A 56279-nucleotide genomic window follows, 5' to 3' on the forward strand; every position below is an offset into this window, starting at 1 on the left:
GAGAGCGAGCAGTCGCCCCAGGAGAAGCCGGTCAGGTGCATCCGCACGATCAGCGCGGCCAGCGCGTCGAGCAGCCGGTTCATCGTGTCTGGGCGCAGGACGCGGGAGAACAGGGCCCGGTAGGGCAGGGAGAACTGCAGGTGCCGGGTGACCAGCACGGTCTCCAGCGGCTCGCCCTCCTTGGTCTGCCGGTCGGTGGCGATGGCGATCGCCTGCACGGCCGGGAAGTCGATCCGCTCCAGGGCGCGGAGCAGGTCGTACTCCTTCTCGGCGATGCGCTCGCGAGTCTCCTTCATCGCGTAGACGACATCGTTGAGCTTCACGAACCGGACGACGTGCCGCGAGATGCCCTGCGGGAGCGCGACCAGGTGATCGGCCGGCCACTCCTCCAGCGGCACGTGCCACGGCAGGTCCAGCAGCGCGGGGTCGATGAGAGCGGAGGTGATGCGCACTGCCCAAGTGTGCCCGGTTCCGTTCCGCGTCGCGCTCGTACGTGGCTCGTTACACAGGTGCGAAAACGCCTAACAACGTACCGGGAGTGGCATGCGACGCAAGACAGGAATCGTCGTCGGAGCCTGCGCCGCCCTTGTGCTGGCCGGGGTGGCCGGTGCGGTGACCGCGCGCGGCAGCGATGGTCCGGTCGGGGCCCGGCCGGAGGCGCTCGGGGTGCCGCGTACTCAGGTGGCGGCCGAGGGCCCTCTGTCAGCGTCTTCACCGTCGCGGACCCGTACCACCGAGGCTGCGACCGCTGCGCCGACCGTCGATATTCCGAAAAAGCTCGACAAATCGCCGCTCGCGGAAGTTGCCCCCCGCGAGCGGGTCCTGGAATCGACAACGGCAGGTTCCACCGCCCCCGGCCGCCAGCGCGTCGGCGAACTCCTCAGCGTCAGCTCGATCCTCGGCTACCTCGCCGGACCGCCGTCGAAAACCTTCAGCTACCCCGGCGCCTCGTACGTCAAGCTGCACTTCGCCCGCATGGCGATGCTGCCCGGCGACTACCTGACCGTCTCGAACCCGGACCGGACCGAGTCCTACCGCTACGAACCCGGCACCGACGACAAGTGGGCGATGTCGATCACCGGCGACACCGCCGTGGTCGAGGTACACCGGGCCGTCGACCCGCTCGGCCTGCGCTCGGCGCTGGAGGGGCTCGGCGTCGACGTCGACCATGTGGCGCGGGGTTACAGCCGTACCGAGCAGGCCCGAATTCCCGAACAGGCCTCGGTGCGTCCCGGGCGGACCGGGCGCGAGGAATCGATCTGCGGGCCGGACACCTCCACCGACGCGGTCTGCTACCAGTCGACCGACCCGGTCGCCTACGTCAAGTCGAAGGCGATCGCGCGACTGCTGATCAACGGGACCGAGCTGTGCACCGGGTGGCGGGTCGGCCCGAAGAACCTGATGCTCACCAACAATCACTGCCTGACCACCTCGGAGGAGGCGTACGACACCGAGGTCTGGTTCAACTACCAATGCGCCAAATGCGGTGGGTACGACGTCTTCAAACCGACCAAGGTCTGGGGCAACCAGGTCCTCTCCACCGATCACCTGCTCGACTACACGCTGTTCAGCGTCGACGGCTTCGACTCGATCGAGAAGTTCGGTTACCTGACCCTCGACACCGCGCGGCCGGCCAAGGGCACCGAGCTCTACGTTCCGCAGCACCCGGCCGGTGAGCCGACCCGGATCGCCGGGGCCAAGGGGGAGAAGGCCGGGAACTGCGCGGTCGACAACCCCGACTACACGGGCTACGAGGCGCACTCCGACGTCTCGTACTTCTGCGACACTGCGGGCGGCTCGTCCGGATCGCCGGTGCTGTCCCGCAAGACCAACAAGGTGGTGGCGCTGCACCACTTCGGCGGCTGCCCCAACTCGGGCGTCCGAGGCGACCTGCTGGCGGCCAAGTTGAAGACGTACCTTTAATTTGTACTGATGATCGAACGCCGCGCCCTGTCCTGGTGGCCCGACATCCTGCTGCTCGCGGGATTCGTGGCGCTGACCGTGGCGCTGATCCAGGGCCACCTGCTGACGATCGATCAGCGGGTGGCCGGCTGGGCTTTTGATCACCAACCGCCCGTTCCGTACTGGATCGCCCGGGTTTTTAATTATTTCGGCCAGGGTGGTCAGGTTCTCACCCCGATCGGCCTGATCCTGACCGGCGTGCTGTTCTACCGGACCCGATCGGTGCGCGCGCTCTTCCCGTTCATCGCCGCCTATGTCGTGACCTACCTGACGATCGGCCCGATGAAGCTGTACTTCGACCGGGCCGCACCCAGCTACCAGGGCCCGTTCAAGGTCGAGATGTTCAACCCGGTCGCCAGCGGCATCTACAGCCGGAGCTATCCCTCCGGGCACATGGGCAACTCGCTGGTCTGGTACGCCGTGCTCGGCATCCTGATCGCCGCCCTCCTCGGCCGTGCTCTGACCCGCCGCGAGTTCCTGGCCATCCGCGTCCTGCCGGTCACGATCGTCTTCGCCACCACGGTCTACACGGGCTTCCACTGGCTCACCGACTCCATCGCCGGCCTGCTCCTCGGCCTGCTCCTGGCCCGCCTGGTCGAGCGCATCCCCTGGAACACCATCCCGCTGCCGCAGCGTCCCTGGACCGGTCCGGCTTTCTAGACCCAGATCGGGTACGGCCATAGCCACGGTCCCGTCCCTGGCGGTCAGGTCGGGGTGTCGGCGAGGCGGTTCAGCAGGGCCGGGACAGCAGCGAGCAGGCGCTGCTCCTCCGGGGTGAGCTCGGCGGCGATCGCCGACGCCACCCACTCGCGCCGGGCCGCCCGGTCGGTGTCCAGCGCGTCCGCCCCGGCCGGAGTCAGGGTGATCACGAAGCCGCGGGCATCGGCCGGGTTCGGCGCGCGGCTGACGAACCCGAGCGCGTCCAGCTCGCCGACCGTACGGCTCATGCTCTGGTGTTTGACCCGGCGCAGCGCGGCCAGCTCGGCGATCGTCCTCGACCCCTCGCGGCTCAGGTAGCCCAGCGTCTCCGCGTGCGTGCGGGGCAGCGAGTCGGCCTGGGCGCGGGTGGTCCGCACCAGCCGCCCGATCGCCTGCCGCAGTTGCTCGGCTATATCCGACAGATCCGGTTCGTTGCTCGTGGCCACGACGATAATGTACAACAGTGTTGTACAAATTGCGGTGGGAGGACACGAGATGCAATTGACCAAGTACGGCCACGCCTGCGTGACCCTGGAACAGGACAGCCGCCGCCTGGTCATCGACCCCGGCAGCCTCACCCCGGAAGACGCGTTCGCCGGAGCCGACGCCGTGCTGATCACCCACGAACACTTCGACCACTACAGCCCGGAGAAACTGGCCGCCGCGCTCGCCGCCAACCCGGCCCTGCAGATCTGGACCAACGCATCAGTCGCCGCGGCCTTCGACAGCGACCCGGCCCGCGTCCACGTGATCGGCGACGGCGACACGTTCACCGCCAACGGATTCGAAGTTCGCGCCTACGGCCAGTGGCATGCCGAACTGCACCCGGACATCCCCCGCGTGCCGAACGTCGGCTTCCTCATCGACGGGGCGGTCTTCCACCCGGGCGACGCCCTGACCGTGCCGGACGTGCCGGTGCAGACCCTGCTGCTGCCGGTCCACGGACCCTGGTCCCGGGTCGCCGACCTGATCGACTGGGTGCGCGAGGTCAAACCGGAACAGGCGATCGGTGTTCACGACGGCGCCCTGAACTCGGTCGGTGTCGCGATGCTCGGCAACTTCCTGGGCCCGCAGGGCCCCGCACCGACCGGAGTCCCCTACGTCCACCTGGCCCCGGGCGAATCCCACTGATCATGGTGGGTCTCCCAGGCTCAGCCCCGGCCTCTCCCCAGACCCCACCCCAACCGAGGGGGCAGACCGCCCACCAGCCATTATCCCGGAAATCCGAAGATCAAGTTTGGGGCCTGTGGACAACTTGCTGGTGTGGATAACCGGCCGGCGCGCAGGGCAGGCTTAAGCGCTGGTCAGGCGCAGGGCCGGGCACGCGAGCCGCATCGACGCCGGGCGGCCGACTCCCGGATTGCTCAGCCGAGAGGCCGCAGATCGCCGGTGTTCGGGAGCCGGGAGCCGGGCCGGTTTGCGGCTGGTCGGGAGCCGAGCTGGTTCCGCGGCTGGCCTCAAGCGCAGCGGGCTGCTCAAGCGCAGCGGGCTGTTCAAGCGCAGCGGGCTGCTCGGATGCGGCCGGCTGCTCAGGTGCAGAGGCCGGCCCCACCCACCCCTCAAACGCCGGCCCGCAACACCTGCTTAAGCTCCAGCTCCGGGCTGAGGACCACGACATCGGCCCGGAGCCCAGGCGCCAGAGAACCCCGATCGCCGAGGCCGAGCAGCCGAGCCGGCGTAGTCGACGACATCGCCGCCGCGGCGACCAGCGGCAGGCCCGCGGCCACGGCGTTGCGGAACGCCACGTCCATGGTCAGCGTGCTCCCGGCGATCGACCCGCCCTCGGCCAGCCGCGCCACCCGATCGGCCACCACGACCGCTTGGCCGCCGAGTTCGTAGGATCCGTCCGGCATTCCGGCCGCGTCCATCGCGTCGGTCACCAGGATCGACCGTTCCGGTCCGGCGGTGCCCGCGGCGAAGGCCAGCATCCCCGGGTGTAGGTGGATGTTGTCGGCGATCAGTTCGACGGTCGCGGTGGACGAGAGCAGGCCGATGACCGGCCCGGGTTCGCGGTGGTGCACCGGCCGCATCCCGTTGAACAGGTGGGTTGCCACGGACGCGCCGGCGGTGACTCCGGCGTGGGTCTGCTCGTAGGACGCGTCGGTGTGTCCGACGGCGGCGAGGACTCCGGCGTCGCGCAGGTGGGTGATTGCTTCCAGGGCGCCGTCGAGTTCGGGGGCGACGGTCATCATCCGTACGGCGCCCTCTCCGATCTTGATGATCTCGGTGATCTCCGACATCACGGGGTCGCGCAGGAACAGCGGGTTCTGCGCGCCGCAGCGGACCGCCGACAGGTACGGCCCCTCGAAGTGGATGCCCGCGATCACGCCGGAGTCGACGAGCGGCTTGTAGGCCAGGGTCGCCGAGCGCATCAGTTCGAACGGGGAGCTGACCAGGCTGGCCAGCATGGTGGTGGTGCCGTGGGCGAGGTGGAATTCGGCCGCGCCCCGGGCCGCGGACGGGTCGCCGGTGGTGAACGTGTGCCCGCCGCCGCCGTGGCAGTGCAGGTCGATGAAGCCCGGCACGATCACGTCGTCCCCGGCCGTGTCGTCCGGCTCGATCGAGCCGATCAGCCCGTCGGCCAGGGAGAGGTGACCGCGCACCACGGATGTGGTGGTGACGATTCGGCCGGAGAGGCGGGTCATGCGGGGCTTCCCAGGGAGTCGAGGGCGAGCAGGGCGGCGCCCAGGCAGCCGGCGGTGTCACCCAGCTCGGCCCGGACGATGTCGGGGGTGCGGTGGAAGGTGATGCGCCGAGCGAGCGCGTCCCGGACCGGTACGAGGAGCCGGTCGCCGGCCTCGGCCAGTCCGCCGCCGAGCACGACCACGCCGACGTCGAAGAGGGCCTGCGCGGTGAGCAGCCCGTCGGCCAGGGCTTCGACCGCGTCCTGCCAGACCCGGATGGCCAGTTCGTCGCCGGCGGCGGCGCGGGTGGCCACGTCGTACGCGGTCGCGTCTTCCTGCCCGGAGAGTTCCGCATATCGGCGGCCGACGGCCCGGGCCGAGGCCTCGGTCTCCAGGCAGCCGCGCGAGCCGCAGCCGCACGGGATGCCGCCGGGGCGGACGATGACGTGCCCGATCTCGCCGGCCGCGCCGTGCGCCCCGGAGTATCCGGTGCCGTCGACGACCAGGCCGCCGGCGATGCCGGTGCCGATCGCTACGAAGAGCACGTGGCGGCGGCCGCGTCCGGCGCCCAGGCGGGCCTCGGCCAGGGCCCCGGCGCGGACGTCGTGGCCGAGCGCGGCCGGAAGTCCGAGACGGCGGCCGGCCAGTTCGCGCAGCGGCACGTCGCGGAAGCCGACGTTGGCCGCCCAGACCGCGACGCCGGTGACCTCGTCGACCACGCCGGGCACGGCGATGCCGGCGGCGATCGGGGTGAGCCCGTCGGCGCGGGCCTTGGCGGCCAGCCCTTCGGCGATTTCCAGGATGCTCTCGGTGAGGGCGGCCCCGCCGCGTTCGGCGTGGGTCGGGTGGCGTTCCTGGTGGTGCACGACGCCGTCCGGGCGGACCAGGGCGCATTTCATGCCGGTGCCCCCGACGTCGAGGGCGATGACGACGCTGTCGCTCCGGGCCTGCGTTGTCGTGCCCTCCTGGCCCTCGCCTGGGAGGCCGCTGCCATGTGCGGGTGGCTGCCGCTCGGTGCGGTCGGTCACGACGGGAGCGAGTCGGGCAGCACGATCGAGCGGGTCAGACCGCTCGGGTTGTCCGGGTCCAGGCCCTGGGTGGTGGCCAGGAGCACGGCCACGCGCTGGGCCAGGACCAGGTCGGCCATCGGGTCGAGCGGCGCGCGCCCGCCGACCCAGCGGCCCAGGGACGCGTATCCGCCGTGGTGGCGGCTGTGCACGAACGCGGCCCCGCGCGCCTCGACCTCGTCGGCCAGGCCGGCCGGGACGTCACCGAACGCCCACACCACGCGGCGCGGGCCGGCGATCGAGATCGGGCCGTGCCGGTAGTCCATGGCCGGGTACGACTCGGTCCAGAAACCGGCCGTCTCCCGGCACTTCAGGGCGGCTTCCTCGGCCAGGCCGACGGTCCAGCCCCGGCCCAGGAAGGTGATCTGGTCGGTCAGCGCCGGGTGCACCGGCAGCGGCAGCCGGACGGCGACCTCGGCGTCCATCGCGGCGACGTCGATGTCGTGGCCCAGGTGCGCCCGGAGCAGGGCGAGCACGCTGGTGGCGAAGCGGGTCTGCACGACCGAGCGCTCGTCGGCGAAGTCCAGCACGACGGCGTCACCGGCGATGTCGACGGCCGGCTGGGCCGGGTCGGCGGTGATCACGGTGACCGGGGTGTTCTGCCCGACGGCGCGCATCACGTCGAGGGTCTCGGTGGTGGTGCCGGAACGGGTGATCGCGATGAGGCGGTCGTAGCGGCGCCCGTACGGGAAGTCGGAGGCCTGGAAGGCGTCGGTCTCACCGTGCTCGGCCTGCTCGCGCAGCACCGCGTAGGACTTCGCCATGAACCAGGAGGTGCCGCAGCCGATGACAGCGACCCGCTCGCCCCGGGCCGGCAGCCCCGGCGATGCGGCCAGTTTCGCGGCCTGCCGCCAGCAGTCCGGTTGGCTGGCGATCTCCGCCTTAACGTGCGTCATGGCTCATCCTCACCGGTTGTGCTGCGCATTTACGCTCGGTAGCCGGGTATTTCGCGCGTTATTGTGCTCATGACGCTGGCGCGGGGGCAAGTACCGCGCACGGGCTCTCTTTGCTTCGTGGCCTTTCGCGCACTAATGTGCACACACTTATCATGGAACGTGCATCGGGGAGTCTGGGTGGACCGGTACGCGCGGTGGAATGCCCTGCTGGAGCTGCTCACCGACAGTGGGCGAGTGACCGTCGAGGAGGCCGCGGAGCGCCTCGACGTCTCCCAGGCGACCATCCGGCGTGACTTCGACCAGCTCGCGCAGCAGCAGATGATCACCCGTACGCGCGGGGGCGCGGTCGCCAACGGCGTGTCGTACGACCTTCCGTTGCGCTACAAGAGCGCCAAGCACTCGGCCGAGAAGCAGCGCATCGGCGAGGCCGCGGCCCGCCTGGTCACCCCCGGCACGGTGGTCGGTCTGAACGGTGGCACCACGATCACCGAGGTCGCCCGCGCGCTGGCCGTGCGCCCCGACCTGAACGCGGGCGGCGAGGGCTCCCAGCTGACCGTCGTCACCAACGCGCTGAACATCGCCAACGAGCTGCTCGTCCGCTCCCGGATGAAGATCGTGGTGGCCGGTGGCGTGGTCCGCCCGCAGTCCTTCGAGGTGGTCGGGCCGCTCGGCGGGGCCCTGCTCAAGGAGGTCACGCTCGACATCGCGCTGCTCGGGGTCGACGCGCTCGACGTCGAGCTGGGTGCGGCCTCGCACCACGAGGGTGAGGCGGCCATGAACAGCCTGATGGTCGCCCGGGCCAAGCGCGTCGTGGTCATCGCCGACTCGTCCAAGCTGGGCAGTCACGCGTTCGCCCGGATCTGCCCGATCACCCAGATCGAGACCCTGGTGACCGACTCCGGCGCCTCCTCGTCGACCGTCGCCGCGTTCCGTGAGGCCGGCGTCGAGGTCATCGTCGCCTGAAAGATCAAAACCATTTGCGCGTACGGGGGTGAGTACGCACCGTGGTCGGCCCCCGAGATTGGCGCTGATCACTTAAGGTGCGGCGATGACCGCCGTACTCGAGATATCAGGGCTGCGGAAGACGTATCGCGGCCGAAAGGGTGTCCGGAAGGCGCTGGACGGCTTCGACATGGTGGTGGAAGCCGGCCAGGTGCACGGCTTCCTCGGCCCGAACGGTTCGGGCAAGACGACCACCCTGCGTACGCTGCTCGGCCTGATCAAGCCGAACGAGGGGCGCATGGCCATCCTCGGCCAGCCCGTCCCGCACCACCTGCCGCAGGTCGCCGGGCAGGTCGGGGCCATCGTGGAGAGCCCGCAGTTCTTCGGCAACTTCTCGGCCGAGACGACCCTGTCCCTGCTGGCCGACGCCGGCGGGGTGAACAAGCTCCGGGTGCCGGCGGTGCTCGAACTGGTCGGCCTGCGCGACCGGTCCAAGGATCGGGTGAAGACGTATTCGCTCGGCATGAAGCAGCGGCTGGCGGTCGCGTCCGCGCTGCTCAAGGAGCCGAAGCTGCTCATCCTGGACGAGCCCGCGAACGGCCTGGACCCGGGCGGCATCCGGGAGATGCGCACGCTGATGCGGGACCTGTCCGAGTCGGGCATGACCGTGCTGCTCTCCAGCCACATCCTCGGCGAGATCCAGCTCATCTGTGACTCGGTGACGATCATCTCGGCCGGCCGTCGGGTCGCCGCCGGTTCGGTCTCCGACGTGCTGGCCAGTCACACCTCGTCCTCGGTGCGGGTGCGGCTGGAACCGGGCGTGGACCTGAACGCCGCCGCCGAGCTGCTGCGCGCGGCCGGGGCGGCGATCACCGTGGAGAGGGATCACTTCACCGTGGGGAACGCGAGCAATCCGGCTCAGATCACGAAGTTGCTGGCCGAAAGGCAGATCTACGTCTCCGAGCTGACCCCGGTCTCGGCCGATCTTGAGGACGTGTTCCTCCAGCTCACCGGCACCGCGCCGGTCGACGGGGCGAACCGGCAGGTCGACCAGGTCACGGCGAGCCAGGGTGGGTGGGGTCAGTGAGCCTGTTCCGGGCCGAGACGCGACGCCTCTCGAAGCGGCGTTTCACCAAGTTCTTCGTGCTGATGGCGCTGCTCGTGCTCGGGCTGGTGGCCGGCGGCACGGCGTACACGCACGAGAAGACCACGGCCACGACCCGGGCGGCGGCCGAGGCCGCGGCCGACCGGGAGTACCAGGACCAGCTCCGCTACGCCGACCAGGCGAAACAGGACTGCGCGAAGAACCCGGCCCCGTACGGCGGGAACTGTGACGGCCTCGTCCCGCCGACCCGCGATCAGATCCCGTCCGACCAGTTCCTCACGCCGCAGTTCAACTTCCGTGAGGACTTCTCGGTCATGGTGACCGTCTGGGCGGCGCTACTGGCGCTGGTCGCGTTCGTCATCGGGGCGTCCTTCGTGGGCGCCGAGTGGAACAGCGGCGGCATGATGAACCTGCTGCTCTGGCGGCCGCAACGGCTGCGGGTCCTGTCGACCAAGCTGTCCGCGCTGCTGACCTGGCTGTTCGGGTTGAGCGTGGTCACCGGTGCGGCCTGGACCGGGCTGTTCTGGCTGATCGCGACGCTGCGCGGGACGACCGAGAAGATGACCCCGGGGGCCTGGCAGTCGCTCGGGCTGACCGGTCTGCGCGGCTTGGGCCTGGTGCTGGTGGCCGGCGCGATCGGCTTCGGCGTGGCGTCGATCGGGCGGCACACCGCGGCGGCGCTGGGCGCGGCGATCGGCGTGATCGTGATCTTCCAGTTCGGCCTGGCCATCGTGCTGAGCCTGGCCCGGGTCCGGTTCTACGAGATCTATCTGCTGCCGGCCTGGATCGGGGCCTGGATGGCCAAGTCCTACGAGGTCGTCGACTACAACGCGCCCTGCGATTACTCGGCCGTCAACGGGTGTGAGGCGCCGACCTTCACCGTTACCTGGGAGATGGCCGGAACGTTGTTCGCCGCCGTGTCAATCATCATTGTGGGTGCCGCAATGTGGACGATCCGTAGGCGCGATATCACCTGAGGTAGCGTACGCGGAGATCGCTGGTCGCGATTATGCTGGTGATCTCCGCGTAAATATCTGTAGTGACCGATGTCTTCCGTCAGGGGAGTGCCATGCAGCCCGCCGCCGAACCGACCGGTGACCAGCCGGTCGAGGAGCAGCAGCACATCCCCGCGCCCCGCACCGCGGAGACCGAGGCGCTGCCGCCGGCACCCCCGGTCGAGGCCGCACCGGCCCTGTCCGAGCGCGAGGAGCAGATCCTCGCGTTCGAGGCCAAGTGGTGGAAGCACGCGGGCGCCAAGGAGCAGGCGATCAAGGACTCGTTCGGCCTGTCCTCGACGCGGTACTACCAGCTCCTCAACGCCCTGCTCGACAATCCGGCCGCGCTCGAACACGATCCGGTCCTGATCGGCCGCCTGCGGCGGCTCCGATCGACGAGAGCCCGGACCCGTCGCCGTTAGCCGTGGTCAGGCTTGGCGCTTTTCCGCGTACGTCTCCAACCACGCGACCTGGGCGGCGTCGAGAGACGGGCGGATGCGGTCACGGGCGGCGTTCACGTTGGCGAGGGTGATCGTCGACGCCTCCAGCGAGTCCCGCATCGCGGCCAGCGCGGACTCCCGGATCAGGGCCGCGCAGTCGGCCGCCGAGAACCCGTCGAGGTCCGCACCCAGCGCGTCCAGGTCCACCGACTCGTCCAGCGGCACCGCCCGGGCCGACGCGCGCAAGATCGCCGCCCGGGCCTGTCCGTCCGGCGGCGGCACGTAGATCAGACGCTCCAACCGGCCGGGCCGCAGCAGCGCCGGGTCGATCAGATCGGGCCGGTTGGTCGCCCCGATCACCACCACGTTGCTCAGCTCCTCCACCCCGTCCAGCTCGGTGAGCAGCGCCGCGACGACCCGGTCGGTGACCCCGCCGTCGGTGCCCTGGCCGCGGGCCGGGGCCAGCGCGTCCACCTCGTCCAGGAAGACGAGCGTCGGCGCGGCCTCCCGGGCCCGGCGGAACAACTCCCGCACCGCCCGCTCGCTGTCACCGACCCACTTGCTGAGCAGCTCGGCACCCTTGACCGAGAGCACATTGGCCTTGCCGGTGCCGGCGATCGCCTTCACCAGGTACGTCTTCCCGCAGCCGGGCGGGCCGTAGAGCAGCACCCCGCGCGGCGGCGAGACCCCCAGCCGGGCGAACGTGTCCGGATAGGTCAGCGGCCACAGCACCGACTCGGTCAGCACCTGCTTGACCTCGGCCATGTCGCCGACGTCGTCGAGCGTGACCGCGGCGACCTCCAGCGTGGACTCGGCCATCGAGGTGGGGCGGACCACGTCCAGCGCGGCCTCGAAATCGGCCATCGTCACCGTCGGCGACTCGGACACCTTCTGCCGCAGCGCCGCCCGGACACCGGCCTCCCGGGCCAGCGCCCCCAGGTCGGCCGCGACGAAACCGGGGGTACGGCCGGCCACGTCGTCCAGCCGCACGTCCTCGGCCAGGGGCATCCCGCGGGTCAGCACGCCCAGCTGCTCGCGGCGCATCGCGGCATCCGGCAGCGGCACGGTCAACTGGACGGCCAGCAGGTCGGGCGCGCGCAACGACGGATCGACCGACTCCGGCTTGCTGGTGGTGCAGACCACGGCCGCGCCGGACGCCACCGTCTCGGCCAGGACCTGGTGGAACACGGTGGAGATGGGGCCCGGCTCGTCCCGCGGGGCGAGCGCCTCGACATCCGAGATCAGCAGCACCGCGGGCCCGCCGCTCCGCACCTCGCCGGTCAGGGCGCGCAGCCGGCGGGCGGCCGCGTCGTTGGTGAGCGCGGCCAGCTCGGGGGCCCACACCGGGTGGACGTCGGCGCCGACGGTGGCGGCGACCGCCCGTACCAAAGCGGATTTTCCTGATCCTGAAGGTCCTGAGACCAGAACCCCCAAACTCATCTTGGTGCCGAGCTTGGTCAGCACCTCACGATGGTGGAAGCCCAGATCGAGCAGTTCCTCCAGCTCCTTGGCCTGCGAACGGAGACCGGGCAGGTCGTCGATGCTGGGCGGCGGAACCTCGGGATCGGTCGAGGCGGGCGCCTCCGGACGCATGCTCCGGACCGTGGCCGTGCCCCCCGCCGCGGCCGCCGACGGCCCGTCCTGCCAGGCCACCACCGTGTCCATGGTGACCAGCGCGGCATCCGCGGCGTCGACCTCGACGACGGTCAGCAGCGTGCTGGTCCACGCGTAGCCCACCCGGTTGGCCAGGCTGCGGCGGGCCGCCTCGACCAGCGACCGGTGCCCGGCCTCGGGCAGCACGTCCTGCGGCAGCAGCGACACGTCGTCACCGGTGCTGACCACCTTGCCGAGCAGCGCCAGGCGCAGCATCTCGGGCGAGACCACGGCGACGATCTCGGGAGCGCCGGTGAGCGTCACCCGCCGGGCCCCGGTCACCGGGATCGGAGTGACCGTGACCTGGCCACCGTCGCGCATGCCGAGGTTGCCGAGGGTGAGGTCGTCGGCGTAGAGCAGGGCCCGGCTGGCCCCGGCCTCGGCCCGGGCCGCGATCCCGGCGGTCACCCGGCTCCCGGCCAAGCGGACCGGATCGCCCGGATTCAGGGCCAGGGCGGCCATCACCTCCGGATGCAGGCGGACGATGCCGCGCCGGGCGTCCAGAGCCGCGGGCCGCAGGGTCACGGTCAGCGTGAGATCATCTGCCACCGCGGATGCCTCCGATTGATCGTCTGGGGCTTACCGGGTCAACGCTATCCGCCCGGGGGTCGTTCGAGGCGCCCCGCGGCGACGGGGGAAAGGCTGTATCCATGAAGTGCCGTCTGGCCGTGATGACCGCAGTGCTGCTCGCCGCCGGGTTGGCCGGTTGCAGCGACGACAAAACGCCGGAGGCGCAGACGCCGGCCGCATCATCGCCGTCCCTGTCGTCCCCGTCGCCGGAGACGAGCCCCGAGACTCAGCCGTCTCTGCCGGAGGCGCCGAGCGTCGCCGGCCGCACGGACCTGACCACGGTCGCGGCCAACGGCTTCGGGCCGTTCGAGGTCGGCGCCACCCGTACCCAGCTCGAAGGCGACGGGTTGATCGAATCGGTCAAGGACCTCGGAGGCGGCTGCGCCACCGCGACCGGGGCCACCGTCTTCAACCCGCCGGCGCTGACCTTCGCCCAGGGCAAGCTGACCCAGGTCCGGGTGACCAGCGGCGAGGGCTTCGGGATCGGCCAGAGCCTGGCCGAGGTTCAGGCCGCCTACCCCGGGGGCAGCACGGTCACCGGCCTTGGCGGGGCGACCGGGTACTCCGTACCGTCCGGCGCCTACGCGCTGCTCTTCGAGATCAAGGCCGACAAGGTCAGCGCGATGGCCGCGGGCGACGCCGCCACCGTGTCGAAGCTGTTCACTACCGGTCAGGGGTGCTGAACCGGCCTTCACAGGTCCTGCTCAGGCGGGCCCGGCTAGGTTGGGCGCCATGTCAGCGTTACCCCGGGTGACCCGGCGCCGGGCGGTCACCGCCGCGGTGGCGATCGTCCTGATCGCCGCCGCGACCATCTACGCCGTGCTGCCCGAGAGGGTCGCCTGGACAGCTCAGGACCTGCGGATCACCGTCCGCTCCGGGCCCGCCGACGACCAGCCGGTCGACCTCGACGCGCGTTTCCTGTTGCCGCGGGACCGCTCCGGGAAGGTGCCCGCGGTGCTGCTCGCCCACGGGTTCGGCGGGTCCAAGGACTCGGTCCGGTCGGATGCGGAATCCCTGGCCGCCCGCGGGTTCGCGGTGCTCACCTGGACCGCGCAGGGCTTCGGCCGCAGCACCGGCGAGATCCACCTGGACAGTCCGGACTACGAGGTCAAGGACGCGCAACGGCTGCTCGACTGGCTGGCCGCGCGCCCCGAGGTGCAGACCGACGCGGCCGGTGACCCGCGGGTCGGCGTGGTCGGCGGCTCCTACGGCGGCGCCCTCGCGCTGCTGCTGGCCGGGCAGGACCAGCGGGTCGACGCGATCGTCCCGTCGATCACCTGGAACGACCTGAGTCGCGCGTTCCTCCCGCAGGCGGCCGACACCAGCGCGACCGGCGTGTTCAAGAAGGGCTGGGCCGGCGTCTTCTTCGGCTCCAGCTCGGGCGGGGACAACCCGGCCTGCGGGCGCTTCGCCGCCGACGTGTGCGCGGCCTACCTGTCGATGGCCACCTCCGGCACGCCCGACCAGGCCAGCCTCGACCTGCTGCGCAAGTCCAGCCCGGCCACCGTGCTCGACAAGATCAAGGCACCGACGCTGCTGATCCAGGGCGCGGTGGACACGCTCTTCCCGCTCTCCGAGGCCGACTACAACGCCAAGGGGATCGCCGCCACCGGCACGCCGGTCAAGGTCGCCTGGTTCACCGGCGGCCACGACGGCGGCGCCGGGCCGGGCTCGGATCAGGACCGGGTCAAGTTCCTCACCGCCCAATGGCTCGACCACTACCTCAAGGGCGACGGCGCGACACCCGACGACGACTTCACCTGGTCCCGCGTGGCCGGGTTCAGCGCGATGGATCGTGACCTGGTCACCAACGGGTATTCGACCTCGTCCTACCCGGGGATCACCGGCAGCGGCAACACCCAGGTGGCCGTGACCGGCTCGGCCCAGCCGATCGCCAACCCGCCGAACGGGAACCCGGGGGCCATCTCGTCGCTGCCCGGCCTCGGCAGCCGCCTGTCCTCGCTGCTCAGCGGCAACGTCGCCACCGACCTGCCGGGCCAGCACGCCACGTTCGCGACCGCGCCGCTCGCCGGGGCCATCGACGTCGCCGGCTCGCCGACGGTACGGGTGCGGGCCGCCTCGCCGACCGGGGAGGCGGTGCTCTTCGTCAAGCTCTACGACCTCGATCAGAGCGGCACGCCGACGCTCAGCGCCGGACTGGTCGCCCCGGTCCGGCTCACCGGCCTACCCACCGACATCGGCGCGGCCCAGCCGGTGACCGTCACCCTGCCGGCGATCGTCCGGCGACTTGAGGCCGGCCACACCCTGCAGATCGTCGTCGCCACCTCCGACCAGGCGTTTCTCTCACCGGCGGCGCCGGCCACCTACACCGTGGCGGTCGACGGGCCACTCACCCTGCCGACCCTGGCCGGCACGCCGATCGCCTCGCCGGCGGCAATTTACTGGTACGCCCTGGGCGCGCTGATCGCCGCCGTGCTGCTCGGGCTGGCGGTGCTGCTGCTCGTCCGCCGGGCCCGTCGCCGCCGCCGGGTGACCTCGGTGAACGCCGAACTCGCGGACACGCCGCTGGTGGTCACCGGGCTGCGGAAGGCGTACAAGGACGGGTTCGTCGCGGTCGAGGAGATCAGCTTCACCGTCCAGCGCGGCCAGGTCGTCGGCCTGCTCGGACCCAACGGCGCCGGCAAGACGACCACGCTGCGGGTGCTGATGGGCCTGACCACGCCGACCGCCGGTGAGATCCACGTCTTCGGGCACCGGCTCGTCCCCGGCGCGCAGATCCTGTCCCGGGTCGGCGCGCTCGTCGAAGGCCCCGGCTTCCTGCCACACCTGACCGGGCATCAGAACCTGGAGGCGTACTGGCGGGCCACCGGCCGCCCGTGGGAGGACGCCCGCTTCGACGAAGCCCTGGAAATCGCCGGACTCGGCTCGTCGGTGCACCGGCGGACCAAGAACTACAGCCACGGCATGCGCCAGCGGCTGGCCATCGCCCAGGCCATGCTCGGCCTGCCCGAACTGCTGGTCCTCGACGAACCGACCGACGGGCTCGACCCGCCGCAGATCGCCGAGATGCGCCGGGTGCTGCAGCGGTACGCCACCGACGGGCGGGCCGTGCTCGTCTCCAGCCACCTGCTGGCCGAGGTCGAACAGACCTGCACCCACGCCGTCGTGGTCAACAAGGGGCGGATCGTCGCGTCCGGCCCGGTCGACGACATCGTCGGCGAGTCGCCGTCGGTCACCATCGACGTGACCGACGTACCGGCCGCCACCGAGATCCTCACCGGGCTGGGCGTCCGCTCGGTCACCCCGGACGGCGCGAGCGGCCTGATCGTCGACATGAACGGCACACCGCGCGCCGAAGTGGTCGCATCCCTGGTCCGCGCCGGTGTCGGCGTCGACCGGGTGGTGCCGCGCCGCCGCCTCGAAGACGCGTTCCTGGCCCTGGTGGGCGACAACTCGCGGGGAAGTGGAGACCGATGAGCGGGCTTGTGAGCGAATCCCCGGGCACCGTCGAGCGTGGCCAGGCGTCGAGCGTTTCCGCGGCGGTGGGATACCGCCCGTCCCGGACCCTGCCGATCGTCGCCGAGATCCGACGGCAGGCGTCCCGGCGCCGCACCCAGCTGGCCCTCGGCTTCATGGTGCTGCTGCCGCTGATCATCCTGGTCGCGTTCGAGTTCGGTGGCGGGAACGGTGACGACGACAGCAACGGCGGCGGCGCCTTCAGCAGCCTGGTCGACCTGGCCACCTCGGGCGGGCTGAACTTCGCGCTGTTCTGTCTGGCCGTGTCGGCCGGCTTCCTGCTGGTGGTGGTCTTCGCGCTCTTCGCCGGAGACACCGTGGCCAGCGAGGCGAGCTGGGGAAGCCTGCGGTACCTGCTGGCCATCCCGGTCCCGCGGGCCCGGCTGCTCGCGGTCAAGCTGGTGGTGGCGCTGGGCTACGCGTTCCTGGCGCTGTTCCTGCTGGCCGGGACCGGACTGCTGGTCGGGACGCTGCGCTACGGCTGGCATCCGCTCGGCAGCACCATCGCGTCGCAGATCCCGCCCGGTCAGGGTGTGCTGCGGCTGCTCGGCATCCTCGCCTACCTCGCCGTGATCCTGCTGGTCGTGGCCGGCCTGGCCTTCCTGCTCTCGGTCCTCACCGACGCCGCTCTGGGCGCGGTCGGCGGGGCGGTACTGCTCTGGATCCTCTCCAGCATCCTGGACCAGATCACCGCGCTCGGCTCGATCCGCAACGCCCTGCCCACCCACTACAGCGACGCGTGGTTGGGGCTGCTGTCGACCCCGGTCCAGACCGAGGACCTGGCCAAGGGCGCGATTTCGGCGATCATCTACGCGGTGATCTTCTGGGGTGTCGCCTTCTTCCGCTTCACCCGCAAGGACATCACCTCCTGACCCGCCCAAGCCCCACGACCCGACCCGCCCACGCCTCGCGCGCTCGCCGCTGACCGACTTGGCGGCCCGCGAGCCGCGGCTGGGCCTCTTGTGGCAGCCACGTCGCGGCGTTGGCCCTGGTCCGGCCTTCGCAGCGCGGGTTGCGTGCTCAGCTGGTGCTGAGGGTTGTTTCCGGCCGTTTTTGGAGCCCTCAGTGCCAGCCGACGGGCGGGACCCCGCGGCTGGGGCTTGGGTGGGCCGCAGCCTCGCGTGGGCTGACGCACAGGACGTTGGTGGGCGGTTTCGGGCGTGGGCGGGTTTGTTGCTCTGAGCGCAACCAGCCGACCACGTCGCCCTTTCGGGCGTCGCGTTTTGGCCGCGCCAGCGGCCTGCGAGGGTCGGAAGGGTCCCCGCGGGAGCGACGGTCTGTACCCCGGCGGACCTGGGACATGAAGAATTTGAACTTGATCTTCGAAGGGTTGAGGCCGGCCCGCCGATGTGGGGGGTCGCTCACACATCGGGAAGTCACTGGGGAGAAGGCGAAGCTTCGTCGTAAGCTTCGGGAAACAACTGAATACCTCATCCAGAGGGGCAGAGGGAACGGCCCTGTGAAGCCCCGGCAACCACCGCAGATGTCTCGATGACGAGGCCGCCCGCGGCAGGTGCTAATTCCGTCCTGCCGGCAGGTCGCCGGTGGGAAAGATGAGAGGGAAGGCCTCGATGACGTCTACCGTCAGTGCATCCGCTGCTATCACCACCTCGCCCGCCCGCGGCCTGATCTGCCGTGCGTGCCGCGCTGAGTACCCGCTGGCCGCCCAGCACGCCTGTTACGAGTGTTTCGGCCCGCTCGAGGTGGCCTATGACGAGGCCGCTCTCGCGCGGGTGACCCGGGCCCAGATCGAGGCGGGCCCGCAGAACATCTGGCGCTATGCGGCGCTGCTGCCGGCGGGGCAGGACCCGGCGACCCGGGTGACCCTCGATCCCGGTCTGACGCCGCTGGTCAGTGCCCCGCAGCTGGCCGCCGAGCTGGGCATCACCGGCCAGCTCTGGATCAAGGACGACTCGCAGAACCCGACCCATTCGTTCAAGGACCGGGTCGTGTCGGTGGCGTTGACCGCCGCCAAGGAGCTGGGCTTCACCCGGTTCTCCTGCGCCTCCACCGGCAACCTGGCGAATTCGGTGGCCGCCCACGCGGCCCGGGCCGGGGTGCCGAGCATCGTGTTCATCCCGAGCGACCTGGAGCAGGGCAAGATCGTCACGACCGCGGTCTACGGTGGTGAGCTGGTCGCGATCGAGGGTTCCTACGACGACGTGAACCGGCTCTGCAGCGAGCTGGTGGAAACGGACGAGTTCGAGGACACCGCGTTCGTGAACGTGAATGTTCGCCCGTTCTACGCCGAGGGCTCGAAGACGCTCGGCTACGAGGTCGCCGAGCAGCTCGGCTGGCGCATCCCGCAGCAGGTGGTCATCCCGATGGCCTCCGGTGAACTGCTCACCAAGGTGGACAAGGCGTTCAGCGAGCTGGTCGAGATCGGACTGGTCGACGCGCCCGAGGGCGGCTGGACCGTGTTCGGCGCCCAGTCGCAGGGCTGCAACCCGATCGCGGTGGCGCTGCACAACGACACCGACGTGATCACCCCGGTGAAGCCGACCGGCATCGCCAAGTCGCTGAACATCGGCGACCCGGCCGCCGGGCCGTACGCGATCGAGGCCGTCCGCCGCACCGGCGGCTGGATGGACTACGCGAACGACGACGAGATCCGGGCGGGCATCAAGCTGCTGGCCCGGACCACCGGTGTCTTCGCCGAGACGGCCGGCGGCACCACCGTCGCCGTCCTGAAGAAGCTCGTCGAAAGCGGCAAATTGGACCCGGCCAAGGAGACCGTCGTCTACAACACCGGCGAGGGTCTGAAGACGCTCGACGCGATCGCCGCCGAGGTCGGCCCGACCCACCGGATCAAGCCGTCTCTGAAGGGTGCTCGCGAGGCCGGCCTGCTGGGATAACTGTCGGTAACCGGTTATCTGCCGGTTGTCGAATATTCCTTCCTCCGAGGACTTGCGCGCCGATCTCCGGATCGGCAGGATGCTTGTCGCGGGAGGACGCGACGCCGTAAGTGGGCCCCTCACCTGAGCTTGGCGACAATCTCCGAGGGATCCCAACGACCCCAGCGCTGACCCAATGGCTACGGCCGGAGGCGCTGTGCGTTCCGTCCTCCCGACCAAATCTTGCGCAGCCACGGCCGCAGTGGCAGATCCTCGGGATAACCGCCGTCGAGCAGTCCGGCGTGGCGTTCGAACCAGTTGCGCACACCCCAGGACCCGGTCGTCATGTAGGACCAGCCACAGGCGACCCAGTAGGCCGGGAAGAACAGCGGGCCGAGCACCGCGTACTGCCCGGCGTGGCGGCTCTCGTGCGCGAGCAGGGCGGCCCGTTCCTCGGCGAGCAGCCACTCGGCGCTGCGCCGCGTGATGATCACCGAACCGACGGTGAAGCAGGACGCCGGCGGCATCGGGAGTTTCCAGTGCTCGGCGATCAGCACGCCGTCGCGCCCGCGGCGGACCCTCGTCCGGGTGACCAGGGCGAGCAGCAGCCCGGCGCCGGTGGTCCCGTTCGCGGCGGTCAGAACCGTCCGGGCGAGGTGCCGGCGTCGGGCCGGCATCAGATCCGCCGGCGCATCTGCAGCTCGGTCAGGACGGGCACGGTGGGATGCGGCAGGCGCAGGCCGGTGTCTTCGAAACCCAGTTTCTCGTACGCCCGGACGGCCCGCCCGTTCCCCACGACGACCTCCAGCATCAACTCGTGCCGCCCGGCCGCGGTCGACCAGTCGGCCACCGCCTCGATCATCGCGGCCAGCACCTTCCCGCCCCGGTGGGCCGGGGTCAGGTAGACCGAGAAGACAACTGTGACCAGCGGCTCGTCCGGGATCGCGGTGCCGCCGGCGTGCCCGATCAACGGCCCGTCCCCCGGGTCGGTGATGAACTGGGCCAGATCCGGCCCCTCGGCCGCCATGCCGACCCGCTGCCGGTAGCCCTCGTGCGAGCGGGCCGCGGCCTGGGCCAGCGTCTCCAGGTAGGCGAGGGGACTGTCGGCCAGCATCTCCAGCCGCAGGGCGCGCAGGCGGCCGGCGTCCCGCTCGGTGACCCGGCGAACCGTCCAACTCTCCATGTCGTCCTCCCTACCCGCAGCGGCGGGCCGGGGCAACCTTCTTGCCCTAAACAGGACCGGTACGAGTGCTGCGTCACGCGGGTTCGCCGACAGCTGAAGGGAGGACCGGCGGTGGCCTCTGATCAGGGCTTGAAGATCTTTAGCCGGTTTGCGGACCGGGCCGGAGGGTTTCGCGGGAAGATGGGGTTTCTTGCACTCGGTACCCCGGAGTGCTAAACAAGTGATTGGCACTCGCGACCCGTGAGTGCCAGCAGGTCGGGACGGTGGGGTTCCGGTCGCGGCGCCGCCATCGGTGCCGGGACACGAAACCGGTCGTCGCGGGCTTTCCGGCTCGGCCTGAGGACGTCACATCGCCAGGTGGTGACGTCCACAGACTTCCTCAGTGTGCGGGCGGGGCCGAGCAGGCCCGGCGCCGCGGATGTCCGGGAGGACAACGCCGTATGGCCAAGATCATTGCATTCGACGAGGAGGCTCGTCGGGGCCTCGAGCGGGGCATGAACCAGCTCGCCGACGCGGTCAAGGTGACGCTCGGTCCGAAGGGCCGCAACGTCGTCCTCGAGAAGAAGTGGGGCGCCCCCACGATCACCAACGATGGTGTATCCATCGCCAAGGAGATCGAGCTCGAGGACACCTTCGAGAAGATCGGCGCCGAGCTGGTCAAGGAGGTCGCCAAGAAGACCGACGACGTCGCCGGTGACGGCACGACGACGGCGACCGTCCTGGCGCAGGCGCTGGTCCGCGAGGGCCTGCGCAACGTGGCCGCCGGCGCGAACCCGATGGCCCTGAAGCGGGGCATCGAGGCCGCCGTGGCCAGCGTCTCCGAGGGCCTCTCGCAGCTGGCCAAGGACGTGGAGACCAAGGAGCAGATCGCCTCCACCGCCTCCATCTCCGCCGGTGACTCCACGGTCGGCGAGATCATCGCCGAGGCGATGGACAAGGTCGGCAAGGAAGGCGTCATCACCGTCGAGGAGAGCAACACCTTCGGGCTGGAGCTGGAGCTCACCGAGGGCATGCGCTTCGACAAGGGCTACATCTCGGCCTACTTCATGACCGACGCGGAGCGTATGGAGGCCGTCTTCGACGACCCGTACATCCTGATCGCGAACAGCAAGATCTCCGCGGTCAAGGACCTGCTCCCGGTCCTGGAGAAGGTCATGCAGTCGGGCAAGCCGCTGGTGATCATCGCTGAGGACGTCGAGGGCGAGGCCCTGGCCACCCTGGTCGTCAACAAGGTCCGCGGCACCTTCAAGTCGGTCGCCGTCAAGGCCCCCGGCTTCGGTGACCGTCGCAAGGCCATGCTCGAGGACATCGCCATCCTCACCGGTGGCGCGGTCATCAGCGAGGAGGTCGGCCTCAAGCTCGACGCCGCCGACCTGTCGCTGCTCGGCTCCGCCCGCAAGATCGTCATCACCAAGGACGAGACCACCGTCGTCGACGGCGCCGGCAACGGCGAGCAGATCCAGGGCCGGGTCAACCAGATCCGCGCCGAGATCGAGCGCTCGGACTCCGACTACGACCGTGAGAAGCTGCAGGAGCGCCTGGCCAAGCTGGCCGGCGGCGTTGCGGTCATCAAGGTCGGCGCGGCCACCGAGGTCGAGCTGAAGGAGCGCAAGCACCGCATCGAGGACGCCGTTCGCAACGCGAAGGCGGCCGTCGAGGAGGGCATCGTCCCCGGTGGTGGCGTCGCGCTGGTTCAGGCCGGCAAGACCGCGTTCGACAAGCTGGACCTGGTCGGCGACGAGGCGACCGGTGCCAACATCGTCAAGGTCGCCCTGGACGCCCCGCTGCGCCAGATCGCCGTCAACGCCGGCCTCGAGGGTGGCGTCGTCGTGGAAAAGGTGCGCAACCTCCCCGCGGGTCACGGCCTGAACGCCGCGACCGGTGAGTATGTCGACCTGCTGGCCGCGGGCATCATCGACCCGGCCAAGGTCACCCGCTCGGCGCTGCAGAACGCCGCGTCGATCGCCGCGCTGTTCCTCACCACCGAGGCCGTCGTGGCCGACAAGCCGGAGAAGAACCCGGCCCCGGCCGGCGCCCCCGGCGGCGGGGACATGGACTTCTGAGTCCAGCCCTGAAGCACTGAGTCAAGGCGGGTCGCTTCGGCGGCCCGCCTTTTCGCTTTCCGGAAACAAATGAGCCCGGCCCTGGTCGCTGACCCTCACCGAGGTCGAGAAGAGCGCGTCCCGCCGCGCCGATGACGCCCCGGTCCTGACTTTTCCGGACCATTCACGCGTACGGCCGTGGCCCGCCCACCACCGGCCAGCAACGCCACCCCGAGCAGCGTGAGCAGGGCGGACGTCTCGAACAGGAGCATCGGGGCCGGCCCGCTCGTGGTCGGCAGCGTCGGCGCCGGGGTGTGCGCGGGGGTCCGCGACGGCACGGGCGAGGTGGTCGCCGGAACCGACGGCGATGTCGACGGGGACGGAGACGGCGTGGGTGACGGCGGCGGGCTGGGTGAGGGGGACTGGCTGGGCGAGGTGTCCGACGGCACGATCACGACGATCATCCCCTCGGCCACGTTCCCGTCCGCGTCCACGATCACGTACGTGAACCGGTCCTCCCCGGTGAACCCCGGATCCGGCGTGTAGGTCACCGACCCGTCCGCGTTCAGCCGCGCCTGCCCGTGGGCCGGTTGCGTGATCCGCCGCTCGGCCACCGGCCGCCCCTGCCCGTCGATGCCCGGCAGTGCCACCGAGACCGGTTGCCCCGGCGGCGTGACCAGGGATTTGTCCGGCACGCCGGGCGGGACGCCGACCGTCACGGTCACCGTCGAGGCGGCGGTGGAACCGCGGGCGTCGGTCACGACGTACCGGAAGATCTCCTCGCCGGACCACCCGGACGGCGCCGCGTAGCGGACCTTGCCGCCGGCGGCGGCCGCGCTGCCCTTGATCGGCGTGCCCACCGAGGTGATCGTCAGGCCGCCGGCGACCATGCTCACGTCGTTGGCCAGCACGTCCACGTCGATGGGCTGCCCGGCCAGGCCCAGCGCGTGGTCGGGCCGGGCGATCGGTGGGAGCGGGAGCGGCGGGAAGTCCACACCGACGGTGACCGTCGCGATGTCCGTGCCGCCCAGATCGTCGGTGAGCACGTACGCGAAGGTGTCGGTGGTGAATCCGGCCGCCGGTGTGTAACGCACCGTGAGTGGCCCGTCGACGACGACCGTCCCGTGCGCGGCCGGACCGGCCGAGAGCACGCTCAACGCCTGCCCGGTGTTCGGGTCGTGATCGTTGGCGACCACGTTCAGTGACTGCTCGCCCTGCACCAGGAACGTGTCGTCCTCGGCCACCGGCGGCGCGTTGCGCACGACCACGGTGACGATCGACGAGTCGAAGAGGCCGTGCGAGTCGGTGATCGTGTAACCGAACGTGTCCGTCCCGGTGAAGCCGGCGGCCGGCGTGTAGATCACCGTCCCGCCGGCCCCGGCGGTCAGCGTCCCGTGCGTGGCCGGCGTACGGCTCACCAGCGTCACCGGGTCGCCGTTGGGGTCGTCGTCGTTGCCCAGCGGGTCGATGGTGACCGCGGTGTCGGTCGGGGTCGAGGCGGTGTCCGGGCGGGCCGTCGGCGCGGCGTTGAGCAGCGTGATCGTGACCGTGGCGCCGGACGTGCCGCCGTGCCCGTCGTCGATCGTGTAGTGCAGCGAGTCGGGCCCGGAGTACCCGGCGACCGGCTGGTACGCGACCCGCCCGCCACTGACCGTCGCGGTCCCGTGCGACGCCGGCAGGTCGATCGTGATCGTCAGCGGGTCGCCGTTCGGGTCGTCGTCGTTGACCAGCACGTCGATCGTCGACGACCCGCCGGCCGGCCCGGTCACCGTGTCGGGCCGGGCCGTGGGCGGCGCGTTCCCGACGGTGATGGTGACCGTGGCGGTGTCGGTGCCGCCCTGCCCGTCGTTCAGCGTGTACGTGAAACTGTCCGTCCCCGACCAACCGGCGTCCGGGGTGTACGTGAGCTTGCCGTTCGTCTCACGCACGACGGTGCCGTGCGCGGGGTTGCTCGCGCCGCTGACGAAGAGCGCGTCGCCCACGTTCGGATCGGTGCCCAGCGCTGCCGGGTCGATCGGCACCGGGGTCAGGTAGGCCGTCGTCGTGACGATGTCGGCCGCGGTCGGCGGCGCGTCGGCGACGGTGACCGTGATCTGCGCGGTCGACGTCCCGCTGTGCCCGTCGTCGATCGTGTAGCCGAACGCGTACGTGCCCGAGTAGCCCACGGCCGCCTGGTAGGTGACGGCGCTGCCGGTGAACGTCGCCGTGCCGCGGGCCGGTGTGCCGACCCCGACGACGGTCAGGTGGTCGCCGTTGATGTCGTTGTCGTTCAGCAGCACCGGGATCGTCGTCGTGCCCGCGTAGCCCACGGTGGCCACGTCGTTGGCGGCGGTCGGGGCCGCGTTGGCCACGTTCACGACCAGGTGCGCGGTGGCCGTGGCCTGGCCGTCGCTGACCGTGTAGAGGAAGGTGGCCGCCCCGACGAACGTCACGGCCGGGGCGAAGACGATCTTGTTGCCGACGATGCTGACCGGGCCGTGGCCCGGGTCGTCGACCGCGGTGACGGTGAGCGGGTCGCCGTTCGGGTCCGAGTCGTTCGCGGTGACGTCCACGGTGACGGTCCCGCCGGTGTCGACGGCCGCCGCGTCGTCGATCGGGAGCGGCGGGGCGTTCGGGGTGCGGACGGTGACCACGGCGCTCGCGGTCCCGCCGTCCGGGTCGGTGACCGTGTACGTGAACGGGTCGTCCCCGGCCCAGCCGGCCGCCGGGGTGTAGGAGATCGTGCCGTTGGCCAGCACGATCGCCGTTCCGTGGGTGGGCGGGACGGTGATCGAGACGGTGAGCGCGCCGCCCTCCGGGTCGCTGTCGTTGGCCAGGACCGGGATGATCCCCGGGGCCGCGGCGGGGTCGCCGGTCGCGATCGGCGCCTGGTTGACTGTTACGGAAGCGGCGGTGGTGTTGTTGCCCGGCGCCGAATCAACGTTCGAGCCGTATGCCCGTAAATTTCCGGACAAGCCGACCCCGGGAATCGCGACCGTCGCCGTGCTGCCGGGCGCCAACGGGCCCAGCGCACACGTCGCCACCGGCCCGAACGACGTGCATCCGGCCGGCAACACGCCGAAGGTCGCGCCCGCCGGCAGGGTCAGCTCGGCGTACGCGGCCGGCTCGGTCGAAGCGCCACTGTTGGTCACGGTGGCCAGATAGGTGACCGCCGGAGAAGCACCCTGCTGCACCACGCCGGGCGACACGGTCAGCCCCGCGACCAGGTCGGACTGCGCCGGGGCGACCACGCTCGCGGCCGTGCCGGCCAGCCCGGAGACACCCACCCCGGCCGTGTGCCCGGTGTAGCTCAGACTCACCAGGTTGGTGATCGCGTACCCGGCCGGGGTCGCCGGATCGACCCGGACCCGGAAGATCACCCAGGTCGCCCCGAGATAGGGGAGGTCACCCAGGGTCACGTCGATCCGGCCGCCGCTGATCGAGTCGGCGACCGGCGCTCCGGCGACCCGCATCGAACCCGGGACGTACGTCGTGAAGGCCGGGATCGCGTCCGACAGCACGGTCCCGTCGGCGATGTCGTTACCGTCGTTGCGCACGTCGATCCGGTACTCGACCAGGTCCCCGGGCAGCAGGTCACCGCCGTCCAGGTCGGTGCCGGCGACCGTGGTGACCAGCTTCGGCGCGTACAGGTCGATGGCGAATGTGACCACCCCCGGGTAGTACTGATCCCCGCTGGTGGTGAGCGTCAGCGTGGCCGAGGTGGCCGCGTGGGCCAGCTTGCCGGTCGCGTCGAACTGGTCGATGTCGACGCCGAACAGGTTCACGAAGCCCGGATCCCGCCCGCCGACCGGGGCGCCACCGCTGCTCACCGTGCTGTTGAAGAAGTTGTCGACCGGGTTCGCGGCGTCGGACATCGCCTGCCCGTTCAGCTTCAGCGCGTCGCCCTTGGTGCCGAGATCACCCTCGTACGCGACAGTGCCGACCTCGGCCCGGACCGCGCCCGAGTGCGGCGCCTCGAAGCCGCTCACCGGGATGTCCAGGGAACCACTGGAACCGCTCACGGTGTCCAGCCCGTCGTAGACCCGCAGCGCGCGCAACACCTCGGCCGGATTCCGGTAGGCCACCGCCAGCGCCCACCCGGCGAACCGGTTCAGGCCCAGGCCGGCCTGGATGTCGGCCACCGCGTAGACACCGCTGCCGGCGCCCGCGACCTGGGCCGTCACGTCGGAGAAGCCCTGGTAGGCGGTGCCGGTGGTGTAGACCGTGGCCGCGGTGAGCGGCTGCCACGCCGTACCGGAAGGGGTCTTGAAACGCACTTTGTTCTTGTTGGCCGGCGAGGGCGCGGACGTGGTGTCGCCACTCCAGTAGAGACCGGCGAACAGGACCGTGCTGCCCGGTGGCAGGCTCACCGTCGCGGTGCTGTCGTTGAACGTCGCCGGGTCGTTGTCGGCGTTCGCGTTGACCATCGGGAAGTCGTTGTCGTTCAGCTTCGTCCCGCTGCCGGCCCGGCCGTTCACGCAGTCCGGATCGGCCGGTGGACAGATCAGGTTGGCGTTGCCCCGGATCAGGATCGAGCCGTTGGTGTTGGCCTCGAAACGCAGCGCGAACCCGGCCGTCGCGGCCTCGCCCCGCTCGGCCAGGAACCCGCAGAAGGCCAGGACGACGGCCCAGATCAGCAGGACCGCGGCGCCGGTGCGGTGCATGATCCCGACGCTAATCGCCGGTTGTGACACGTGTGGGCCGGACCACATTCCTCCGCCTGGGTGACACCGGTGAGGGCTAACGTGGGACGGGTGCGTGATCCCTCCGTCTCCCGCTACACGGCCGGCCGTCTCTCCCCGATCCGCCGCGCGTCCGACCTCAAACGGCTGCGCGACGAAAACTTCGACGTCCTGGTGATCGGGGCCGGAGTCACCGGCGCCGGTGCGGCGGTCGACGCCGCCTCCCGCGGTCTGAAGGTGGCGCTGGTCGAGGCCCGTGACTTCGCCGCCGGTACCTCCAGCCGCTCCAGCAAACTCATCCACGGTGGCCTGCGGTACCTGGAGCAGCTCGAACTGCACCTGGTCCACGAGGCGCTCACCGAGCGCGGCCTGCTCGCCACCCGGATCGCCCCGCACCTGGTCCGCCCGGTGCCGATCATGGTGCCGCTGCCCGCGGCCAACCCGCTCCAGCGCGTGTGGCAGCGGGGTTACTACGGGCTCGGCGTCGCCGCCTACGACGTGTTCGCCGGCGTCTTCGGCGGTGGCCGGGGCATGCCGCTGCACCGGCACCTGACCCGGGACGGCGCCCGGCACCTGTTCCCGAGCCTGCGCGCCGACAAGATCACCGGCGCGATCCGCTACTTCGACGGGCAGATGGACGACGCCCGCCTGGTCGTCAACCTGGCCCGCACGGCCGCCGCCCAGGGTGCCGCGGTGGTCACCAGCGCCCGGGTCACCGGCTTCGTGCGCGAGGCCCGCGAGGTGGTCGGCGTCCGGGTGAAAGACCTGGAGACCCCCGGCTCGCCCGAGTTCGAGGTCCGGGCCAAGACCGTCGTCGCCGCCACCGGCGTGTGGAGCGACGACATGTCGGAGATGCTGCGCGACGTCGGCGTCCGCCCCGGGCTGCGGGTTCGCGCCTCCAAGGGCGTGCACCTCGTGGTGCCGCGCTCGGCCATCACCGGCGAGGCCGGCCTGATCCTGCGCACCGCCACGTCGGTGCTGTTCGTGCTGCCCTGGGGCGGTCACTGGATCATCGGCACCACGGACACCGACTGGGAGCTCGACCGCTCCCACCCGGCGGCCTCCGCGCGCGACATCAGATACCTGTTGGACCAGGTCAACACCGTGCTCGACCGGCCACTGACCACCGACGACATCGAGGGTGTGTACGCCGGGCTGCGCCCGCTGCTCTCCGGCGAGGCCGACTCGACGTCGAAACTGTCCCGCGAGCACGCGGTCGTCGAACCGATGCTCGGGCTGCTGCTGGTGGCCGGCGGGAAGTACACGACGTACCGGGTGATGGCGGCCGACGTCATCGACCAGGCGGTGCGCCGGCTCGGCGGGGAGTTCCGGGCGTCCCGCACCGATCAGCTGCCGCTGCTCGGCGCCGACGGATACGCCGCGGCCTGGCGCGACCGGCAGGACATGGCCCGCCGCCACGGCGTCACCACCGGGGTCGTCGAGCACCTGCTGGAGCGGTACGGGACGCTCAGCGTCCACCTGCTCGCGATGATGGAGGCCGACCCGACGCTGGCCGTGCCGCTCGACGGCGCCCCGGAGTATCTGGCCGCCGAGATCGCGTACGCCGCACTCGCCGAGGGCGCCCTGCACCTGGACGACGTGCTCACCCGCCGCACCCGGATCTCCATCGAGACCGTGCACCGCGGCACCGAGTCGGCCGAGCACGCGGCCCGGATCATGGGCGGGGTCCTCGGCTGGGACGAGACCGTCCGCAAGCGTGAGGTCGAGCACTACCTGGCCCGGGTCACCGCCGAACGGCAGTCCCAGACCATGCCCGACGATCAGGCCGCCGACGCCGCCCGCGTCGGTGCGCCGGACGTGCGCGGGCTGGCCGCCGACCGCCGGGCCGAACTCCTCGAGATCGACCTTTGATCCTCATCGACGAGCCGCGCTGGCCGGGTCGTGGCCACCTCTGGTCACACCTGGTCAGCGACGTCTCCTACGCCGAACTGCACGCGTTCGCCGAGATGCTCGGGTCGCCCCGCCGGGCCTTCGACCGCGACCACTACGACGTGCCGTCGGCCCGTTTCCGCAGCGCCCTCTGGCTCGGCGCCGTCCTCGTCCCCTCCCGCGAACTGGCCGCCCGCCTGCGCGCCGCCGGCCTCCGCCGCCCCAAACACCTTTCCAAATAACCCCTTTCGCGTACGGCGTTCCGCCCGCGCCCGCCCAGCACCCTCCGCGACCTCCGCGGTCGGTCCGGCTTCGCGGCGCGGGTCGCCGGCTCGGCTGGTGCTCAGGGTTGTATTCGGCTGTTTTTAGAGCCCTCAGTGCCAGCCGACGACCGGGAGCGCGGCTGGGGCTGGGGTGGGCCGCAGCCTCGCGTGGGCTGACGCACAGGACGTTGGTGGGTGGTTTCGGGCGTGGGCGGGTTTGTTGCTCTGAGCGCAACCAGCCGACCACGTCGCCCTTTCGGGCGTCGCGTTTTGGCCGCGCCAGCGGCCTGCGAGGGTCGGAAGGGTCCCCGCGGGAGCGACGGTCTGGACCACGGCGGACGTGGGCAATAAAGAATTTGATCTTTTTAGGCGAGTAGCTCCAGCTCGGCTTTCAGATTGGCCTGGGCGCGGGACTCCCATTCCTCGCGGATCGGGGCGAGGCGGTAGATCGACGGCAGCTTGAGCAGCTCGGTCAGGACGCGGGAGCGGCCGGCGCGGAAATCGCTGTCGGGCACGTGGGCGTACTCGCGGCGGATCGCGGCCGCATAGCGGGCGTAACGCTCCTCGTCGGAGGCGAGAATGGCCAGGTCGGCGTCGCAGAGGAGTTCGCCGTCGGGGTCGTTGTCCTCGGTCGCGTGGCCCGCGGTCAGCCCGACCAGCCGCGCCACCTCGGCCGCGACCTCGTCCGGCACGCCCAGCGTGGCCAGCAGCCCCTGCGCGAACTCGGCGCTGTCCCGCTCGTTGGCGTCGCCCAGCGCCTTCGGGTCGTAGACCGCGTCGTGCATCCACGCGGCCAGCCGCACCCGGTCCGGGTGGGGTGCGAGCTCGGCGAACCGGTCCACGACCTCCAAGACCGAGGCCAGGTGGGTCACGTCGTGATAGTGACGTTGCGGCTCGTTCCAACGGGTGAGCAGGTAGTTTGCGGCGGAGTCGAGATCAGTGTCGTCGGCGGTGGCGCCGGCGTCGCGCGCCGCCGTCCGGAACTGGTCGGGCAAAGATGTCACAGTGGTCATCCTGGCACGGAGGTCGCAAACATGATCGGCGTCGCGAAGGATCGGGTCGACGCGGCGGCGAAGCGTGCCCGGGCCGGTTTCATGCTGGCCGTGCAGTCCGGGCTGGCCGCCGGGCTGGCCTGGTTCGTGGCGCATGACCTGATCGGCCGCCCGGTGCCGTTCTTCGCGCCGGTCGCCGCCGTGATCACGCTCGGCTCGTCGGTCGGTCAGCGGGTGCGCCGGACGGCCGAGCTGGTCTTCGGCGTCGCGGTCGGGATCGGGCTCGGCGACGGACTGATGGTGCTGATCGGAAGCGGTCCGGTGCAGATCGGCGTGATGGTGCTGTTCGCCGTCCTGGTCGCGGTCACGGTCGGCGGCGGCGCCCCGCTGATCGTGCAATCGGCCTCGTCGGCGGTGCTGGTGGCGACGCTGACGACGACCGGCGGGCAGCCCTGGACCCGGTTCTTCGACGCGCTGGTGGGTGGTGGCATCGGTCTCGCGGTGATGACCGTGCTGCTGCCGCTGAACCCGCTGAGCGTGGTCCGGCGGGCCGCCGATCCGGCGCTGCGAGCCTTCACCGCGGGCCTGCACGAGGCGGCGCTCGGACTCTCCGACGGGGATCCGGATGTCATTCAGGCGGCGCTGACCAGGTTGCGGTCGGCCGAGGGGACCTTTGCCGCTTTCCGTACGGCCATCGAAGCGGCCCGGGAGAACGTGGCCTTCGCCCCGGCCCGCTGGCGCAACCGGGGCGCGCTGGCGCAGTACGTGGAGGGCGCGCCCCAGCTCACCTACGCGCTGCGGAACGTCCGCGTGATGATCCGCCGGGCGCAGACCGCCCTGAACGACCGGGAGCGGGTCCCCGAGATGCTGCCGGCCTCGGTGCGGCACCTGGGGGACGCGGTGGATCTGCTGCGGCAGGAGTGGGCGCGCGGCGTCGAACCGGTCGCGACCCGGGAGCGGGCGTTGCGGGCGGCGTCCGAGTCGGGGCGGGCCTACGACACCGGGGTCGGGTATTCGGGCGGGGTGGTGGTGGCCCAGATCCGTACCTCGGTGGCCGACCTGCTGCGGGCCACCGGGGTGGAGCATGCCGAGGCCACCCGCCAGGTGCGGGACGCCGTGGGCTGGCGCGGTCGACCGCACGGGGCCCGGAACCGGACGGTGCGTTCGCGGCCGGTGCCGCCCCCGCCGGCGGTCTGATCGATGCGTATTTGATCGCTTCGGCGCTCCTCGGGGACGCCGGGTGCGGCGGCGGTGACTACGCTGGCGGGCATGGCCGACGTTCCGCCGACCGGGTCACCCGATCCGGTCTCCCAGCCCTCCTCGCCGCCCCCGTCGGCGGCTTACCCGAGCGCGCCGGATTTGTCGGTTCCGCCCGTTGAGTCGGCGCCGTCCGGGGAAGTCGCTCCGGGTGGGGTGACGGCCCTGGAGATCGCGCCCGATCCGGTGCCGCCGTTCCCGACCGAGCCGGTGCAGACCGTCGCCCCGGTCCCCGGCCGCCGCTCCGGCTGGCGCCGCTGGCTGCCGGTCACCGGCGTGATCGCGCTCATCGCCTCGGCCGCCATCGGCATGCTGATCTTCCTGGGCTTCAACATCGGCATCACCGGCCTGGCCATCGGCCTGACCGCCGCCATCCTCCCGGTCCCGCTGCTGGCCAGCGCGTTCGCCTGGCTGGATCGGTATGAGCCGGAGCCGGTGAAGTACCTGATCTTCTGCTTCGCCTGGGGTGCCGCGGTCGCGACCGCGGTGGCGCTGGCCGTCAACACCGGCGCGGCCTGGCTGTTCGAGAAGGCCGGCCTGCCCGACGCGCTGGTAGCGGTCCTGATCGCGCCGCTGATCGAGGAGTCGATGAAGGCGGCCGGCCCGATCCTGCTGTTCTGGCGGCGCCGCGCCGAGTGGTCCGGCATCACCGACGGCATCGTCTACTGCGGCCTCTCCGCGCTCGGCTTCGCCATGGTGGAGAACGTGCTCTACCTGGGCGGCCACGGCTACGCGGCCGGCGCCGAGGAGTACGGGCCGGCCACCGGCCTGACCAACGTCTTCCTGATCTTCATCGTGCGGATCCTGTTCACCGGCTTCGCGCACCCGCTCTTCACGTCGATGACCGGCATCGGGCTGGGCCTGTCGGCGCGCACCGCGGACAAGCACGTCCGCTGGCTCGCCCCGGTCGGCGGCCTGCTGCTCGCGATGATCCTGCACGGCACGTTCAACCTGCTGCCGACGCTCTCGGCCGCCACCGGCGAATCACTGATCATGCTGTACGGCTATCTCGGCTTCATGGTCCCGTTCTTCTTCGCGGTGGTCGGCTTCGCGATCGCGCTGCGCAGCTGGGAGGGCCGGCTCACCGAGCGCGTCCTTCACCACTACGTGCGTACGGGCTGGTTCGCCCCGCCCGAGGTGGCCGCGCTGGGCAGCCTGGGCCGGCGGCACTCGGCCCGGCAGTGGGCCAAACGGGTGGCCGGTCCGCACGGCGGCAAGGCGATGAAGAGCTTCCAGTTCGCCGCGACCCGGCTGGCCATCCTGCGCGACGGCATGCAGCGCGGCCTGGCCGGCGACTACAACGAGATGGTGAAGGCGACGGTCGAGGAGCGCGAGCTGCTCGGCGCGATCACCGGGTACCGGGCGGTCTTCGCCGGGCGCGACCCGCAGACCCCGCCGGCCTGGTGGGACGGGCAGTCCTACCGGATCGCCTTCCCGGACGGGATCGTGCGCACGGTGGCGCCACCGGCCGAGCCGGTCATGCCGGTGCCGGTGCAGCTCCCGCCGCCGATGCCGGCTTACGCGTACGGGCCGCCGCCGGGATATGGTCCGCCGCCCGGTTATGGCCCGCCGCCCGGATACGGGCCGCCGCCGTTCGCACCGGTCCCGCAGCAGCAGCCGCCGCAGTACCCGGGTCCGCAATACCCCGGGCAGTACCCGCCGCCCTACAAGTAAAGGCCGGTCCCGTCCGCGTCGACCCGGGTCGCGGCGACGGCGTGCACGTCCCGCTCGCGGAGCAGCACGTACTCCCGGCCGTGCAGCTCCACCTCGGAACGGTCGTCCGGGTCGAACAGGACCCGGTCACCGACCACGATCGACCGGACGTTCGGCCCGACGCCGACCGCGGTGGCCCAGGACAACCGGCGGCCCATCGAGGCGGTGGCCGGGATGACGATGCCGGCGGTCGAGCGGCGTTCGCCCTCCCCGCCGTCCTGCCGGACGAGGACACGGTCGTGCAGCATCCGGATCGGCAGTCCGTTGTCGGTGGTGCGGGTGGTGTCGGGACTCACGAATGCAGACGGTACGCCGCCGCCCGCCCGGCCGGTCCGAGTGGTCCGGATCGCGCCCGGTGGGTCACGGGCCGCTCGCGGGACGTGAGAGCACTACGGTGATGGGGTGTCACGACAGGGCGAGGGGGTAGGCGGTTGAACCGCTTGCAACGTGTCCGGGAGAACCTGCGGAAGGCCTACGACACGGGACGGGAGGCGGCCCGGATGGCCCGGATCGAGCGGCCACCGGACCCGGAGCCGGAAGAGGACGAGGAACAGTTCGTTCCGCCCGCACCCGAGCCGGCCGTGGTGCACGGCTCGACCAACAGCCTGGACGACGCCGACGTGCCGCACTCGCTGCGGATCGCCGCGGCCTGGAGCTGGCGGCTGATCGTGGTCGGCCTGGTCGGCTACGTCGGGCTGCGGTTCATCGGCCTGGTCAGCGTGGTGGTCATCCCGCTCGCGATCGCGCTGCTGCTCACCGCCCTGCTCGGCCCGGCCGTCGGCTGGCTGCTGAAACTGCACCTGCCCCGGTCGATGGCCACGTTCCTGGTGCTGATCTGCGGTCTTGGTGCCGTCGCCGGAACATTGACCCTGGTGGTGAACCAGTTCATCGACGGGCTCCCGCAGCTGACCGAGAAGGCCAGCGCCGGCGTACGGCAGATTCAGGACTGGGCCCGGACCGGACCGCTGCACCTCTCGGACCATCAGGTCGACCAGGCCATCGACTCGGCCCAGAACTGGGTCAACGACAACACCTCGTCGCTGACGTCGACCGGCATCTCCACCGCGGCGACCGTCTTCGAGCTGCTCACCGGGCTGCTGCTGGTGCTCTTCTCGACGTTCTTCTTCCTGCGCGACGGGCGCAAGATCTGGCGGTTCATCGTCCGGCTGTTCCCGGTCAACGTGCGCTGGTCGCTGGCCGACGCCGGGGACGCGTCCTGGACGACACTCGGTGCGTACGTGCGAGCGACCGTGCTGGTCGCGTTCATCGACGCGGTCGGCATCGGGCTGGCGCTGGTGCTGCTCGACGTGCAATTCCCGTTCCCGCTGGCCGCGCTGGTCTTCCTGGGCGCGTTCGTGCCGATCGTCGGGGCCGCGGTCTCCGGTTCGGTGGCGGTGCTGGTCGCGCTGGTCACGCAGGGCTGGGTGGTCGCGCTGATCACGCTGGGCGCGGTGATCCTGGTCCAGCAGCTCGAAGGGCACGTCCTGCAGCCGCTGATCATGGGCCGGGCGGTGGCCCTGCACCCGCTCGCGGTGATCATCGGCATCGCCTGCGGTGTGGTGCTGGCCGGGATCATCGGCGCGCTGGTCGCGGTCCCGCTGATCGCCGTCCTCAACACCGGCATCCGCCGGCTGTCCCGCCGCCGCCCGGAGATCCCCCCGGACGCGGTGGTCGTTACGGCCGGCAACCGCTGACCCCAGCCGGCGCCCACCCCAGCCCTCAGCGCCAGCTGAGCTCGGCCAGCTGGCACTGACGGCTCGTCCGCGGGCGGTTTGCAGCCCTCAGCGCCAGCTGAGCTTGGTCGGCTGGTGCTGGCGGCTTGTCCGGGGGCTGTTTGCAGCCCTCAGCGCCAGCTGAGCTCGGTCGGCTGGTGCTGAAGGCTTGTCCGGGGGCGGTTTGCAGCCCTCAGCGCCAGCTGAGCTTGGTCGGCTGGTGCTGGCGGCTTGTCCGGGGGCGGTTTGCGGCCCTCAGCGCCAGCTGAGTTCGGGGGGCTGGGGCTCACGGTTCGTGGCGGCCTGAATCGCACGGGGCCGGGGTTATGGACGTACGCGCAAATGGGGTTGAAAAAAGCGAAAGGGCGGAACCCCCGGAGGGGTCCCGCCCGATCTAACAGAGCGTGAGCGGTCAGACCGTCGCGACGCTGAGCGCGACCTCGTTGACGCCACGGGTGGCGTCGACGGCGAGCTCGCCGTTGCCGAAGCGGCTCAGGGCGCGCAGCGTCCACGAGCCGGGGGCGGCGAAGAAGCGGAAGACGCCCTCGGGAGAGGTCACGACCTCGGCGGTGAACTCGCCGGAGCCGTCGAGGAGGCGAACGTACGCCCCGCCGACGAGCTCACCCTCGGCGGTGGTCACGATGCCGGTGATGACGGTTTCCTTCTCCAGGTCGACGCTCGCGGGGAGGGGAGCGGACTGGTCAGGGGCGGCGCAACCGGCCGCGATGTTCGCTGCAGCAGTGGGAGAAGTCATGGTGATCAGGCCTTTCCGGGCTCGTCGCCGAGGGCGATCGGCACACCGATGAGCGAGCCGTACTCGGTCCAGGAACCGTCGTAGTTCTTGACGTTCTCCTGGCCGAGCAGTTCCTTGAGCACGAACCACGTGTGCGAGGAGCGCTCGCCGATCCGGCAGTACGCGATGGTGTCCTTGCTGCCGTCCAGCCCGGCGTCGCCGTAGATCTTGGCGAGTTCCTCGTCGGACTTGAACGTGCCGTCCTCGTTGGCGGCCTTGCTCCACGGCACGCTGATCGCGGTCGGGATGTGACCGGCCCGCTGCGACTGCTCCTGCGGCAGGTGCGCGGGGGCGAGCAGGCGGCCGGCGAACTCGTCGGGGCTGCGCACGTCGACCAGGTTCTTCACGCCGATGGCCTCGACGACCTCGTCGCGGAAGGCGCGGATCTCCAGGTTCGGAGCCTTGGCCGAGTAGGAGGTGGCGGCGCGGGCCGGCACGTCCTTGGTGTAGACGCGGGCGTCGAGCTCCCACTTCTTGCGGCCGCCGTCGAGCAGCTTGACCGACTCGTGGCCGTACAGCTTGAAGTACCAGAACGCGTAGGCCGCGAACCAGTTGTTGTTGCCGCCGTACAGGATCACGGTGTCGTCGTTGCTGATGCCCTTGGCGGACAGCAGCGCCGAGAACTGCTCCTGGTTGACGAAGTCCCGCCGGACCGGGTCCTGCAGGTCGGTCTTCCAGTCGATCTTGACGGCGCCCGGGATGTGGCCGCCGTCGTAGGCCGACGTGTCCTCGTCGACCTCGACGAAGACGATGCCGGGGGTTTCGAGGTTCTTCTCGGCCCAGTCGGCCGAAACGAGTGCGGTGTCGCGACTCATCGATTCACTCCCTGAAAAAGTGGGTGAGGGGAGAGTCAGCGCACGGAGGTGTTGTCGCACCCCGCGCGGACCCAAGGATTGGTTGGGATCACGGGCTGGTTTGCGACGGCGCCACTGCCGGGCAGAGATTTTGCCCTTGGCTAGCTAGCTACAGAACGTGCTCAGCACTGTGGCCCGTCTCAGAGGACGGGGCGACACAGGCACGCGGCCACGCGACACAGGTCGATCGCGCGCCTTTTCGTGAGCAACGGGCTCATGGAACGGACACTACCAGCGGTTCCAAGGCGCGGAACAGTACCGACCACGATACGAGACGTTACGGGGGTCACAGACCGCCCGCGTTGAGGTTGACGTCGTCCGCCCCGAACGTGACGTTCAGACCGTCCGCCTCGGGGGCCACCGACTGGACCTTGAGCTGCAGCGGAAGCTTCGGCGCGGGAACATCGACGGCCAGCTTCTGCGCGTACGAGTCGATGAAGCCCTGGAACAGCGGAACGTCCGGCAGATTGGTCGCCTTCACGTCGGCGAAACGAACCTGAATCCCCCCGTTGACCACGGTCAGCTTGGCCGTCCCGGTCAGATCGAGCTGCTGACCGAGCGCCGTCACCTTGGCCGCGCCGACGAGCTTGCCGTCCTTGGCCGAGAGGGTCACGCCCTTCTGCCCGATCAGGTCGACCAGCTGCGGGTAGTCGATCTTCCCGTTCGCGGTGAGCGTGCCGGCCACCACGTTGCCCTGACCGCTGCGGATCGCGTCCAGCGGCGCCTTCACGTCCTTGGCGTGGATGTCCAGCAGGTTCAGGTGGATGTCGTCGCCGGTACCGGTCGGGCCGGAGAAGTTCGGCAGCTGGATCCGGATGTCCTTGTACTCCCCGGCGAGCACCTGGGTGACGAACGGGACGCCCTCGATGCTCACGTCCGGGGTGTCACTGCTGGCCTTCTGCGCGCGCACCTGCTCGGCGACCTTGTCCGAGATGACCCCCTCGGCGAACGAGCGGCCCCAGTGATCGGCCACGAACGCACCGCCCAACAGGATGAGCAGCAGGATCACCACGACGATCAGCAGACCGCGGCCCCGTCGACGGCGGCGCGGAGCGTTCTCGTACACCTCGGCCACGGGACCCTCCAGGTTGGTGAACTGTTGAGGACCGTACATGCCCAGAGCCACGCAACCGTGAAACGGATGGTTCAGGTGAGATAGAGGTGAACCAGCGCGTAGGTGCACGCGAAACCGAGCGCGAACCCGCCGAGCGGGCCGGTCATGTGCCGGGCCAGCCAGAACGTCGGCGCCTCACCGGCCAGCCGGCGGCCCGCCTCACCGAAGTTCACCGCCAGGTCGACCAGGATCGCCGCGACCGCCGCGACCAGGCCGGTCACCGCGCCCTTGGCCGGGTTGAACGGCAGGACCAGCTGGCTGCCCAGCCACGCGGTGGCGAACGTGCCGACCATCGCGCCGAGCACCACCCCGGCCGCGCCGCGCGGCACCTGGGCGGCGATCCGCGGCTTCGGGAACACCGCGTCGGTCAGCCGGGCGACGAGCAGCGCCAGGCCGGCGCCGACACAGCAGACCAGGATCGCCTGGGTGCCCAGCGGCTGCCGGCTCAGCACGATCGGGATCACGTAGGCCACCACGCCGAGCAGGATCAGCAGCGTGGTCCGCCACGAGTCGCCGATCCGGTGCCGGTCCTCGGCGCGGAACGCCTGACCGATCATCGAGGCCACGAACCCGCCCAGCGTCACGTAGAGCAGGGGAGTCAGACCGGCCGTGTCCGCGGTGGCGGCCAGATAGCACCCGATCAGGCCGGTGACACCGGCGACGCCCGCGGTCACCGAGGCGGCCGGCGGGTTCAGTGCCATCGTCCAGGCGAGCAGGCCGATCAACTGAACACCGAAGAGCACGATGGCGTACGGCGTCCGCACATCCGGCCCGGTGGTCAGCGTCCCGATGATCAGTGCGATCGCGAGAAGTGCCGCGAAGCCGCCGATGGCCACCGACAACTTGGCCCGGACGGGGACGACCTCGATCTCCTCGAACTCGTCCTCACCCTCGGCGTCCGGTTCCGAGGAGGGGTGTTCCTCCGGTTCGTCGTCCGGCACGGCGCCGTACATCCCGGCTTTCGGGCGGCCCGGATTGAGGCGTGCGACGTCGCGGGAGGCGTCGGCGTCCCAAGGGTCGTCCTGCGGCATGGTGGGGAACACGACAGCGATCGTGCCAGAGTCGGGCCCGGGGCCCAATTCGCCGCCCGTATGTAAAAGGCTTGTTACCAAGCGGGCGTTATGCCACCTAGCAGGCGTTTGATACATCACTTGAGAGCGCTGACAGGTCGCCAGAGCGAATGTATCGGTTAAGGTAACGGCAACCCACCCGTCGGTGACGCCGGGCCCAGTCTCTCCGGTAGCGAAGCTCTGAGCTGCGCAAACCGGGTCACCCGAGCGGCCTTCAGTGATGCCGCGAGGACGGAGGTGAGTGTGGAGATCCTTCTGTTGGTGACGGCACGTGCCGGTGAGCCTTCTGCCGTGCTGCCCGCCCTGGACCTGCTGCCCCACTCGGTACGGACCGCCCCCCGCGATGTGCGCACCCTGGTGTCGGGGCCGAGCCCCGACGCTGTTCTGGTCGACGCTCGCTCGGAGCTCTCCGAGGCGCGTGCCACGTGCCGCATGCTGCACGCCACCGGAATCGGTGTCCCGCTGGTCGCGGTCGTCACCGAGGCCGGCCTGATCGCCCTGAACGCGGACTGGGGCGTCGACGACGTCATCCTGGCCAGCGCCGGCCCGGCTGAGGTCGAGGCCCGTCTGCGGCTCTGTGTCGGCCGGATCAACAACGCGACCGCCGGTGCCGGTGGTTCGATCCGCGCCGGTGAGCTCAACATCGACCCGGACACGTACGCGGCGAAGCTCAAGGGTCGCCCGCTCGACCTCACGTACAAGGAGTTCGAGCTCCTGAAGTTCCTCGCCCAGCACCCGGGCCGGGTCTTCACCCGTGACCAGCTGCTGCGCGAGGTCTGGGGCTACGACTACTTCGGCGGCACCCGGACGGTGGACGTGCACGTCCGGCGCCTGCGGGCCAAGCTCGGCTCGGAGTACGAGTCGATGATCGGCACCGTGCGCCAGGTCGGCTACAAGTTCGTGACCCCGCCGACCGGCCGTCAGCTGCCGGACAACGAGCCGGTCTCGCTTCCGGTCTGATCTACGATTCGTCGCATGACGGAGCGATTGTCCGCCGAGGCGGCCGAGGCCGTACTGGCACTGGCCGCCGCGGCGGACTATTCCCTCTCCGAGGACGTGGAGCTTCGCGTCCGCAACGGCGGTGGCGAGCACGTTCTCGCCCACGCGCCGGACGGCACCCTCGCGGGGTATGCGTTCTTCGAGAACGGCTCCGGCGAGCTGGTCGTCCACCCGGCTCATCGCCGGCAGGGGCACGGCACCGCGCTGCTCGCCGCGGCCGGCCCCGGCCCGCTGCAGATCTGGGCGCACGGTGACGATCCCGGCGCCCGCGCTTTCGCCGAGCGCAGCGGCTTCACCCGGGCCCGCGTGCTCTGGCAGATGCGCCGCTCCCTGCTCGAACCTCTCCCCGACATCCCGCTGCCGGACGGTGTGACCGTCCGCGGTTTCCGGCCCGGCTCCGACGAGCAGGCCTGGCTCGGGGTGAACTCGCGGGCCTTCGCCCACCATCCGGAGCAGGGCCGCTGGACGCTCGACGACCTGCTCGTGCGCGAGTCCGAGCCGTGGTTCGACCCGGCCGGGTTCCTGCTCGCGGTCGACATCACCGACACCGTGCTCGGCTTCCACTGGACCAAGGTGCACCCGCCGGCCGGGGACGATCCGGCGCTGGGCGAGATCTACGTGCTCGGCGTCGACCCGAGTGGCCACCGCCGCGGTCTGGGCGCGGCGCTGAGCGTCGCGGGCCTGAAGCATCTCGCCGCGGCTGGGCTCCAGTGGTCGAACCTCTACGTGGACGAATCGAACGATGCGGCCGTGAAGCTGTACCGGCGCCTGGGATTCGAAATCCACACGACAGACATCAACTACCACAGGGCCTAATGGCTCCGCTTCGCTCCGCGCACAAACGCCTCGTCATCGGCGGCGTTTTGTGGTTTGGGTGAGTGTGACGACCGGCACCCTCGGTCACACGGCTTTGGCGATGGGTAGTAACCGCAGTTCATAGGTAACGCTGCGGACAAGGCCGTGTCTCGCTAGGGTCACGGCGTGGGCGGAATATCCGACATTTCGGGTAGCAAGTGCGCGGTTCACTTACCGGTCAACTTGCCCTCAGTGGACGGACACTTAACGGGGCAAACGTGTTCACCCCTAGTTCATTTGGGCCCGGCTCGACGGTCACTTGGCACTCTTAGTTTTCTCACCGAGCCGGTGAGCGACCGGCTGCACTGAACCCGAAGGGGACAACAACCGTGAAGTTCCAGCGGTCCGGTCTGGTTGCCGGCATTGCTTTGACTGCGACGATCGCACTCACCGCGTGCGGTTCCGACAACGACTCCAAGCCGGAAGCCGGCGCCGCCGCGCCGTCCGCCGGTACCTGCGTTGGTGGCACCATCTCGGCTCAGGGCTCCAGCGCTCAGAAGAACGCGATGGACGAGTGGATCAAGGCGTACGCGGCTTCGTGTACCGATGCCAAGATCGACTACAACCCGAACGGCTCCGGCGCCGGTGTGAAGGCCCTGATCCAGGGTCTGACCGACTTCGCCGGTTCCGACTCCGCCCTGAAGGACGACGAGCAGCCCCAGGCTGACGCCAAGTGCGCCTCGCCGGCCCTCAACCTCCCGATGGTCACCGGCCCGATCGCCGTGGTCTACAACGTCACGGGCGCCGACGGTCTCCAGTTCTCGTCGACCACCCTTGCCAAGATCTTCTCCGGCAAGATCACCAAGTGGAACGACCCGGCCATCGCCGCCGAGAACACCGGCGCGAAGCTCCCGGACGCCACCATCGAGGCCGTCCACCGTGCCGACGAGTCCGGCACCACGGACAACTTCACCAAGTACCTCAGCAAGACCGCCGAGGCGGATTGGACCTTCGGTAACGCGAAGGCCTGGAAGGCCCCGGGCGGCACCGGCGCCAACAAGTCGGACGGCATCGCTGCCAAGATCAAGAGCACCCCGAACACCATCTCGTACGTCGAGCTGTCGTTCGCGGAGAACAGCAGCCTGCAGGCCGCCAAGATCAAGAACGGCGCGGGCGAGTACACCGAGCTGACCGCCGACTCGGCCGGCAAGACGATCGAGGGTGCCACGATCAAGGGCACCGGCAACGACCTGAAGCTGGACATCGACTACAACGCCAAGACCGCGGGTGCCTACCCGATCGTCCTGGCGACGTACGAGATCGTCTGCTCCAAGTACGCCGACGCCGCCAAGGGCAAGGCCGTTCAGGGCTTCCTGAAGTACACGTCCTCCGCCGAGGGCCAGGCCAAGCTGAAGGACCTGGGCTACGCGCCGCTGCCCGAGGCGGTCCGCGCCAAGGTCGCCGCTTCGGTCGCCGCGATCTCCTGATCCCCCCGGTTCGTTAATCCCTCCGAGACGACAGCGAGCGCGTAGATGGGTGACAACCCCTCCCGCTCGGTGAACGCCACCGCCGGCGACCTGGGCGTGACTCCTCGTCACGCCCGGGGCGCCGGTTCTGGCGTATCTCCGAGCAGCCACGAAGAGCCCCCGGTCGGTGGGGGCGGTGCCCTGCCCAAGAAGTCCAGGTTCTCCATGGAGACCGGCTTCCGCGGTCTCTCCACCGCTGCCGGTGCGATGGTGCTGGTCATCATCGTCGCGATCGCCGTCTTCCTGATCTCGAAGGCGGTGCCGGCCATCCAGGCCGACAACGAGAACTTCCTGACCTTCAGCCGCTGGAGCCCGAACGAGGCGACGCCGGCCTTCGGTATCGCCGTCCTGGCCCTCGGCACCCTGCTGACCTCGATCATCGCGCTGGTCGTGGCGGTGCCGATCGCGATCGGGATCGCGCTGTTCCTGTCGCACTACGCCCCGAAGCGCCTGGCCACGCCGCTGGGCTTCGTGATCGACCTGCTCGCCGCGGTGCCCAGTGTGGTCTTCGGTCTCTGGGGCCGCGATCTGTTCCAGCAGCCGGTCCGGGACTTCTCGGTCTGGCTGAACCACTACTTCGGCTGGATCCCGATCTTCGGCGGTGATGGCCCGTTCGGCCAGTCGCTGATGCTCGGTGGCCTGGTCCTGGCGATCATGGTGCTCCCGATCGTCACCTCGCTCTCCCGTGAGGTCTTCCAGCAGACCCCGGCCATGAACGAGGAGGCCGCGCTGGCTCTCGGCGCGACCAAGTGGGAGATGATCCGCACCTCGGTGCTGCCGTACGGCAAGCCCGGTGTGATCGCCGCGGTCATGCTCGGCCTGGGCCGCGCGCTCGGCGAGACCATCGCGCTCGCCCTGACGTTGGGTATCACCTGGGAGATCTCGTTCAACGTGATCCAGACCGGTGGTAACTCGATCGCGGCGAACATCGCCAACTCCTTCAACGAGGCGAACGACACCGGCCGGGGCGCGCTCATCGCGTCCGGTCTCGTGCTGTTCGCGATCACGCTGATCGTCAACATGACGGCGCGGGCGATCATCTACCGTCGCCGCGAGTTCCGGGACAGTGCCGCATGAGCCTTCTGGACAGTGAGGTGCCCGGCGTCGTGATGACGCCGGACAACATCCGTAGCAAGAAGTTCCCCCTGGTCTCCAACCTCCTGGTCGCCGTCGCCGCGCTCGTGGTGTCGGCCGCGGTCGTGCTCGGCCTCGGCATCGGCAACTGGGTGCTGGTGATCGTGCTGGGCGGCGTGTTCTACCTGGTCGGCCTGAACTTCGCGGCCGGTCGGGTCGAGGGCAAGCGGGCCGCCCGTAACCGGATGTGGCAGACGGCCATCTACACCGCCTGTCTGCTGGCCGTGCTGCCGCTGGCCTCGGTCGTCTGGACCCTGATCTCCAAGGGCTCCAGCCGCCTGGACGGCGACTTCTTCGGCAGCTCGATGGCGAACATCGGCGCCCGCGACGCGAACGGTGGCGCCTACCACGCCATCATCGGCACCCTGGAGCAGGTCGGCATCGCCACCCTGATCGCGGTGCCGCTCGGCGTGCTCGGCGCGATCTACCTGACCGAGTACGGGCGGGGCAAGTTCGCCTCCACGATCCGCTTCTTCGTCGACGTCATGACCGGTATCCCGTCGATCGTCGCCGGTCTGTTCGTCCTCTCGTTCTGGGTGCTGATCGTCAGCAAGTGGTTCAACGACGGCAACCCGGAGTACTCGGGCTTCGCGGCCTCGCTCGCGCTCACCGTCCTGATGCTGCCGACCATCGTGCGTTCCACCGAGGAGATGCTGCGCCTGGTGCCCGGCCCGCTCCGCGAGGGTGCGTACGCCCTGGGTGTCCCGCAGTGGAAGACGATCCTGCAGGTCGTCCTCCCGACCGCGGCGCCCGGCATCGTCACCGGTGTCATGCTCGCCATCGCCCGCGCGGCCGGCGAGACGGCCCCGGTGCTGCTGGTCGCGGGTGGCCTCTCGCGGATCAACTTCGACCCGTTCAGTGGCGGTCAGGCCTCGCTGGCGCTCTACGTGTACCAGCAGGCCGCCGACGCCTCGAAGTACGCGCCGCCCCGGGCCTGGACGGCCGCGCTCACCCTGGTGGCGCTGGTCCTGATCCTGACCATCGCCGCCAAGCTGCTCGCCCGTCGCAACAAGTTGACCCGGTAAAGAAGGACCTCCCATGGCCAAGCGCATCGAAGCGAGCAACGTCTCCTCCTACTACGGCTCCTTCAAGGCGATCGACAACGTCTCGATGACCGTCGAGCCGAAGACGATCACCGCCCTGATCGGCCCGTCCGGCTGCGGCAAGTCGACCTTCCTCCGGTCGATCAACCGCATGCACGAGGTCCTGCCGAACGCGCGGATCGAGGGTCGTCTGACCATCGACGACCAGAACATCTACGACCCGGACGTGGACATCACGGCCGTCCGTCGCATGATCGGCATGGTCTTCCAGCGGCCCAACCCGTTCCCGACCATGTCGATCTACGAGAACGCGGTCGCCGGCCTCAAGCTCAACGGCGTCAAGAAGAAGGCTCTTCTCGACGACGCCGCCGAGAAGTCGCTGCGCTCCGCGAACCTGTGGGACGAGGTCAAGGACCGCCTGGACCGGCCCGGCGCCGGCCTCTCCGGCGGTCAGCAGCAGCGTCTCTGCATCGCCCGCACCATTGCGGTCGAGCCGCAGGTCGTGCTCATGGACGAGCCGTGTTCCGCGCTCGACCCGATCTCGACGCTGGCGATCGAGGACCTGATGTTCAAGCTGAAGGACCGCTTCACGATCATCATCGTCACGCACAACATGCAGCAGGCCGCCCGGGTCAGTGACAAGACCGGCTTCTTCTCGATCGACAAGACCGGCGAGCCCGGCCGCCTGATCGAGTACGACGACACGCAGAAGATCTTCAGCAACCCGTCGCAGAAGAAGACCGAGGACTACATCACCGGCCGCTTCGGCTGAGCGAGAACCACCATCAAGGGCGCCGATTCCTCCGTACGGGGAAATCGGCGCCTTTGATCTTTTAGAACGACAGCGTGGCCGTCCCGTCGGGCTGGACGTCGATGCGGGGCATGACCGGCGTCGCCGCGTCCCGATGCGCGGACGCGGCCACCACCCCGGCGATCGTGCCGCCCGCGGCGATCTGGTTCAGCGTGTGCCGGGTCGGCGGCAGCATCGGCAGGTCGGCCGAGTCGAGCGGGTCGATCCAGGCCGTCCGGTCGGCCTCCCCGGAGACGTCCCGCGCGTCCTGCGACTCGGGCAGCAGCGCCACGAAGAACCAGGTGTCGAACCGCTTCGGCTCGAACTCCGGGGTGATCCAGCGGGCCCAGGGCAGCAGCAGGTCGTCGCGCAGACGCAGGCCCCGGCGCTCCAGCAGCTCGGCCAGGGTCAGCTCGCGGCGCAGCACGGCCGCCCGATCCGATTCCCAGGCCGGGTCGTCGGCGTCGGCCACCGTGCGGTCCGGCTCGGCCGCGGGACCGGCCAGCACGACGCCGGCCTCCTCGAACAGCTCCCGGGCGGCGGCACCGACCACGGCCCGGGCCTGCTCCTCGGGCACACCGAGCCGGGCCGCCCAGTCGTCGCGCAGCAGCTCCGGACGGTCCGACGGGTCGACGCCGCCGCCGGGGAACGCGTAGACGCCGCCGAACGCCATCGACGTCATGCGGCGGAGCACGTACACCTGGAAGCTCGGCCCGGCCGGTCGCAGCAGGACCACCGTGGCCGCCGGGCGGGCCGGGACGGGCGGGCCGGTGAATTCCCGGGCCCTCTTCATCATCGCGGGCGGAAGCGGCATGGGCTCGGTCACCGCCCGATCCTGCCACCGGGCCCGCTCCGGGCGATACCGTATCGATCATGACCGGACAGAACGTTCGCTGGGGAATTCTCGGGCTTGGCGGGATCGCCGCCACCTTCGCCGCCGACCTGCCCCTGGTGCCGGGCGCCGAACTGGCCGCGGTCGGTTCGCGCGACCAGGCGACCGCCGACGCCTTCGCCGCGAAGCACGGATTCGCCCGGGCCCACGGCTCCTACGCCGCCCTGGCCGCCGACGACGAGGTGGACGTCGTCTACATCGCCACCCCGCACGCCTTCCACCACGCCGGCGCGCTGCTCTGCATCGAGGCCGGCAAGCACGTGCTGGTCGAGAAGCCGATCACCCTCGACCTGGCCACCGCCGCCCAACTGATCGAGGCCGCCCGCGCCCGCGGCGTCTTCCTCATGGAAGCGATGTGGATGCGCTGCAACCCGGCCATCCGCAAGGCCGCCGAACTCGTCGAGGAGGGCGCGATCGGCTGGGTCAGCTCGATCCACGCCGACTTCGGCCTGCAGGGCCCGTTCGACGCCGAGCACCGCCTGCGCGCCCCGGAACTGGGCGGTGGCGCACTGCTCGACCTCGGCGTCTACCCGATCCACCTGGCCCACCTGTTCATGGGCGCGCCCGCCTCGGTGCAGGCCTGGGCCCACCTCACCCCGGAACGCGTCGACGAAAACACCGGCATCCTCCTGGGCTGGCAGTCCGGCGCCGTCGCGGCCCTGACCTGCAGCATCAACGGCGAGAGCCGCAACGCCGCGTCGATCACCGGCACCGGCGGCCGCATCGAGTTCCCGCCCGGATTCATGGTGCCCCGCTCGTTCACGCTGCACCGCCCGGGCAAGGCGCCCGAGACCTACGAGTTCGAGTTCCCGGGCAGCGGCTACCAGTTCGAGGCGGCCGAGGTCCAGCGTTGCCTGGCCGCCGGCGAGCCGGAAAGCCCCCTGGTCTCCCAGGCGACCACGCTCGAAGTGATGAGCCTGCTGGATTCCATCCGCGAGCAGATCGGCGTCTTCTACACCTGAGATCACATTCTTCATTGCCTCGGTCCGCCGTGGTCCAGATCGTCGCTCCCGCGGGGACCCTTCCGGTCCTCGCAGGGCGCTGGCGCGCCCAGAACGCGAGGCCCGCAAGGGCGACGTGGTCGGGTGGGCACGGTCAAGGCAAAAAGCGGTTACCCGCCCCACCCCGTGCGCCAGCCCGCTCAACAGCCGACCCGCTCAACAGCCGACCCGCCCGCCGTAACGGGCCCGCGACGCCGCAGTCCCCCGAGCCCCTGCCGCGGGGTCCCGGTCTCCGGCTGGTGCTCACGGCTCTAAAAACGTCCAAAAACAGCCCTCAGTGCCAGCCGACGGGCGTGAGCCGCGGCTGGGGCGGGAGTGGCGACGGGATCGCGCGCGGGACGGGCGGGACGCCGCCGGGGCGGTCGGGTGCTGAACGCCGTACTGCGGAAATCTTTAGGTGAAGAAGGGGCGGACGACGAAGTAGAGCAGGCAGGAGATGAGCGCCGCCCCCGGGAAGGTGGTGACCCAGGCGATGAGGATGTTGCCGGCCACGTTCCACCGGACCGCGCTGATCCGCTTGGTCGCGCCCACCCCCATGATCGCCGAGGTGATCGTGTGGGTGGTGGAGATCGGCGCGTGCAGGACCCAGGCGTTGAAGTAGAGGACGGCGCTGGCCACGGTCTCGGCCGCGAAGCCCTCGGCCGGTCCCAAGTCGATGATCTTACGGCCCAGGGTGCGGATGATGCGCCAGCCGCCGGTGTACGTGCCGGCCGCCAGCATCGTCGCCGAGGCCCAGAAGACCCACTCCGGAATGTCCGTGGCCGTGCTCTGGTAGCCGCCGCTGTACAGGGCCAGGACCACGATCCCCATCGTCTTGGCGGCGTCCTGGGTGCCGTGGCCGATCGCCATCAGGGCGGCCGAGAACGTCTGCGCGTGGCGGAACCCACGGTTGAGCCGGCCGGGGTGGCCGCGGCGGAAGATCCACATGATGGCGACCATGGCCAGGAAGCCCAGGATCAACCCGACGATCGGCGAGATGACCATCGGGACCAGGACCTTCTCGATGATGGTGGCCCACTGGACCTCACCGATGCCGGCGAACAGGGTGGCGCCGACCAGGCCGCCGAAGAGCGCGTGGGACGAGCTCGACGGAAGCCCGAAATACCAGGTGATCAGGTTCCAGCAGATGGCGCCGAGCACGCCCGCGAAGACGATGCCGAGGCTGGGGACGCCGGTCGGCAGGGAGACCAGCCCGTCACCGACGGTCTTGGCCACCTCGGTGCCGAAGTGCGCGCCGATGAAGTTGCCGACCGCGGCCATGGCCAGGGCGGCCCGCGGGGTCAGCGCGCGGGTGCTGACGCTTGTCGCGATCGCGTTGGCCGCGTCGTGGAAGCCGTTGGTGTAGTCGAACACCATCGCGGCGGCGATCACCGCCAGGACGGCGACGAGTTCCGGGGACAACCTCAGGACTCCTTGACCGCTATGGTCTCGACCGTGTTGGCCACGTGCTCGAAGGCGTCACAGGCGGCTTCCAGCTCGTCGGCGACCTCCTTCATCTTCAGGACGGTGAGCGCGTCGTACTCCCCGGAGAAGAGCCGGACCAGCAGCATCCGGTAGGCCCGGTCGCCGTCGTTCTCCAGCCGGTTTATCTCGATCCAGTAGTCCTCGAGATTTTTCATCGAGCGCAGTCGCGGCATGGCGTCGGCGGTGATCCGGGCCTGCTGGTCGAGAACGGTGATCAGCTCGTGCATCTCGCGCGGGAGCGAGGGCAGCTCGGTCAACCCGTACAGGTAGAGCAGGTTCCCGACGGCTTCGAGGTGGTCCATCACGTCGTCCAGCTGCGAGCCGAGCGAGTAGATGTCAGCCCGGTCGAACGGCGTGATGAAAGTCGAGTTGATCTTCTTGTACAGCTCGTGCGTGATCGCGTCGCTGTCGTGCTCCACGTCGCTCAGCCGCTCGCTGACCGACTGGACGTCCACCCCGGGCAGGGTCAGCTCGTTGAGCAGCTCGGTGCCCTTCACCAGGTTGTACGAGGCCTTGGTGAAGAGGTCGTAGAAGACACCCTCGACGGGGCGGAATGAGAACTTCACGGTGCGGACCTCGATCGACGGGCTTTTTCGTTTGATCTCCGACCCGCATGCTATCGGTCCCGCTGAGTTCACCCTTTCGACACGGCACTGAACCGTCTCGTGGGCGCCGCGCGTTCGGGCTGGTGGGAGCTTCGCAGATAGCGGGCCAGCCCGTGCAGGTCCGTGTCGGCGATCACGTCCACGCCGGCCGCCCACAGTTCGGCCCAGACCGCGGCCCGGGCCCGCTTGGCCCCTTCCGGCAATCCGCTGATCCGCACGGTACGGCCGTCCTCGTGCGCCGCCCGCACCAGCGCGTGCAGCAGATGCCGCTCCTCGGCGGCGATCGGTTCCCGGCCGTCCCACCCGAACCGGTGCGTCCACGCCTCGCTGAGCACCGGCGCCAGCTCGGCCGGGACCGAGCGGGAGCCCAGGTCGTCGAAGCCGGCCTCGGTGAACGCGTACCGCACCGGCTGGGCCGCGAGCAGGTCGCGGGCGTCGACGATGCCGGCCACGGTCACGGTCACCACGCCCGGGGTCATCCGGCCGGCGTTGCAGCGGCTGAGCAGGGGCGCGTGGTCCCGCAGCTGCTGGTCCAGCATCCGGTAGGCCCGCAGCAGCGACTCGGTGTCCCGGCTCGGCCCGGTGAACTGGACGACCAGCTGGAACGGCGCCTGCTGGTCGTGCCAGAGGCGGCCGCCGGTGGCCTGGGCGCGGGTGAACAGCGGGGCCAGCACGAGCCGGCGCAGGGTGCGGCCGGGTTGCGGGGCGCCGGGGCCGAGGAACAGTTCGCCGTGCGGGCCGGGGACGACCCGTACGGTCATGCCGCCCAGCCCGAGCCGCAGCACCGCCGGCAGCGGGTCGGTCAGCCGGTCCGGGACCAGTGCGTGGCCCCCGGCCAGGCTGGTGCGGGTCCGGCGGGCCAGCGCGATCGACATGGCTCCCCCCGCGCCCGCGAGTCCGGCCAGACTGCCGGCGAGAGTTGCCATGTCCTGCACGTGCCACCACCCTATTTGAGCAAAAAATCCCTTTTACACTGTGGCACAGGTGATACCCGACCCCGGGCATCCCGCGCAGAATTGGCACCATGCCGTCGCCCGCCGCGAGTGAGTTCGAGGCCCACCGGTCCTACCTGACGGCCGTGGCCTTCCGAATGCTGGGCAACCGGGCCGAGGCCGAGGACGCGGTCCAGGAGGCCTGGCTGCGGTTCGCCCAGCAAGATCAAGATCAGATTCGCGACGTACGGGGATGGCTGACCACGGTCACCGGCCGGATCTGCCTCGACCAGCTCAACTCCGCCCGCGTCCGCCGTACGTCCTACACCGGCGAGTGGCTGCCCGCGTTCGTCGTCGACCCCGACGCCGACCCGGCCGTGCTGGCCGAACGGGCCGACCAGGTCAGCATCGCCCTGCTCGTGGTCCTGGAACGGCTCACCCCGGAACAGCGGGTCGCGTTCGTGCTGCACGACGCGTTCGGCGTGCCGTTCGAGGAGGTGGCCACCGTGCTCGACACCACGCCCGCGGCGGCCCGGCAGCACGCGTCGCGCGGGCGCAAGGCGGCGGCCGACGGCGGGATCCGGCACTCGGCCGGACCGGCCGAACAACGCCGTGTCCTGGCGGCGTTCCTGACCGCGGCTCAGAGCGGAGACGTCCGTACCTTAGCGGCGGTTCTGGCCCCTGAGGTCGTCGCGATCAGCGATGGTGGCGGCGTGGTCCGCGCGGCGCTGCGCCCGGTCTACGGTCCGGAGAAGGTGGGCCGCTTCTTCCACGGCCTGCTGAGCCGCCGGCTGGACGACGTGCTCGACATGCGGGTCGAGCCGGTGCTGGTCGAGGGCGACGCCGGGATGCTGCTGCACGGCACCCGGGGCGACGGATCCCGGCTGCTGGTGGTGCTCACCGTCGCCGTCGAGGCCGGGCAGATCACCGGCATCTTCGTGCAGCAGAACCCGGAGAAGGTGTTACTGGGTGACCTCGGATAGGTGCTTGCGGTAGTGCGTGGCGAACGGCTCGGTGCCGTCACCCAGCCGGCCCATCAGCAGCTGCGCGGCCGCGTTGGCCTCGACGACCAGATCCTCCGGATAACCGAACTGGACCCGGTGCTCCTCGAACTCGTCCTCGTCGCGCAGCTCGACCAGCCCGGTCTCGCGGCGCCGGACCACGTCCAGGTCCAGGTCGATGATGTGGACCGTGTCACCCTCCCAGCGCGCCGGGGTGGTGATGTCGCAGTAGACCTCACTGGTCCGCGGAGGCGGGTTGAACATCCCGGTCCACCACGCGTGATGGGGGACGAGCAGGACGAACGGGATCTGCTCGACCGACGGCCGGCCGTGGTAGACCGAGGCCGTGCCCTGGGTCACGCCGACCCAGATGCCCAGGTCATCCTCGGCCAGGCGACGCGCCGGATAGTCGCGGTGGGCCGCACCGTCGTACTTGGTGTAGATGACCCGGACCATCTCGCTCGGCATGGGTGCACCCTAACGGTGACCCGGATATGTCGGTGGTGCCGGGTACGGTTCCTGCGTGCCCGCAGCAACCAAGAAGAAGGCGACCGCCGAGCAACTCCTCGCCGCCGCGGTCGGAGCCGTCCCCGGTGGGTCCGCCCGCCCAGGTCAGCAGGCCATGGTGGCGGCGATCGACAAGGCCATCAAGGACCGTGAGCACCTGCTCGTGCAGGCCGGCACGGGCACCGGCAAGAGCCTCGGATATCTGACCCCGGCCCTGCTCGTCGAGGGCCCGGTCGTCGTCTCCACCGCCACCCTCGCCCTGCAGAACCAGCTGGTCGAGCACGACCTGCCCCGGCTGGCCGCCGCGGTCGAGCCGGTGCTCGGGCGCAAGCCGACGTTCGCCGTGCTCAAGGGCCGGCATCACTACCTGTGCGCGGCCAAGCTGGAGCACGTCGACGAGCAGGCGCCGACCGACACGCTCTTCGACGACGCGCCCGCGCCCAAGGCCGGCCAGTGGCTGGGCGAGGCCGGGCGGCTCGGCAAACAGGTCGTCCGGATCCGGAGCTGGGCCGAGAAGACCCAGACCGGTGACCGCGACGAGCTCGACCCGGGCGTCGAGGACGCGGCCTGGCGCTCGGTCTCCATGCCGGCGCGCGACTGTGTCGGCGCCGCCCGCTGCCCCTACGGCCAGGAGTGCTTCGCCGAGGCGTCCCGGGTGCGGGCCCGCGAGGCCGACATCGTGGTCACCAACCACAGCCTGCTCGCCGTCGACATGATCGCCGACCGGCACATCATCCCGCCGCACAAGCTGCTCGTCGTCGACGAGGCCCACGAGCTGGCCGAGCGGGTCTCCTCGGCGTCCCAGGCCGAGCTCACCCCCGAGTCGATCGAGCGGGCCTCCCGCCGCGCCCGCACCCTGATCCCGCAGGCCGCCGCCGAGTCGCTGGCCGAGGCGGCCGACGCGCTCACCGTCGGTCTGGCCGACGTGCCGGCCGGGCGGCTCACCGACGGCCTGCCCGACCCGCTGCGGCAAGCCGTCACGCTGCTCGAAACGGCGACCCGGGCCGGTCTCACCGCGATCGGCGACATCAAGAGCGACGACCCCGATCCCGTACGGAAACAGCAGGCCAAAGCCGTCCTCGACGAGCTGTCGGCAACCGCTCAGCGGCTGCTCGAAGAGGACGACTTCGACGTCGCCTGGGTCGAGAAGTCGGAGATCGGCGCCGGCCGCCGAGCGCTCGTCGTGGCCCCGCTGTCGGTCGCCGGCACGCTGTCCCAGGCGCTCTACGAGGACCGCACGGTCGTGGCCGCGTCGGCCACACTGACGCTGGGCGGCCGCTTCGACACCGTCGCCCGCTCGCTCGGCCTGCCCGTCTCCGGCACCGACAGCACCGGCGACGGCTGGACGTCACTCGACGTCGGCTCCCCGTTCGACTACCCCAAACAGGGCATTCTGTACGTGGCGGCGCACCTGCCCCGCCCGGCCGCGTCCGGTCTGCCCGACGCCGCCGGCCAGGAACTGCTCAAACTGGTCGAGGCGCTCGGCGGGCGCACCCTCGGCCTCTTCTCCTCCCGCAAGGCGGCCACCCAGGCGGCCGAGCTGCTGCGCGCCAAGACCGACCTGCCGATCCTGCTCCAGGGCGACGAGACCCTGCCGATCCTGGTCCGCAAATTCCGGGAGGAGAAGTCGAGCTGCCTGTTCGGCGTCATGTCCCTCTGGCAGGGCGTCGACGTGCCCGGCGACGCGTGCCAGCTCGTCGTCATCGACCGGCTGCCGTTCCCCCGCCCGGACGAGCCGCTGGCCGCGGCCCGCTCGGCCGCGGTCGACGCCACCGGCGGCTCCGGCTTCGCGGCGGTCAGCGTCCCCATCGCGGCGATCCGCCTGGCCCAGGGCGTCGGCCGGCTCATCCGGTCGACCGGCGACAAAGGCGTGGTCGCGGTCCTCGACTCCCGGCTGGAGACCGCCCGGGGCTACGGGACGTTCCTGCGCAACTCGCTGCCCCCGTTCTGGTACACCACCAACTCGGACGTGGCGCTCGGCGCCCTGAAACGGCTGGGATCGGTCGAGTGAAGCTGATCGCCTGCACGTTCCTGGTCGCGGCCGACGGCTCCCTGCTGCTGCAGCTGCGCGACGATCAGGCCCCCGCCTACCCGAACGTGTGGGGCCTGCCCGGCGGGGCCATCGAGCCCGGCGAGACCCCGGTCGAGGCGGCGGCCCGCGAGCTGCTGGAGGAGACCGGCCTGCGGGCCGACGGGGAACTGTTGCTCTTCGAACGCCAGGAGCTGCCCGCCGAGGGCCGGATCAAGCACTACTTCCACGGCCGTACGACCGCTGCCCAGGCCGACGTGATCCTCGGCGAGGGCGCCGCGATGCTCTTCATCCCGGCGGCGGAGGTACTGGACCGCCCGTTCACCCCGGGCAGCGCCGAGGTCATCGCCCGCTTCCTCGCCTCCCCGCAATACGATTCCGCCGTCGCCTCCGCGTGACCGGTGCGGTGGGCGTGTCACGATGGCTGCCGTGACGGGGCCGGGGGTTTGGTATGGGCCGCCCGCGCCGGCTCCGAAGCGGCGCCGGCGGTGGGTGAGTGCTGTCGTGGGCGCGTGGATCGTGGTGCTGGCGCTGCTGTCGTGGTGGTCGATCCGGAATGATCCGGCGACCGTGCCGGAGCAGCGCAGTGTCGGGCAGGCGATGCCGGCGCTGCGGAAGGCGGCCGGGGTGCTGCTGGCGGCCGTGGATCGGGCGGTGGCGCAAGGGGTGGCCGCGCCCAGTTCGACTCCGGCCGACGGGGCGCCGTGGGCGGTGCGGATCGGGGCAGTTCGGGCCGACAGCTGCGAACTCACGCCGGTGCGGGACGGGGTGGAGGCCGGGCGGGACGTGTACCTCTATGTGCCGCAGGGGCGAGCCCAGGAAGCGTTGGAGCGGGTCGCGGCGGCGCTGCCCAAGGAGTATCGGGCCGGCGTGGTGGCGGCCCGGGTGGGAACGAAGCTGTCGCTCTTCGGGGACGCGGGGGACTTCATCGCGGTCGAGGCCGAAGGACAGGCCGACGATCAGGTGCTGACGCTCTCGGTAGCGACCGGCTGCCGGCCCGGAACGGTGCCCCGCGGGAACGACTCGGGCGGGTTGTCCGAGGAACTCGGGAGTGACCCGGCGGCGGGAGTGGCGCCGACAGCGCTGGGGGAGACCCTGGCGGCGCTCGGCGGGCGGGCCGGCGCCGCAGTGTCGACGCAGGTGGTGGCGTGTCCCGGGGGCGGGGTCGCGGCGACCTATCAGGCGACGGGCGGGGCGAGCGGGGACGGGCCGCGCGGGGTTCCGGCCGGCGCGACGCCGGTGTGGTCGGGGGCGGGCGGATGGGCGTACGGGAAAGGCTCGGAATCTGTTGTCGTTGATGACAACGGGGAAAACCTGCAGGTCAGCGTGACCACCACCTGCGCTCAGTAGACGAGGGCCTGCGCGCCCTCGGTCATGATCTCCTCGACGAAGACGGCGGCGCCGGCGATGCGGATGCCCGGGAGGACGTCATCGGGGCCGATGTCGCGGCGGGCCGCGCACTGGGTGCACGCCGTGATCCGGCCGGCCTCCAGCAGGACCTCGATCAGGTCGGGGAGCGGCGCGGCATGCGGCAGCTCGAACTCGGCGGCGCGGCCGGGCAGGGCGAACCACGTGGACTCGCCGGTCAGCCAGAACGACACGTCGACCCCGGCCGTGACCGCGGTCGTCGCCACGTTGAAAGCCTGGTTGCAGCGTTCCGGGGCGTCCGCGCCGGCGGTGGCCTTGACGACCAGCAAACGTGCCATACCGGCCAGCATAAGATGGGCCGGTCATGGTTACAGAGATCGGGTTCGTGAGCCTGCTGGTCGCCGGGATGGGCGCGCTGGCGGGCGGTTTCGGCTATCTGGCGATGCGTATTTCGAGGGGGCGTTGGTGAGCGACGGCGAGACGGAAAACCCACTGGGCCCGCCACCGTGGCTCAACGCCCCTCCGGTCGGCGCCTACCCCTACGAGGACACGCACGACCTGCGGGTCGGGCCGGACCTGCACCCGTCGCTGCTCGGGCTGCTGCCGTTCATCGGCCTGTGGCGTGGGCGCGGGCAGGGCGGCTTCCCGGCCGAGGAGGACTTCAACTTCGCCCAGGAGATCCGGCTCAGCCACGACGGGCGAGACTTCCTGCGCTTCGAATCGCGGGCCTGGCTGCTCGACGACGAGTCGCAGCCGATCGGGCAGGCGCTCACCGAGTCCGGCTTCTGGCGGCCCGTGCTCGTCGACGGGCGGCCCGGGGACGAGATGGAAGCGACCATGATCCGGCCGGACGGGGTCGCCGAGCTGTACCTGGGGAAGGCCGCCACCACGCGGCTGGAGATGGGGACGGACGCGGTGGCGTACACGCCGTCCGGGCTGCACGTGACCGGTGGGCATCGGCTGTTCGGGGTGGTCGAGGGGGCGCTGCTCTACGCGCACGAGATCTCCATCGACAACAGTGAGCTGACGCCGCACATGTCGGCGCGGCTGCTTCGCATCGGCGGCTGAGCAGGGGTTTTTGCCGGGGAGCCGGGTTGTCGGCTCCCCGGTGGGTTATCCACAATCTGGGGTTGTCCACAGGCGGGGACGGCGCGCGAGCGTGATCTTGGGGATTCGCGCGATAATGGTCGTGGGATCGCCCCCCTGTGGTGCGGTGGGGGCTGTCGAGTTAGAAGCCGAGCAAGGTCAACAGCCGGGGAGTCCACGGCGAGCGCTCCCGGGCCTCCCCGTCCAGCGCAACCACCTCGGCCAGCCCGCGCAGCGACGACGCCAGCCAGATCGCGTCGGCCGCGGCCAGTTCCGGCAGCGTCACCATCCGCTCGACC

The 56279-nt window shown here is 70.6% G+C and carries 53 protein-coding genes and 1 riboswitch (2 of these 54 cut by a window edge); of the genes, 30 read left to right on the forward strand and 23 right to left on the reverse strand.

Going from position 1 to position 56279, the window contains the following annotated elements; genetic code table 11:
* Nucleotides 1–452 carry the beginning of a DUF4032 domain-containing protein gene (locus tag ACSHV8_RS43285; protein WP_436525829.1) on the reverse strand. The gene continues 757 nt to the left of window position 1, outside the view, so the window shows 452 of its 1209 coding nt (coding positions 1–452); the start codon lies at nt 450–452; its stop codon lies off the left edge, out of view.
* A gap of 91 nt (nt 453–543) precedes the next feature.
* On the opposite strand from ACSHV8_RS43285, the gene ACSHV8_RS43290 reads away from it, so the two are divergent.
* Both ACSHV8_RS43290 and ACSHV8_RS43295 read left to right on the forward strand, forming a co-directional pair.
* Complete coding sequence (locus ACSHV8_RS43290; RefSeq protein ID WP_436525831.1) at nt 544–1923, forward strand: trypsin-like serine peptidase; 1380 nt, start codon at nt 544–546, stop codon at nt 1921–1923.
* A gap of 9 nt (nt 1924–1932) precedes the next feature.
* Nucleotides 1933–2622, forward strand: coding sequence for a phosphatase PAP2 family protein (locus ACSHV8_RS43295; protein ID WP_436525833.1), 690 nt, complete (start codon nt 1933–1935; stop codon nt 2620–2622).
* Between the two features lie 44 nt (nt 2623–2666).
* Here ACSHV8_RS43295 and ACSHV8_RS43300 read toward each other — a convergent pair whose 3' ends face one another.
* A complete protein-coding gene (locus ACSHV8_RS43300) occupies nt 2667–3107 on the reverse strand; it encodes a MarR family winged helix-turn-helix transcriptional regulator (protein ID WP_436525835.1) in 441 nt (146 codons plus the stop codon).
* Between the two features lie 49 nt (nt 3108–3156).
* Between ACSHV8_RS43300 and ACSHV8_RS43305 the strand changes: the two genes are divergently transcribed.
* Entirely contained in the window at nt 3157–3792 is a 636-nt protein-coding gene (locus ACSHV8_RS43305; RefSeq protein WP_436525837.1) for an MBL fold metallo-hydrolase, read from the forward strand.
* Between the two features lie 428 nt (nt 3793–4220).
* Here ACSHV8_RS43305 and nagA read toward each other — a convergent pair whose 3' ends face one another.
* The 3 genes from nagA to ACSHV8_RS43320 all read right to left on the reverse strand — a co-directional run bounded on the left by nagA (nt 4221) and on the right by ACSHV8_RS43320 (nt 7248).
* Entirely contained in the window at nt 4221–5306 is a 1086-nt protein-coding gene (gene nagA / locus ACSHV8_RS43310; protein WP_436525839.1) for an N-acetylglucosamine-6-phosphate deacetylase, read from the reverse strand.
* Entirely contained in the window at nt 5303–6211 is a 909-nt protein-coding gene (locus ACSHV8_RS43315) for an ROK family protein (protein WP_436537209.1), read from the reverse strand. Before ACSHV8_RS43315 ends, nagA begins: the two co-directional genes overlap by 4 nt.
* A gap of 98 nt (nt 6212–6309) precedes the next feature.
* Nucleotides 6310–7248 carry an SIS domain-containing protein gene (locus tag ACSHV8_RS43320; RefSeq protein WP_436525841.1) on the reverse strand — a complete coding sequence of 313 codons (939 nt, stop codon included), beginning with the start codon at nt 7246–7248 and terminating at the stop codon, nt 6310–6312.
* Nucleotides 7249–7425: 177 nt separating this feature from the next.
* On the opposite strand from ACSHV8_RS43320, the gene ACSHV8_RS43325 reads away from it, so the two are divergent.
* The 4 genes from ACSHV8_RS43325 (at nt 7426) to ACSHV8_RS43340 (ending at nt 10712) form a co-directional block, all read left to right on the forward strand.
* Nucleotides 7426–8211, forward strand: coding sequence for a DeoR/GlpR family DNA-binding transcription regulator (locus ACSHV8_RS43325; RefSeq protein WP_436525843.1), 786 nt, complete (start codon nt 7426–7428; stop codon nt 8209–8211).
* 85 nt (nt 8212–8296) lie between these two features.
* A complete protein-coding gene (locus ACSHV8_RS43330; RefSeq protein ID WP_436525845.1) occupies nt 8297–9277 on the forward strand; it encodes an ABC transporter ATP-binding protein in 981 nt (326 codons plus the stop codon).
* On the forward strand, nt 9274–10272 hold the full coding sequence (locus ACSHV8_RS43335; protein WP_436525847.1) for an ABC transporter permease subunit: 999 nt from the start codon (nt 9274–9276) through the stop codon (nt 10270–10272). The genes ACSHV8_RS43330 and ACSHV8_RS43335 overlap by 4 nt, the downstream gene beginning before the upstream one ends.
* Nucleotides 10273–10364: 92 nt before the next feature.
* Nucleotides 10365–10712 (forward strand): DUF3263 domain-containing protein, encoded by a 348-nt coding sequence (locus ACSHV8_RS43340; RefSeq protein WP_436537211.1) that lies wholly within the window; start codon nt 10365–10367, stop codon nt 10710–10712.
* Nucleotides 10713–10718: 6 nt separating this feature from the next.
* On the opposite strand, the gene ACSHV8_RS43345 is transcribed toward ACSHV8_RS43340, so the two are convergent.
* Entirely contained in the window at nt 10719–12932 is a 2214-nt protein-coding gene (locus ACSHV8_RS43345) for an AAA family ATPase (protein WP_436525849.1), read from the reverse strand.
* 101 nt (nt 12933–13033) lie between these two features.
* Between ACSHV8_RS43345 and ACSHV8_RS43350 the strand changes: the two genes are divergently transcribed.
* From ACSHV8_RS43350 to thrC, 4 genes are all read left to right on the forward strand, one after another.
* Nucleotides 13034–13636: a hypothetical protein gene (locus ACSHV8_RS43350; RefSeq protein WP_436525851.1), complete on the forward strand. Its 603-nt coding sequence runs from the start codon at nt 13034–13036 to the stop codon at nt 13634–13636.
* A 49-nt stretch (nt 13637–13685) separates the two neighbouring features.
* The gene (locus ACSHV8_RS43355) at nt 13686–16391 is read left to right on the forward strand and encodes an alpha/beta fold hydrolase (protein WP_436525853.1); all 2706 of its coding nucleotides are present in this window, start codon (nt 13686–13688) and stop codon (nt 16389–16391) included.
* Nucleotides 16388–17302, forward strand: coding sequence for an ABC transporter permease (locus tag ACSHV8_RS43360; protein WP_436525855.1), 915 nt, complete (start codon nt 16388–16390; stop codon nt 17300–17302). The genes ACSHV8_RS43355 and ACSHV8_RS43360 overlap by 4 nt, the downstream gene beginning before the upstream one ends.
* A gap of 555 nt (nt 17303–17857) precedes the next feature.
* A riboswitch (SAM riboswitch) is annotated at nt 17858–17990 on the forward strand.
* A gap of 11 nt (nt 17991–18001) precedes the next feature.
* The gene (gene thrC, locus ACSHV8_RS43365) at nt 18002–19285 is read left to right on the forward strand and encodes a threonine synthase (RefSeq protein WP_436525857.1); all 1284 of its coding nucleotides are present in this window, start codon (nt 18002–18004) and stop codon (nt 19283–19285) included.
* A gap of 179 nt (nt 19286–19464) precedes the next feature.
* Here thrC and ACSHV8_RS43370 read toward each other — a convergent pair whose 3' ends face one another.
* The gene (locus tag ACSHV8_RS43370; protein ID WP_436525859.1) at nt 19465–19941 is read right to left on the reverse strand and encodes a hypothetical protein; all 477 of its coding nucleotides are present in this window, start codon (nt 19939–19941) and stop codon (nt 19465–19467) included.
* A complete protein-coding gene (locus tag ACSHV8_RS43375) occupies nt 19941–20447 on the reverse strand; it encodes an N-acetyltransferase family protein (RefSeq protein ID WP_436525861.1) in 507 nt (168 codons plus the stop codon). The genes ACSHV8_RS43370 and ACSHV8_RS43375 overlap by 1 nt, the downstream gene beginning before the upstream one ends.
* Nucleotides 20448–20887: 440 nt before the next feature.
* Between ACSHV8_RS43375 and groL the strand changes: the two genes are divergently transcribed.
* On the forward strand, nt 20888–22510 hold the full coding sequence (gene groL, locus ACSHV8_RS43380; protein WP_436525862.1) for a chaperonin GroEL: 1623 nt from the start codon (nt 20888–20890) through the stop codon (nt 22508–22510).
* Nucleotides 22511–22605: 95 nt separating this feature from the next.
* Here groL and ACSHV8_RS43385 read toward each other — a convergent pair whose 3' ends face one another.
* The gene (locus ACSHV8_RS43385) at nt 22606–27132 is read right to left on the reverse strand and encodes an Ig-like domain-containing protein (protein WP_436525864.1); all 4527 of its coding nucleotides are present in this window, start codon (nt 27130–27132) and stop codon (nt 22606–22608) included.
* A 90-nt stretch (nt 27133–27222) separates the two neighbouring features.
* Between ACSHV8_RS43385 and ACSHV8_RS43390 the strand changes: the two genes are divergently transcribed.
* Together ACSHV8_RS43390 and ACSHV8_RS43395 are read left to right on the forward strand one after the other, a co-directional pair.
* Entirely contained in the window at nt 27223–29022 is a 1800-nt protein-coding gene (locus ACSHV8_RS43390) for a glycerol-3-phosphate dehydrogenase/oxidase (RefSeq protein ID WP_436525866.1), read from the forward strand.
* On the forward strand, nt 29019–29282 hold the full coding sequence (locus ACSHV8_RS43395) for a DUF4031 domain-containing protein (protein WP_436525868.1): 264 nt from the start codon (nt 29019–29021) through the stop codon (nt 29280–29282). The genes ACSHV8_RS43390 and ACSHV8_RS43395 overlap by 4 nt, the downstream gene beginning before the upstream one ends.
* Nucleotides 29283–29668: 386 nt before the next feature.
* Here ACSHV8_RS43395 and ACSHV8_RS43400 read toward each other — a convergent pair whose 3' ends face one another.
* Complete coding sequence (locus tag ACSHV8_RS43400; RefSeq protein WP_436525870.1) at nt 29669–30316, reverse strand: HD domain-containing protein; 648 nt, start codon at nt 30314–30316, stop codon at nt 29669–29671.
* Nucleotides 30317–30337: 21 nt separating this feature from the next.
* Between ACSHV8_RS43400 and ACSHV8_RS43405 the strand changes: the two genes are divergently transcribed.
* The gene (locus ACSHV8_RS43405) at nt 30338–31492 is read left to right on the forward strand and encodes an FUSC family protein (protein WP_436525872.1); all 1155 of its coding nucleotides are present in this window, start codon (nt 30338–30340) and stop codon (nt 31490–31492) included.
* Nucleotides 31493–31564: 72 nt separating this feature from the next.
* Nucleotides 31565–33226, forward strand: a complete 1662-nt coding sequence (locus ACSHV8_RS43410; protein ID WP_436525874.1) for a PrsW family intramembrane metalloprotease — start codon at nt 31565–31567, stop codon at nt 33224–33226.
* Here ACSHV8_RS43410 and ACSHV8_RS43415 read toward each other — a convergent pair.
* Nucleotides 33217–33513 carry a GroES family chaperonin gene (locus tag ACSHV8_RS43415; protein WP_436537213.1) on the reverse strand — a complete coding sequence of 99 codons (297 nt, stop codon included), beginning with the start codon at nt 33511–33513 and terminating at the stop codon, nt 33217–33219. The genes ACSHV8_RS43410 and ACSHV8_RS43415 overlap by 10 nt on opposite strands.
* A 183-nt stretch (nt 33514–33696) precedes the next feature.
* On the opposite strand from ACSHV8_RS43415, the gene ACSHV8_RS43420 reads away from it, so the two are divergent.
* A complete protein-coding gene (locus ACSHV8_RS43420; protein WP_436525876.1) occupies nt 33697–34959 on the forward strand; it encodes an AI-2E family transporter in 1263 nt (420 codons plus the stop codon).
* A gap of 430 nt (nt 34960–35389) precedes the next feature.
* On the opposite strand, the gene ACSHV8_RS43425 is transcribed toward ACSHV8_RS43420, so the two are convergent.
* The 5 genes from ACSHV8_RS43425 to ACSHV8_RS43445 form a co-directional block, all read right to left on the reverse strand.
* Complete coding sequence (locus ACSHV8_RS43425) at nt 35390–35731, reverse strand: DUF1416 domain-containing protein (protein ID WP_436525878.1); 342 nt, start codon at nt 35729–35731, stop codon at nt 35390–35392.
* A 5-nt stretch (nt 35732–35736) separates the two neighbouring features.
* Entirely contained in the window at nt 35737–36585 is an 849-nt protein-coding gene (locus ACSHV8_RS43430) for a sulfurtransferase (protein ID WP_436525880.1), read from the reverse strand.
* 179 nt (nt 36586–36764) lie between these two features.
* Complete coding sequence (locus tag ACSHV8_RS43435; protein WP_369009918.1) at nt 36765–36842, reverse strand: Ms5788A family Cys-rich leader peptide; 78 nt, start codon at nt 36840–36842, stop codon at nt 36765–36767.
* A gap of 68 nt (nt 36843–36910) precedes the next feature.
* Entirely contained in the window at nt 36911–37738 is an 828-nt protein-coding gene (locus ACSHV8_RS43440) for an LmeA family phospholipid-binding protein (protein ID WP_436525882.1), read from the reverse strand.
* Between the two features lie 32 nt (nt 37739–37770).
* Nucleotides 37771–38781, reverse strand: coding sequence for a hypothetical protein (locus tag ACSHV8_RS43445; protein ID WP_436525884.1), 1011 nt, complete (start codon nt 38779–38781; stop codon nt 37771–37773).
* 270 nt (nt 38782–39051) lie between these two features.
* Between ACSHV8_RS43445 and ACSHV8_RS43450 the strand changes: the two genes are divergently transcribed.
* From ACSHV8_RS43450 to pstB, 6 genes are all read left to right on the forward strand, one after another.
* Complete coding sequence (locus ACSHV8_RS43450; RefSeq protein ID WP_436525886.1) at nt 39052–39768, forward strand: winged helix-turn-helix transcriptional regulator; 717 nt, start codon at nt 39052–39054, stop codon at nt 39766–39768.
* Nucleotides 39769–39783: 15 nt separating this feature from the next.
* Nucleotides 39784–40623: a mycothiol synthase gene (gene mshD / locus ACSHV8_RS43455; protein WP_436525888.1), complete on the forward strand. Its 840-nt coding sequence runs from the start codon at nt 39784–39786 to the stop codon at nt 40621–40623.
* A 368-nt stretch (nt 40624–40991) separates the two neighbouring features.
* Nucleotides 40992–42089, forward strand: a complete 1098-nt coding sequence (pstS, locus tag ACSHV8_RS43460) for a phosphate ABC transporter substrate-binding protein PstS (protein ID WP_436525890.1) — start codon at nt 40992–40994, stop codon at nt 42087–42089.
* A gap of 45 nt (nt 42090–42134) precedes the next feature.
* A complete protein-coding gene (pstC, locus tag ACSHV8_RS43465) occupies nt 42135–43205 on the forward strand; it encodes a phosphate ABC transporter permease subunit PstC (protein WP_436525892.1) in 1071 nt (356 codons plus the stop codon).
* A 32-nt stretch (nt 43206–43237) separates the two neighbouring features.
* Nucleotides 43238–44287 (forward strand): phosphate ABC transporter permease PstA, encoded by a 1050-nt coding sequence (gene pstA, locus ACSHV8_RS43470; protein ID WP_436537215.1) that lies wholly within the window; start codon nt 43238–43240, stop codon nt 44285–44287.
* A gap of 13 nt (nt 44288–44300) precedes the next feature.
* The gene (pstB, locus tag ACSHV8_RS43475; protein ID WP_436525894.1) at nt 44301–45077 is read left to right on the forward strand and encodes a phosphate ABC transporter ATP-binding protein PstB; all 777 of its coding nucleotides are present in this window, start codon (nt 44301–44303) and stop codon (nt 45075–45077) included.
* A 61-nt stretch (nt 45078–45138) separates the two neighbouring features.
* Here the strand turns inward: pstB and ACSHV8_RS43480 are convergent, their stop codons facing one another.
* Nucleotides 45139–45909 (reverse strand): NUDIX hydrolase, encoded by a 771-nt coding sequence (locus tag ACSHV8_RS43480; RefSeq protein ID WP_436537217.1) that lies wholly within the window; start codon nt 45907–45909, stop codon nt 45139–45141.
* 59 nt (nt 45910–45968) lie between these two features.
* Between ACSHV8_RS43480 and ACSHV8_RS43485 the strand changes: the two genes are divergently transcribed.
* Nucleotides 45969–46949 (forward strand): Gfo/Idh/MocA family protein, encoded by a 981-nt coding sequence (locus tag ACSHV8_RS43485; protein WP_436525896.1) that lies wholly within the window; start codon nt 45969–45971, stop codon nt 46947–46949.
* A 432-nt stretch (nt 46950–47381) separates the two neighbouring features.
* Here ACSHV8_RS43485 and ACSHV8_RS43490 read toward each other — a convergent pair whose 3' ends face one another.
* The 3 genes from ACSHV8_RS43490 to ACSHV8_RS43500 form a co-directional block, all read right to left on the reverse strand.
* Nucleotides 47382–48389 (reverse strand): anion permease, encoded by a 1008-nt coding sequence (locus ACSHV8_RS43490; RefSeq protein ID WP_436525898.1) that lies wholly within the window; start codon nt 48387–48389, stop codon nt 47382–47384.
* Nucleotides 48390–48391: 2 nt separating this feature from the next.
* Nucleotides 48392–49018, reverse strand: a complete 627-nt coding sequence (locus ACSHV8_RS43495) for a DUF47 domain-containing protein (protein ID WP_436525900.1) — start codon at nt 49016–49018, stop codon at nt 48392–48394.
* 68 nt (nt 49019–49086) lie between these two features.
* A complete protein-coding gene (locus ACSHV8_RS43500; protein WP_436525902.1) occupies nt 49087–49983 on the reverse strand; it encodes a hypothetical protein in 897 nt (298 codons plus the stop codon).
* Nucleotides 49984–50081: 98 nt separating this feature from the next.
* Between ACSHV8_RS43500 and sigJ the strand changes: the two genes are divergently transcribed.
* Nucleotides 50082–50972: an RNA polymerase sigma factor SigJ gene (sigJ, locus tag ACSHV8_RS43505; RefSeq protein WP_436525904.1), complete on the forward strand. Its 891-nt coding sequence runs from the start codon at nt 50082–50084 to the stop codon at nt 50970–50972.
* On the opposite strand, the gene ACSHV8_RS43510 is transcribed toward sigJ, so the two are convergent.
* The gene (locus tag ACSHV8_RS43510) at nt 50952–51458 is read right to left on the reverse strand and encodes a DUF402 domain-containing protein (RefSeq protein WP_436525906.1); all 507 of its coding nucleotides are present in this window, start codon (nt 51456–51458) and stop codon (nt 50952–50954) included. The two genes, sigJ and ACSHV8_RS43510, sit on opposite strands and share 21 nt — an antisense overlap.
* Before the next feature lie 55 nt (nt 51459–51513).
* Here ACSHV8_RS43510 and ACSHV8_RS43515 point away from each other — a divergent pair, with 55 nt between their 5' ends.
* The 3 genes from ACSHV8_RS43515 to ACSHV8_RS43525 all read left to right on the forward strand — a co-directional run bounded on the left by ACSHV8_RS43515 (nt 51514) and on the right by ACSHV8_RS43525 (nt 54876).
* Nucleotides 51514–53508, forward strand: a complete 1995-nt coding sequence (locus ACSHV8_RS43515) for an ATP-dependent DNA helicase (protein ID WP_436525908.1) — start codon at nt 51514–51516, stop codon at nt 53506–53508.
* Nucleotides 53505–53924: an NUDIX hydrolase gene (locus ACSHV8_RS43520; RefSeq protein ID WP_436525910.1), complete on the forward strand. Its 420-nt coding sequence runs from the start codon at nt 53505–53507 to the stop codon at nt 53922–53924. The genes ACSHV8_RS43515 and ACSHV8_RS43520 overlap by 4 nt, the downstream gene beginning before the upstream one ends.
* Nucleotides 53925–54018: 94 nt before the next feature.
* Entirely contained in the window at nt 54019–54876 is an 858-nt protein-coding gene (locus ACSHV8_RS43525; protein WP_436525912.1) for a hypothetical protein, read from the forward strand.
* Here the strand turns inward: ACSHV8_RS43525 and ACSHV8_RS43530 are convergent.
* Nucleotides 54870–55244, reverse strand: a complete 375-nt coding sequence (locus ACSHV8_RS43530) for a DsrE family protein (protein ID WP_436525914.1) — start codon at nt 55242–55244, stop codon at nt 54870–54872. The genes ACSHV8_RS43525 and ACSHV8_RS43530 overlap by 7 nt on opposite strands.
* Nucleotides 55245–55258: 14 nt before the next feature.
* On the opposite strand from ACSHV8_RS43530, the gene mtfM reads away from it, so the two are divergent.
* Both mtfM and ACSHV8_RS43540 read left to right on the forward strand, forming a co-directional pair.
* Complete coding sequence (gene mtfM, locus ACSHV8_RS43535) at nt 55259–55363, forward strand: small membrane protein MtfM (RefSeq protein ID WP_275408060.1); 105 nt, start codon at nt 55259–55261, stop codon at nt 55361–55363.
* Nucleotides 55360–55962 carry an FABP family protein gene (locus ACSHV8_RS43540; protein WP_436525916.1) on the forward strand — a complete coding sequence of 201 codons (603 nt, stop codon included), beginning with the start codon at nt 55360–55362 and terminating at the stop codon, nt 55960–55962. Before mtfM ends, ACSHV8_RS43540 begins: the two co-directional genes overlap by 4 nt.
* Before the next feature lie 160 nt (nt 55963–56122).
* On the opposite strand, the gene ACSHV8_RS43545 is transcribed toward ACSHV8_RS43540, so the two are convergent.
* Nucleotides 56123–56279, reverse strand: the final stretch of a protein-coding gene (locus tag ACSHV8_RS43545) for an aminotransferase class IV (RefSeq protein ID WP_436525918.1). The gene runs 578 nt beyond the window's last position; the window shows 157 of its 735 coding nt (coding positions 579–735); its start codon lies off the right edge, out of view; its stop codon occupies nt 56123–56125.

The organism is Actinoplanes sp. HUAS TT8 (assembly GCF_051380535.1).
GTDB lineage: Bacteria > Actinomycetota > Actinomycetes > Mycobacteriales > Micromonosporaceae > Actinoplanes.

Coding starts and splice junctions, on each gene's coding strand:
- ACSHV8_RS43290 (WP_436525831.1), top strand. CDS start 544: ATGCGACGCAAGACAGGAATCGTCGTCGGAGCCTGCGCCGCCCTTGTG.
- ACSHV8_RS43295 (WP_436525833.1), top strand. CDS start 1,933: ATGATCGAACGCCGCGCCCTGTCCTGGTGGCCCGACATCCTGCTGCTC.
- ACSHV8_RS43305 (WP_436525837.1), top strand. CDS start 3,157: ATGCAATTGACCAAGTACGGCCACGCCTGCGTGACCCTGGAACAGGAC.
- nagA (WP_436525839.1), bottom strand. CDS start 5,306: ATGACCCGCCTCTCCGGCCGAATCGTCACCACCACATCCGTGGTGCGC.
- ACSHV8_RS43320 (WP_436525841.1), bottom strand. CDS start 7,248: ATGACGCACGTTAAGGCGGAGATCGCCAGCCAACCGGACTGCTGGCGG.
- ACSHV8_RS43330 (WP_436525845.1), top strand. CDS start 8,297: ATGACCGCCGTACTCGAGATATCAGGGCTGCGGAAGACGTATCGCGGC.
- ACSHV8_RS43340 (WP_436537211.1), top strand. CDS start 10,365: ATGCAGCCCGCCGCCGAACCGACCGGTGACCAGCCGGTCGAGGAGCAG.
- ACSHV8_RS43350 (WP_436525851.1), top strand. CDS start 13,034: ATGAAGTGCCGTCTGGCCGTGATGACCGCAGTGCTGCTCGCCGCCGGG.
- ACSHV8_RS43355 (WP_436525853.1), top strand. CDS start 13,686: ATGTCAGCGTTACCCCGGGTGACCCGGCGCCGGGCGGTCACCGCCGCG.
- ACSHV8_RS43360 (WP_436525855.1), top strand. CDS start 16,388: ATGAGCGGGCTTGTGAGCGAATCCCCGGGCACCGTCGAGCGTGGCCAG.
- thrC (WP_436525857.1), top strand. CDS start 18,002: ATGACGTCTACCGTCAGTGCATCCGCTGCTATCACCACCTCGCCCGCC.
- ACSHV8_RS43370 (WP_436525859.1), bottom strand. CDS start 19,941: ATGCCGGCCCGACGCCGGCACCTCGCCCGGACGGTTCTGACCGCCGCG.
- ACSHV8_RS43375 (WP_436525861.1), bottom strand. CDS start 20,447: ATGGAGAGTTGGACGGTTCGCCGGGTCACCGAGCGGGACGCCGGCCGC.
- groL (WP_436525862.1), top strand. CDS start 20,888: ATGGCCAAGATCATTGCATTCGACGAGGAGGCTCGTCGGGGCCTCGAG.
- ACSHV8_RS43385 (WP_436525864.1), bottom strand. CDS start 27,132: ATGCACCGCACCGGCGCCGCGGTCCTGCTGATCTGGGCCGTCGTCCTG.
- ACSHV8_RS43400 (WP_436525870.1), bottom strand. CDS start 30,316: ATGACCACTGTGACATCTTTGCCCGACCAGTTCCGGACGGCGGCGCGC.
- ACSHV8_RS43405 (WP_436525872.1), top strand. CDS start 30,338: ATGATCGGCGTCGCGAAGGATCGGGTCGACGCGGCGGCGAAGCGTGCC.
- ACSHV8_RS43410 (WP_436525874.1), top strand. CDS start 31,565: ATGGCCGACGTTCCGCCGACCGGGTCACCCGATCCGGTCTCCCAGCCC.
- ACSHV8_RS43415 (WP_436537213.1), bottom strand. CDS start 33,513: ATGCTGCACGACCGTGTCCTCGTCCGGCAGGACGGCGGGGAGGGCGAA.
- ACSHV8_RS43425 (WP_436525878.1), bottom strand. CDS start 35,731: ATGACTTCTCCCACTGCTGCAGCGAACATCGCGGCCGGTTGCGCCGCC.
- ACSHV8_RS43430 (WP_436525880.1), bottom strand. CDS start 36,585: ATGAGTCGCGACACCGCACTCGTTTCGGCCGACTGGGCCGAGAAGAAC.
- ACSHV8_RS43435 (WP_369009918.1), bottom strand. CDS start 36,842: ATGAGCCCGTTGCTCACGAAAAGGCGCGCGATCGACCTGTGTCGCGTG.
- ACSHV8_RS43440 (WP_436525882.1), bottom strand. CDS start 37,738: ATGTACGGTCCTCAACAGTTCACCAACCTGGAGGGTCCCGTGGCCGAG.
- mshD (WP_436525888.1), top strand. CDS start 39,784: ATGACGGAGCGATTGTCCGCCGAGGCGGCCGAGGCCGTACTGGCACTG.
- pstC (WP_436525892.1), top strand. CDS start 42,135: ATGGGTGACAACCCCTCCCGCTCGGTGAACGCCACCGCCGGCGACCTG.
- pstA (WP_436537215.1), top strand. CDS start 43,238: ATGACGCCGGACAACATCCGTAGCAAGAAGTTCCCCCTGGTCTCCAAC.
- pstB (WP_436525894.1), top strand. CDS start 44,301: ATGGCCAAGCGCATCGAAGCGAGCAACGTCTCCTCCTACTACGGCTCC.
- ACSHV8_RS43480 (WP_436537217.1), bottom strand. CDS start 45,909: ATGCCGCTTCCGCCCGCGATGATGAAGAGGGCCCGGGAATTCACCGGC.
- ACSHV8_RS43485 (WP_436525896.1), top strand. CDS start 45,969: ATGACCGGACAGAACGTTCGCTGGGGAATTCTCGGGCTTGGCGGGATC.
- ACSHV8_RS43500 (WP_436525902.1), bottom strand. CDS start 49,983: ATGGCAACTCTCGCCGGCAGTCTGGCCGGACTCGCGGGCGCGGGGGGA.
- sigJ (WP_436525904.1), top strand. CDS start 50,082: ATGCCGTCGCCCGCCGCGAGTGAGTTCGAGGCCCACCGGTCCTACCTG.
- ACSHV8_RS43510 (WP_436525906.1), bottom strand. CDS start 51,458: ATGCCGAGCGAGATGGTCCGGGTCATCTACACCAAGTACGACGGTGCG.
- ACSHV8_RS43530 (WP_436525914.1), bottom strand. CDS start 55,244: ATGCTGGCCGGTATGGCACGTTTGCTGGTCGTCAAGGCCACCGCCGGC.
- mtfM (WP_275408060.1), top strand. CDS start 55,259: ATGGTTACAGAGATCGGGTTCGTGAGCCTGCTGGTCGCCGGGATGGGC.